General features: G+C 72.6%; 44 protein-coding genes. 24 read left to right on the forward strand and 20 right to left on the reverse strand.

What is annotated here, in order from left to right; genetic code table 11:
* The 9 genes from AB0469_RS37545 to AB0469_RS37585 form a co-directional block, all read right to left on the reverse strand.
* The coding region (locus tag AB0469_RS37545; protein ID WP_366456070.1) for an FAD-dependent oxidoreductase at positions 1-1,084 on the reverse strand (1,084 nt) is incomplete at its 3' end.
* Between the two features lie 51 nt (positions 1,085-1,135).
* A complete protein-coding gene (locus tag AB0469_RS37550) occupies positions 1,136-1,750 on the reverse strand; it encodes a DUF4126 domain-containing protein (protein ID WP_366456071.1) in 615 nt (204 codons plus the stop codon).
* Between the two features lie 126 nt (positions 1,751-1,876).
* Positions 1,877-2,278 (reverse strand): DUF3040 domain-containing protein, encoded by a 402-nt coding sequence (locus AB0469_RS37555; RefSeq protein ID WP_042819942.1) that lies wholly within the window; start codon positions 2,276-2,278, stop codon positions 1,877-1,879.
* Positions 2,279-2,569: 291 nt separating this feature from the next.
* Positions 2,570-3,328 carry a methyltransferase gene (locus AB0469_RS37560; RefSeq protein WP_366456072.1) on the reverse strand — a complete coding sequence of 253 codons (759 nt, stop codon included), beginning with the start codon at positions 3,326-3,328 and terminating at the stop codon, positions 2,570-2,572.
* Positions 3,329-3,405: 77 nt separating this feature from the next.
* A complete protein-coding gene (locus AB0469_RS37565) occupies positions 3,406-3,888 on the reverse strand; it encodes an SAV_6107 family HEPN domain-containing protein (protein ID WP_366456073.1) in 483 nt (160 codons plus the stop codon).
* A 215-nt stretch (positions 3,889-4,103) separates the two neighbouring features.
* Entirely contained in the window at positions 4,104-5,075 is a 972-nt protein-coding gene (locus AB0469_RS37570) for a TniQ family protein (protein WP_366456074.1), read from the reverse strand.
* Positions 5,072-6,082: a TniB family NTP-binding protein gene (locus AB0469_RS37575; protein WP_366456075.1), complete on the reverse strand. Its 1,011-nt coding sequence runs from the start codon at positions 6,080-6,082 to the stop codon at positions 5,072-5,074. The genes AB0469_RS37570 and AB0469_RS37575 overlap by 4 nt, the downstream gene beginning before the upstream one ends.
* Complete coding sequence (locus tag AB0469_RS37580) at positions 6,079-8,139, reverse strand: Mu transposase C-terminal domain-containing protein (protein WP_366456076.1); 2,061 nt, start codon at positions 8,137-8,139, stop codon at positions 6,079-6,081. Before AB0469_RS37580 ends, AB0469_RS37575 begins: the two co-directional genes overlap by 4 nt.
* Positions 8,136-8,804 (reverse strand): TnsA-like heteromeric transposase endonuclease subunit, encoded by a 669-nt coding sequence (locus AB0469_RS37585; protein WP_366456077.1) that lies wholly within the window; start codon positions 8,802-8,804, stop codon positions 8,136-8,138. Before AB0469_RS37585 ends, AB0469_RS37580 begins: the two co-directional genes overlap by 4 nt.
* 259 nt (positions 8,805-9,063) lie before the next feature.
* Between AB0469_RS37585 and AB0469_RS37590 the strand changes: the two genes are divergently transcribed.
* The 3 genes from AB0469_RS37590 to AB0469_RS37600 are packed head-to-tail and all read left to right on the forward strand — an operon-like array spanning position 9,064 to position 12,792.
* Positions 9,064-10,077: an ATP-binding cassette domain-containing protein gene (locus AB0469_RS37590; protein WP_366456078.1), complete on the forward strand. Its 1,014-nt coding sequence runs from the start codon at positions 9,064-9,066 to the stop codon at positions 10,075-10,077.
* Entirely contained in the window at positions 10,049-12,136 is a 2,088-nt protein-coding gene (locus AB0469_RS37595) for a YhgE/Pip domain-containing protein (RefSeq protein WP_366456079.1), read from the forward strand. The genes AB0469_RS37590 and AB0469_RS37595 overlap by 29 nt, the downstream gene beginning before the upstream one ends.
* A 29-nt stretch (positions 12,137-12,165) precedes the next feature.
* Positions 12,166-12,792 (forward strand): TetR/AcrR family transcriptional regulator, encoded by a 627-nt coding sequence (locus AB0469_RS37600; protein WP_366456080.1) that lies wholly within the window; start codon positions 12,166-12,168, stop codon positions 12,790-12,792.
* Positions 12,793-13,191: 399 nt separating this feature from the next.
* Here AB0469_RS37600 and AB0469_RS37605 read toward each other — a convergent pair whose 3' ends face one another.
* From AB0469_RS37605 to AB0469_RS37620, 4 genes are all read right to left on the reverse strand, one after another.
* Entirely contained in the window at positions 13,192-15,618 is a 2,427-nt protein-coding gene (locus AB0469_RS37605) for a DUF3488 and transglutaminase-like domain-containing protein (protein WP_366456081.1), read from the reverse strand.
* On the reverse strand, positions 15,615-16,976 hold the full coding sequence (locus AB0469_RS37610) for a DUF58 domain-containing protein (RefSeq protein WP_366456082.1): 1,362 nt from the start codon (positions 16,974-16,976) through the stop codon (positions 15,615-15,617). The genes AB0469_RS37605 and AB0469_RS37610 overlap by 4 nt, the downstream gene beginning before the upstream one ends.
* Complete coding sequence (locus tag AB0469_RS37615; protein ID WP_366456083.1) at positions 16,976-17,986, reverse strand: MoxR family ATPase; 1,011 nt, start codon at positions 17,984-17,986, stop codon at positions 16,976-16,978. Before AB0469_RS37615 ends, AB0469_RS37610 begins: the two co-directional genes overlap by 1 nt.
* A 136-nt stretch (positions 17,987-18,122) precedes the next feature.
* Entirely contained in the window at positions 18,123-18,674 is a 552-nt protein-coding gene (locus AB0469_RS37620; RefSeq protein WP_366456084.1) for a carbonic anhydrase, read from the reverse strand.
* A gap of 340 nt (positions 18,675-19,014) precedes the next feature.
* On the opposite strand from AB0469_RS37620, the gene rsmH reads away from it, so the two are divergent.
* The 16 genes from rsmH to AB0469_RS37700 all read left to right on the forward strand — a co-directional run bounded on the left by rsmH (position 19,015) and on the right by AB0469_RS37700 (position 37,051).
* Entirely contained in the window at positions 19,015-19,944 is a 930-nt protein-coding gene (gene rsmH / locus AB0469_RS37625) for a 16S rRNA (cytosine(1402)-N(4))-methyltransferase RsmH (RefSeq protein ID WP_042820154.1), read from the forward strand.
* A 41-nt stretch (positions 19,945-19,985) separates the two neighbouring features.
* On the forward strand, positions 19,986-20,480 hold the full coding sequence (locus AB0469_RS37630) for a hypothetical protein (RefSeq protein WP_366456104.1): 495 nt from the start codon (positions 19,986-19,988) through the stop codon (positions 20,478-20,480).
* Positions 20,481-20,684: 204 nt separating this feature from the next.
* Complete coding sequence (locus tag AB0469_RS37635; RefSeq protein WP_366456085.1) at positions 20,685-22,649, forward strand: penicillin-binding protein 2; 1,965 nt, start codon at positions 20,685-20,687, stop codon at positions 22,647-22,649.
* 43 nt (positions 22,650-22,692) lie between these two features.
* Complete coding sequence (locus AB0469_RS37640; protein ID WP_366456086.1) at positions 22,693-24,387, forward strand: UDP-N-acetylmuramoyl-L-alanyl-D-glutamate--2,6-diaminopimelate ligase; 1,695 nt, start codon at positions 22,693-22,695, stop codon at positions 24,385-24,387.
* Positions 24,384-25,808 (forward strand): UDP-N-acetylmuramoyl-tripeptide--D-alanyl-D-alanine ligase, encoded by a 1,425-nt coding sequence (gene murF, locus AB0469_RS37645; RefSeq protein WP_366456087.1) that lies wholly within the window; start codon positions 24,384-24,386, stop codon positions 25,806-25,808. The genes AB0469_RS37640 and murF overlap by 4 nt, the downstream gene beginning before the upstream one ends.
* Positions 25,805-26,875 (forward strand): phospho-N-acetylmuramoyl-pentapeptide-transferase, encoded by a 1,071-nt coding sequence (gene mraY, locus AB0469_RS37650; RefSeq protein ID WP_042813328.1) that lies wholly within the window; start codon positions 25,805-25,807, stop codon positions 26,873-26,875. The genes murF and mraY overlap by 4 nt, the downstream gene beginning before the upstream one ends.
* Entirely contained in the window at positions 26,857-28,302 is a 1,446-nt protein-coding gene (gene murD, locus AB0469_RS37655) for a UDP-N-acetylmuramoyl-L-alanine--D-glutamate ligase (protein WP_366456088.1), read from the forward strand. The genes mraY and murD overlap by 19 nt, the downstream gene beginning before the upstream one ends.
* 67 nt (positions 28,303-28,369) lie before the next feature.
* Positions 28,370-29,731, forward strand: coding sequence for a putative lipid II flippase FtsW (gene ftsW, locus AB0469_RS37660; protein WP_042813331.1), 1,362 nt, complete (start codon positions 28,370-28,372; stop codon positions 29,729-29,731).
* Between the two features lie 6 nt (positions 29,732-29,737).
* Positions 29,738-30,829 (forward strand): undecaprenyldiphospho-muramoylpentapeptide beta-N-acetylglucosaminyltransferase, encoded by a 1,092-nt coding sequence (gene murG / locus AB0469_RS37665; protein WP_042813332.1) that lies wholly within the window; start codon positions 29,738-29,740, stop codon positions 30,827-30,829.
* A 23-nt stretch (positions 30,830-30,852) separates the two neighbouring features.
* Complete coding sequence (locus AB0469_RS37670; RefSeq protein ID WP_366456089.1) at positions 30,853-31,692, forward strand: FtsQ-type POTRA domain-containing protein; 840 nt, start codon at positions 30,853-30,855, stop codon at positions 31,690-31,692.
* Positions 31,693-31,973: 281 nt separating this feature from the next.
* Positions 31,974-33,176: a cell division protein FtsZ gene (gene ftsZ / locus AB0469_RS37675; protein WP_007263607.1), complete on the forward strand. Its 1,203-nt coding sequence runs from the start codon at positions 31,974-31,976 to the stop codon at positions 33,174-33,176.
* Positions 33,173-33,904, forward strand: coding sequence for a peptidoglycan editing factor PgeF (gene pgeF / locus AB0469_RS37680; protein ID WP_366456090.1), 732 nt, complete (start codon positions 33,173-33,175; stop codon positions 33,902-33,904). The genes ftsZ and pgeF overlap by 4 nt, the downstream gene beginning before the upstream one ends.
* A 3-nt stretch (positions 33,905-33,907) precedes the next feature.
* Positions 33,908-34,627, forward strand: a complete 720-nt coding sequence (locus AB0469_RS37685; RefSeq protein ID WP_366456091.1) for a YggS family pyridoxal phosphate-dependent enzyme — start codon at positions 33,908-33,910, stop codon at positions 34,625-34,627.
* Positions 34,628-34,776: 149 nt separating this feature from the next.
* Positions 34,777-35,394: a cell division protein SepF gene (gene sepF, locus AB0469_RS37690; RefSeq protein ID WP_042809001.1), complete on the forward strand. Its 618-nt coding sequence runs from the start codon at positions 34,777-34,779 to the stop codon at positions 35,392-35,394.
* Positions 35,395-35,454: 60 nt separating this feature from the next.
* Complete coding sequence (locus tag AB0469_RS37695) at positions 35,455-35,751, forward strand: YggT family protein (protein ID WP_030155988.1); 297 nt, start codon at positions 35,455-35,457, stop codon at positions 35,749-35,751.
* 82 nt (positions 35,752-35,833) lie between these two features.
* Entirely contained in the window at positions 35,834-37,051 is a 1,218-nt protein-coding gene (locus AB0469_RS37700; protein ID WP_366456092.1) for a DivIVA domain-containing protein, read from the forward strand.
* A gap of 339 nt (positions 37,052-37,390) precedes the next feature.
* On the opposite strand, the gene ileS is transcribed toward AB0469_RS37700, so the two are convergent.
* Both ileS and AB0469_RS37710 read right to left on the reverse strand, forming a co-directional pair.
* Positions 37,391-40,543, reverse strand: a complete 3,153-nt coding sequence (gene ileS / locus AB0469_RS37705; protein WP_366456093.1) for an isoleucine--tRNA ligase — start codon at positions 40,541-40,543, stop codon at positions 37,391-37,393.
* A gap of 521 nt (positions 40,544-41,064) precedes the next feature.
* Positions 41,065-41,571 (reverse strand): hypothetical protein, encoded by a 507-nt coding sequence (locus AB0469_RS37710; RefSeq protein WP_366456094.1) that lies wholly within the window; start codon positions 41,569-41,571, stop codon positions 41,065-41,067.
* Between AB0469_RS37710 and AB0469_RS37715 the strand changes: the two genes are divergently transcribed.
* The 4 genes from AB0469_RS37715 to AB0469_RS37730 all read left to right on the forward strand — a co-directional run bounded on the left by AB0469_RS37715 (position 41,561) and on the right by AB0469_RS37730 (position 45,319).
* Complete coding sequence (locus AB0469_RS37715) at positions 41,561-42,034, forward strand: TraR/DksA C4-type zinc finger protein (RefSeq protein ID WP_366456095.1); 474 nt, start codon at positions 41,561-41,563, stop codon at positions 42,032-42,034. The genes AB0469_RS37710 and AB0469_RS37715 overlap by 11 nt on opposite strands.
* A gap of 66 nt (positions 42,035-42,100) precedes the next feature.
* Positions 42,101-42,667: a signal peptidase II gene (gene lspA, locus AB0469_RS37720; protein WP_366456096.1), complete on the forward strand. Its 567-nt coding sequence runs from the start codon at positions 42,101-42,103 to the stop codon at positions 42,665-42,667.
* A gap of 52 nt (positions 42,668-42,719) precedes the next feature.
* The gene (locus tag AB0469_RS37725) at positions 42,720-43,661 is read left to right on the forward strand and encodes an RluA family pseudouridine synthase (RefSeq protein ID WP_366456097.1); all 942 of its coding nucleotides are present in this window, start codon (positions 42,720-42,722) and stop codon (positions 43,659-43,661) included.
* Between the two features lie 65 nt (positions 43,662-43,726).
* The gene (locus tag AB0469_RS37730; RefSeq protein ID WP_366456098.1) at positions 43,727-45,319 is read left to right on the forward strand and encodes a Na+/H+ antiporter; all 1,593 of its coding nucleotides are present in this window, start codon (positions 43,727-43,729) and stop codon (positions 45,317-45,319) included.
* A 7-nt stretch (positions 45,320-45,326) separates the two neighbouring features.
* Here AB0469_RS37730 and AB0469_RS37735 read toward each other — a convergent pair whose 3' ends face one another.
* On the reverse strand, positions 45,327-46,364 hold the full coding sequence (locus tag AB0469_RS37735; protein ID WP_366456105.1) for a mechanosensitive ion channel domain-containing protein: 1,038 nt from the start codon (positions 46,362-46,364) through the stop codon (positions 45,327-45,329).
* 65 nt (positions 46,365-46,429) lie between these two features.
* Between AB0469_RS37735 and AB0469_RS37740 the strand changes: the two genes are divergently transcribed.
* On the forward strand, positions 46,430-47,008 hold the full coding sequence (locus AB0469_RS37740) for a dienelactone hydrolase family protein (protein WP_366456099.1): 579 nt from the start codon (positions 46,430-46,432) through the stop codon (positions 47,006-47,008).
* 63 nt (positions 47,009-47,071) lie between these two features.
* Here the strand turns inward: AB0469_RS37740 and AB0469_RS37745 are convergent, their stop codons facing one another.
* The 4 genes from AB0469_RS37745 to AB0469_RS37760 all read right to left on the reverse strand — a co-directional run bounded on the left by AB0469_RS37745 (position 47,072) and on the right by AB0469_RS37760 (position 51,606).
* A complete protein-coding gene (locus tag AB0469_RS37745; RefSeq protein WP_366456106.1) occupies positions 47,072-48,034 on the reverse strand; it encodes a zinc metalloprotease in 963 nt (320 codons plus the stop codon).
* A gap of 232 nt (positions 48,035-48,266) precedes the next feature.
* A complete protein-coding gene (locus tag AB0469_RS37750; RefSeq protein ID WP_366456101.1) occupies positions 48,267-49,946 on the reverse strand; it encodes an alkaline phosphatase D family protein in 1,680 nt (559 codons plus the stop codon).
* A gap of 128 nt (positions 49,947-50,074) precedes the next feature.
* Positions 50,075-50,869, reverse strand: a complete 795-nt coding sequence (locus AB0469_RS37755; protein ID WP_366456102.1) for a DsbA family protein — start codon at positions 50,867-50,869, stop codon at positions 50,075-50,077.
* Between the two features lie 47 nt (positions 50,870-50,916).
* Positions 50,917-51,606 carry a hypothetical protein gene (locus AB0469_RS37760; protein WP_366456103.1) on the reverse strand — a complete coding sequence of 230 codons (690 nt, stop codon included), beginning with the start codon at positions 51,604-51,606 and terminating at the stop codon, positions 50,917-50,919.
* Positions 51,607-51,738 lie beyond the last annotated feature (132 nt).

The raw sequence follows: 51,738 nt of genomic DNA on the forward strand, positions 1-51,738 counted from the left end.
TGACGGTGACCGCCTCGTGGTCCGCGTCGGGCCGGGTGGACGGGTCGTCCGGGCGCAGCACCGTGACCAGCTGGACGGCGGCGGAGCCGGGGGAGTGCACCAGCGTGCGGTGGACGGCGTCCTCGGGCCGCCCGCCGCGCAGGGCGAGCATCAGGGTCAGCCGGCCGGGCACCGAGCCGCCGCGGGCCTGCACGCTGCCGCGCGGCCAGGACACGGTGCCGGCCGGGAGCTGCCTCGGGTCGATCCCGCAGACCACGGAGTCGGCCTCCGCCTCGGTGCCGTCGGCCAGCCGCACCCCGGCCGCCCGCCCGTCCCGGGCCACGACGCCCTTCACGGCGGCGCCGAAGACGAACTCCACCTTCCGCTCCCGGCAGCGCTCGTACACGGCCGTGGCCAGCTCGCGCATGCCGCCCCGGACGTACCAGCTGCCGAAGGTCTGCTCCATGTACGGCAGGGCCGCGGCGGCGGCGGGCGCCGAGTCGGGGTCGAGCCCGTACGCCAGGACCCGCCCGCGCAGCAGCTCCCCGAGCCCGCCGCCCAGCTCGCGCCGGGCCACCTCGGCCAGGGTCGGCTGGCGGCGGCGCAGCAGGCCGCTCCCGCGCAGCGCCGGGTAGGGGTCGCGGCCCAGGACCTGCCAGTCGGGGCGCAGCGGCTCCTCCAGCAGGGGGCGGCGGGTGGCGTCCCAGGTGTCGCGGGCACGGCCCAGCAGGTCGTTCCAGCGCTCGCCCGCGCCGGCGCCGAAGGCCCCGTCGAGGGCGGCGGCGACCCCGCCCCGGGAGGTGCCGGGGAGGGTGACGGAGGCGTGGTCGAGGACGTGCCGGACGGCCGGGTCCACCTGGACCATGCCGACGCAGTCCTCCAGCGGCCGCTTGCCGGTCTTCACGAACAGGTCGCGGTAGACGGCGGGCAGGTGGAGCAGCCCCGGTCCGGTGTCGAAGGCGAAGCCGTCGCGCTCGTACCGGCCCAGCGCGCCGCCGTACGTGGAGCCGCGCTCGTAGACCGTCACCCGGTGGCCCGCCACCGCCAGCCGGGCCGCCGTCGCCATCGCGCCCATGCCGGCGCCGATCACCGCAATTCTTGCCATGGCGCTGAGCCTATCGAGCGGGCGTCGCGCCCATCGAGCGAGGTCAGCGGGTCAGTACGGCGGTGCCCCCCGGACCGCACCCATCCGCTTCTCCTCGCGGCGCTGGGCCCGTCGCCGCCAGAAGCGGCGGATCCGGCTCCAGAGGTAGACCAGCAGCGCGATGCCGGTGGCGAGCAGGACGGCCGCGACGACCGCGGCGGCCGTCGGGTGGAACATGGCGAAGGTGACGATGCCGGCGACGCCGAGGTCCTCGGCGCCGCTCAGCACGATGTTGCTGAACGGCTCGGGGGAGGTGTTGACGGCCATCCGGGTGCCGGCCTTGACGACATGGCTGGCCAGTGCCGTGGAGCCGCCCAGGGCCCCGGCGGCGATCTCGGGCAGGGAGCCGCTCTGCCCGGCCAGGAGCGCGCCGACCACGGCCCCGGCGGCCGGGCGGATCACGGTGTGGACGGAGTCCCAGACGGAGTCCACGTACGGGATCTTGTCCGCGACCGCTTCGCACAGGAACAGCAGGCCCGCCACGACGAGCACGTCGGTGCGCTGGAGGGAGGCCGGGACCTCGTCGGTCAGGCCGGTCGCGCCGAAGAGGCCGAGCAGGAGGACCACGGCGTAGGCGTTGATCCCGCTGGCCCAGCCGCTGGTGAAGACCAGGGGGAGCACACTCACACCGGCATCATGCCGCAGCGCGGGAAGCCGGGGAGCCCGGGCGGGGGAATCGGCGGAGGAAAGCCGCGAGGGGACGGCCGCCATCGCGCGGCCGCCCCCTCAGCGGACGGAAAACGGGTGCGGGGGCTAGTGCCCCTGCTCGTCACGGCGGCGCTGCCACCGTTCCTCGATCCGGGTCATCATCGACCGACGCTGCCGGTTCTGCCCGCGGGCCGAACCGCCTGCACTTCCGGAGACGGGCTGCTCGCCGGGCTTGGGTGCCTTGCGCCAACCGGTGACCACGAGGACCGTACAGGCCAGCATGACGAGGAATCCCACCACGCTGATCCAGAGCACTTCCTGCCAGATCACACCGGTCATGAGGAGCGCGATACCCACCACAATGCCTACGACTGCCTGGTAGACCCGTCGCCGGGTGTACGTGCGCAGTCCACTGCCCTCAAGCGCTGTCGCGAACTTGGGGTCTTCGGCGTACAGCGCTCGCTCCATCTGCTCGAGCATTCGCTGCTCGTGCTCCGAGAGCGGCACGGGAGTCCTCCTCATCCGTCGGTCGCGGGGGGTAGCGACCAGGGGTCCCCTTCAGGATAGGCGGGGAATCGCCCCCGTGATACCCGCCCTCTACGCCACATTCTGCAAATCGCTGAGCGAGAAAACCACTGCGTGGACAAGCACTGGGTGAAACGTACCGTCACCAGCGCGGCCCTTGGGGCGGTTATTCCCCGATGAGCGGTCCGCCATGCCGTGCGGTGGTTCGATCATACGGGTCACGGCGAGGAAACGGAGGGGTCTCGAGGAGGTCGCCCCGGCCGGGCCCGCCGATCAGGCGGGCTTCTCGCCGAGGACGTGCAGCTGCGTGGCCACGGCGTGGAAGGCGGGCAGCTCGGCGGCGGCCTCCTCCAGGCGCATCAGCGCCTCCACCGCGCCCGGCTCGGTGTCCACCAGCACGCCGGGCACCAAGTCGGCGAAGATCCGCACGCCGTGCACGGCGCCGACCTCCAGGCCGGCCCCGCCGACGAGCTCCGCCAGCTGCTCGGCGGTGAAGCGGCGCGGCACCGGGTCGCCGGCGCCCCAGCGCCCGGCCGGGTCGGTGAGCGCGGTGCGGGCCTCGGTGAAGTGCCCGGCCAGCGCCCGCGCCAGGACGGCCCCGCCCAGGCCGGCGCCGAGCAGGCTGAGGACGCCGCCGGGGCGCAGCGCGGCGACGGCGTTGGCCACGCCCTCGGCCGGGTCGTCCACGTACTCGAGCACGCCGTGGCAGACCACCACGTCGTAGGCGTCCCGCTCGACGACGTCCAGCAGGCCCTGGGCGTCGCCCTGGACCCCGCGCACGAGGTCGGCGACGCCTTCCTCGGCGACCCGGCGCTCCAGCCCGAACAGCGCGTTCGGGCTGGGGTCGACGACGGTCACGCGGTGGCCGAGCCGGGCGACGGGCACGGCGAACCTGCCGGTGCCGCCGCCGGTGTCGAGGACGTCCAGCACATCCCGCCCGGTCGCCTTCACCCGGCGGTCGAGGGCCTCCTTGAGGACCTCCCACACCACGGCGGTGCGGAGGGAGGCACGGGGGCGGGAAGTGTCCGACACGGCTGATGACTCCTCGGCGGCATGGGTGGCGGGGTGCGGTACGTGCCCCACCCTATTGCCTCGGCCGACCGCGCAGCTCATCCCGCGTCCGGACGCTCCGGACGCGGCTGCGGCAGGGGCTGTGCCACGGGCTGCAGGGCGAGCATCCGCTCCACCAGGCGCAGGAACATCCCGGCCTCCCGTACGAGGTCGTCGGCGTCCCGTCCCGTGGCCGCGTCCCGTATGCCCGCCTCGGCCCGGGCCCGGCGGGCGGCGCCGGAGGCGAACAGGGCGCTCCACTCGGCCAGCTCCGGCGCTATCTCCGGCAGCACCTCCCACGCGCTGCGGATCCTGGGCCGCCGCCTGGGGTTGACGGGTTCGGGCCGGCCGCGGGCGGCGAGCACCGCCGCGGCGGTGCGCAGGGCGGCGAGGTGGGCGGTGGCGTACCGCTCGTTGGGCCGGGACAGCAGGGCCGCCTCGGCCAGGCCGCTGCGGGCCTTGGCGAGCAGGTCCAGGGCGGCCGGGGGTGCGGCCGACCTGCGCGGGACGGGGTGGACAGGGGACGGGGACGGTGTGGCCATGACGAACCTCCTGTCGTTGCGTGGTGCTCGGCGGTGATACCGGGTGGTGCGTCCGTTGTTGCGTGGATCCATCGTGACGCCCCCCACTGACAATCGCCCTGACCTGTGCCTTTACCCCCAAAGTCCCCCTGTCGGGTCTCGTTTGACCTGGCGAGATGCCGGGGCTGTGAGCTGGGGTTCGCCACGTGTGGTGAGACATTCGGGGGTCGGCTTTCTCATTCGAAGTGGCAACTTTCGGGGAAGGGGGTCGGCTCGGCTCGCCAGTCGGGTTGCCGGTAGTGGACTCGCCAGAGTTCGTCGCGGATGGTGGCGAAGCGGTGCCGCAGGATGCGGACCCACTCGGTGAGGGGGTCCGAGTAGGTGTTGCCGGTGGTGAAGGCGTCGGGGGCGATGCCGAGCCGGCGGGCGGTGTGGTGGTAGAAGCTCTTGAGGTCGAAGGGCTCGACCATCGCGACGTGTCGGCGCCATTCGGGGTCGCCGGTTACCTCCATCAGGCTCACCACCTCGGGGAAGCGGACGCATCCGGTGATCTGCCCGGTGCCGAGCGCGTCGGCCCGGGTCGCCCAGCGCGTGATCAGGGCGGGGTGCCGCTTCTCCTTCAGCCAGCGGAACGTCATCTGCCATGCGCCGGCCAGGGCCCTGCACGTCGACTCGTAGGTGATCAGCTCGGCAAGCTCGGCGTACTGGACCTGGGCGGCGATGATCTCCGGGGCGGGCCGCAGGTCCACGTGGTGGCCGTCGCCGATCCAGAGGGCATGGGTCAGGCAGACGAACTGGTGCGAGGTGCGGTACTCCCAGGCGATCGGCGTGGCCGGGCCGTGCTGGAGCGTGCAGATCCGGCAGGCCAGGAGCGGGTGCGGGTCTCCGCGGAAGAACCGGAGCACTGGCCGGCCGGTGGGCAGGGGGACGTACTGGGGCGCGGTGCGAAGTGTGGGCAGAGCCCGGCGCAGGTTCTCGGCGGGGGTTCGGGAGAGCACGGCGAGGCGGTCCAGCGCGTCGGCGTTCATCCGGGCGTCGCGGTCAAGGACGTGCTTGCCGGGGACGCAGTCCCCGATGGTCCGCAGCAGTAGCGAGACGGGGAAGTCGTTCGCGGCGGCGAGCCGGGCGACGAAGGACACCACGGTCTCGTTCTTCATGGGCCGGGCCCGCAGGGGCAGCGGGCGGGCAGGCCGTTCCCATCGCTTCATCGGCGGGCCTCCTCGGCGGCGGTGTCGAGGACGACGGCTTCGAGGTGCCGTTTGGTGATCTTCTCGGTGCTGTCGGCGATGGCGTCGTTTGCGGCTTCGTAGATCAGCTGGTCAAGGCTGCCGATCATGCCGCCGGTCCGGCGGTGCAGGTAGGCAGCCTGTTTGCGGAGGGTTCCGGTGGTGTGGCGGTGCAGCCGCAGGGTGCTTTCCATGGTGGCCACGACCCGTTCCCAGTCCTCTCGCTGCTGGACGGTGTCGTGGTCGAACGGTCCGGTGTGCAGGGTGATGAACCGCCCCGCGAGCTGGCGGCCCCGCAGGCCGGAGAACAGACCGTTCTCGCTGACGTTCACCCCGGCGTAGACGAACGTCGCCTGGATCTGCTCGAACAGGTACTTGAGCTGGTCGGAAGCGTCCTGGCCGTTGCGGGTGGCCAGGTCCAGGTTGTGGATCTCGTCCACGACGATCAGGCGGCAGCCGACCTTGTGGAGCACGGAGATCACGTTGTGGGTGATCACCTGCGGGCTCTCGCGGTAGGCGTAGGGCAGGCCGAGGAACGCGGCCAACTCGACCACCAGATCGCGGGGCTTCACCGCGGGCGGGGTGACGATGTAGACGACCGGGACCCGCTCGCCGCTGATGTCGACGGGGGAGCGACGGTCAACCGCGAGCTGATGCCGCTTACCGAGCTGCGAGACCGAGGTGGTCTTGCCGGTGCCGGACGGCCCGGACACGATCAAGCCCTTGCGGCCGGTCTGACGGCGCCCGTTGCGGGCGATCAGCTTCATCCCCGTCGTGGTGATCCTGCGGATCGCCGGGGTGCTGACCAGCAGCAGTTCATCGTGGTAGCCGGTGCGGGCCTGGTCATAGACGGCCCGCTCGACGCGGTCGAGCCCCTGCCATGCGGCCTCGGGCAGCAGCGCGGGCGGCTCGGGCAGGCTCTGGGACATGAACGTCCGCCAGCCGTCCAGGCTGGCCAGTGGCGGCATCCCCTCACTTTCGTGGCTCACTGGTCCTCCCCCTCGGCGAAGGGGTCGAACAGCCCGAACGGCACGACCTCACCAATGGCCACAGCCTCGGCGGCACCGCCGGTCACCTCGTCCTCGTCGTCCGGCTCCTCGATGACCGGAGCCGGCCGCAGGGCGGACGGCAGTCTGCGGGGCATCGCGGTGGCGGCGCGGGCCTTGGCCGTGGCCCGCCGCTCCGGCCCCGGCCCGTCCTCGGCGCGCTTGAGGATGCCCGCCAGCACCACGGCCACCGAAGACTCGTTGGTCGCGTCGACGCCCCGGGACGCCGCGACCTTGCGGGCATAGCGCCAGGTGAAGTCGGCGAACGGCTGCCGGATCAGCGGCAGCTGAGTCCACTCGCAAGTGATCCAACCGCCCTTGTGGTGGTCACGGACCCAGACCCGGGTCAGGTCGTAGGGGTCGTAGTGGACTTCCCAGGCACCGTCATGAGCCCCCGATGCCCGGCGCCGGTAGGGCGCGAGCTGCGGGCTGTTGTAGGTGCGGTAGTCGATCTGGACGCCGTAGTCGTTGATGCGCCGCCGCAGGGCGGGCAGCATCTCCACGTAGTCCTCGCCCGTGGGCGTGACCGGCACGTATCCCGCCGCCGCGACCATCGCGGCATACGCCTCGTTCGGCGACAGCGGTCGGCCCGGGGCGAGCGGGTGGCGCAGGCCCTCGTGCGGGCGCGTCTGCCAGCCCGCCACGATCCACTCGTCCAACAGGTCCTGGAGATCCGCGACCGGCCAGACCGCCCGGCTCTCGACATCGCTGCCGCGACGGGTCGTGTCCCGGCCGGTGTAGCCAGCCAGGTGCTGGCAGAACAGCGAGTTGATCGAGGAAAACGTCCGCTCCACCACGCCCTTCTCGGCGGGCGAGCGGGGGTGGCAGGGCTGCACCGAGATGCCCAGGGTGCGGCAGGCCCGCAAGAACGTCTCCGAGAGGTAGATCCGGCCCCGGTCGACCACGATCGTGTCCGGCACGATCACCGGCTTCGCGGCCGTCAGCTGCAACCGGGTGTCGATGTCGACCAGGCGGGCGTGCGGAATCAGGGACGCAGACATCCGCAACGACTCGTCCCAGTCCGGACGTACCGGCTCCGGGACGACGATGCGGGCCAGCATCAGCGCGGCATCCACCGCCTTCGCCCCCGCCGGGTGGAGCACCGCCGCACAGATCGTCCGCGTGGCGATGTCCACCGCGATCGTCAGCTCCGTGCGGCCCAGAACGCCGTCGTCCATGACGGCCATCACGTCCAGCGGGGTGGTGTCGATCTGAACTTGTTCACCCGGCCGCGCGGCCACCGTCGCGGAGAACACGCCGGACGGACGGTTGGCCATCGACCGCCGGGTCAGTGCGGAGCCGAAGGTGTGCCGGCCCGCCGAGAGCGCGTCCACCAGCCGGTAGAACGTCGCCCGCGACGGCATCGCGACCGCCGGCCCGTACTCCTCGGCCACGAACCGCTCGACCTGCCGAAGCATCCGGGCCTTGGTGCCCGTGGACGTGTCGGTCTGGGACTCGATCGCCGCGACGGTGGCCGCCACCACGCGGGAATCAACGTTCCCCGTCGGCCTCGGCCTGGCCGCGTAACGCCGGTCGACCAGACCCCACAGCCCTTCCTCCCGGTAGCGGCGGCGCATCCGCTGAACCGTCCGCCGCTCGGCCCGCACCCCGGCCGCCCGCAGTTCCGCCGCCTTCGCGGTCTCCCGCTCGGCCATCGAACGCGCCGCAGGGTCGTACTCCGGCCGCGGAAGCGTCCCGGCGGGCGCATCCGGGGCAAGCCCGGTCTCCACCTCCACCAGGTGGCGTTCCCACCGGCAAGCGGCCTCGGCGACTTCCTTCGGCAGCCCCTCCAACAGACCCTGAGAAGTCAGCGGCGCCACCGGCGCCGAGCCGATCACCTCGAAGTCGGCGGCGGCGAACAGGTAGGCCATCAGCACCGCGGACGGCTCCCCGGCGGCAGACAGCAGCCGCACCGTCGTCCCGACGACGGCCACCACCGTGTGCTCCACTCCGGCGAACACCACCCGGTCCCCGACGTGCAGCAGCGGGCGGGCCCTCACAGCTCACCCTCCCCGGCCAGCCGCAGCACCGTGCGGCCCCCGAGCAACGCCGACAGGTCGCAGACCAGTTCCTGGCGCCACATCAGGTGGAACAGCACCGGCAGGACGGCGATCGGATCACCCGCGCACTCGGCGCCCTCCATCAGCGGCCCGGGGACTGCGAAGAACTCCCTCAGCCGTACGGCAGCTTCGGCGTTGAAGCAGCGAGGGTGCCGGTAGCCGGCCAGCCACCGCAGATTCAGGACCTCCACAGGGTCCAACTCGCCCCACAGGGCGTACGACCAACAGGCCTCCGCGCAGGCCTGTTCCGTCGCCGCGAACTTCTCCAGGTCCCGCGTCGGTCGACGCTCTTGGGGTCGGGAGTCGACCAGCAGCACCGAGCCGTCGGCGCGTCGTACGAAGTAGTCCGGCGCGTGGGACACCGTCTTGCCCTCGGCGTTGTCCCAGAACAACCACAACGGCTGGGAGGCGACGGCCGACACCTGCGGGTCGAAGTCCAGCGCCATCAGGTGATCACGTTCCAGCCAAGATTCGTAGCCGACATGAGTCCCGGCCGTCGCCGACCAGTACAGACCCGGATAGTTCCGCTGACCTCGGAACGAGGGGAACTCGCGTACAGGGCGGCCGTCTTCGAACCGCACCCGCGCGGCCACGGCCAGCGGCATCCGACGCTCCACCCCATCACCCCCCAAATAGCTCACCTCGAAGCCCCTGACCCTCGCCGGAGCCCCGCCCGTCACGCTTCGCATTTGCTTGCTCACGCATTCAGGCTCGCCAGTTCAGATGAGAACTCGCCACTCGTTTGCCAACTCCCGCGAGATTTCGCCACATCATGTGCGAACCGACACCCCCTCCTGTACCGACCTTGGCCCCGCACCTGCTAGTTTTTGAACTGACTGGTCAGTTCAAAAGGAGGGGGAGGGCGTGGACAGCCCGCACGGAGCCGCCGTCAAGGCCGAGGGCTTCGGACTCAAGGGCCCGCGCGGCTGGGTCTTCCGCGACATCGGCATCGACGCCGCACCCGGTTCGCTCATCGCGGTCGAAGGGCCCTCCGGCAGCGGCCGCACCTGCCTGCTCCTCGCCCTCACCGGGCGGATGAAGGCCACCGAGGGCCACGCCGAGATCGGCCGCCACCGGCTGCCGAAGAAGATGGCCGCGGTCCGCCGGATCGCCGCGCTCGGCCCGGTCCCCGGGGTCAACGACCTCGACCAGGCCCTCACCGTCGCCGAGCAGCTGCACGAGGGCGCCATGCTCCAGCGGCGCTACGAGGCCCCCGTGCGCGCCCTGCTGCGCCCGCGGGGCGCGCACCGCGCCCCGGCCCCGGCGCGGATCGAGGAAGCCCTGGCCGTCGTCGGACTCGACCCGGCCGGCCTGCCCAAGGGCCCGCGCACCTCCGTGCGGGACCTGGAGCGGCTGGAGGCCGTCCGGCTCTCCGTGGCCATCGCCCTGCTGGGCGCCCCCCGCCTGCTGGCCCTCGACGACCTCGACCTCAAGCTCTCGGACGCCGAACGCGCCGAGGCCTGGGCGGTGCTCCGCTCGGTCGCGGCCCGGGGGACCACCGTCGTCGCGGTGTGCAGCGAGGCCCCCGACGACGCCACGGTGGTCCGCACGGGCCCGCCGGCCGGGGCGGCACCCGCCCCGGAGCGGGCCGCGGCACCCCGCGCGGAGACCCCGAAGGTCACCTGGGGCACCTCCCGCCCGGCAGGACCGGAAGCCGGAACGGAACCCGGGGAGAAGGCCGCCGCGCCCTCCCTCACCAAGCCGGAGGCGGAGCCGGGCGTCAAGCCGGACGCGAAGCCGGGCGCGAAGCCGGGCTTCAAGCCGGGCGCCAAGCCGGACACCGAGGCCGCGGACCGCACCGGAACCGGCGCAGACGCAGACGCAGACGACGACACGAAGGAGGCGGACGATGCGCTCGCCGAAACTGGCCGCGCTTGAGCTGAAGCGGTTCGGGCGGGGGAAGCTCCCCCGGGCCGCCCTCGTCGCGCTGCTCCTGCTGCCCCTGCTCTACGGAGCCCTGTACCTGTGGTCGTTCTGGGACCCGTACAAGCGCCTCGACCACGTCCCCGTCGCCCTCGTCAACGCCGACAAGGGCGCCACCGTGGGCGGCGAGCACCTCGACGTCGGCGGGGAGATCACCAGGAACCTGCGCGAGCGCAAGACCTTCGACTGGCGCGTGGTCAGCGCCGACGAGGCCGCCAAGGGCCTGGAGGACGGCACGTACTTCCTCTCCCTGACCATGCCCGCCGACTTCAGCGAGAAGATCGCCTCCAGCGGCGGCGCCGACCCCACCACCGGGGCCCTCCAGGTCCGCACGAACGACGCCAACAACTACATCGTGGGCTCGATCTCGCGCACCGTCTTCTCCGAGGTCCGCTCGGCCGCCTCCACCAAGGCCTCCCGCAAGTTCCTCGACAAGATCTTCGTCTCCTTCTCCGACCTGCACGACAAGACCGCCGAGGCCGCCGACGGCGCCGACAAGCTCAAGGACGGCGCGGGCAAGGCCCAGCAGGGCGCCCAGGACCTCGCCGACGGCCTCGACACGGCCAAGGAGAAGTCCGGCGAGCTCACCGGGGGCCTGAACAAGCTCAACTCGGCCGCCGGCCAGCTGGAGACCGGTACGCGGCAGATCGCCGAGGGCACCCAGAAGGTCGCCGACCTGGCGAACGGCGCCGCCGACAAGGCCCGCCCCTTCGTCAAGGACCCCAAGAACCTCGCGGACACCGCCAAGCTGGTCGCCGACACCGCCCACGTCGTCAACAACCACCTCGACAAGGCGGCCGAACACGCCCCGGGCGCCGCCGCGGCCGCCAAGCGCCTGTCGGGCCTCGCCGACTCCACCTACGGCCAGTACTGCGCCAAGCCCGCCCCGCAGCTGCCCGCGGGCCTCTGCGAGGCACAGAAGAAGATCAAGGACGACGCGGCCGAGGCCGCCCTGCTCACCGGTGACGTGAACACCGTCCTCGGCAACTCCAAGGGCGACCTCGCCAAGCTCAAGGAGCAGCTGACCAACCTGGAGAACAAGGCCCGCGAGCTCGCCGACAAGGCCCCCGGCCTCGCCGGCGACCTCAACGGGGCCGTGGCCCAGGCCAACGCCCTCAACGACGGCGCCCACAAGGTCGCCGACGGCATGGTCAAGCTCCACAACGGCATCGGCTCCGCCGCCGGCGGCTCCGGCAAGCTCGGCGAGGGCGTCGGCAAGCTCGGCAACGGAGCCCAGCAGCTGGGCGGCGGCATGGTCAAGCTGGTCGACGGCACCGGCGAACTCGCCGGAGGCCTCCACGACGGCGCCGGCAAGATCCCGGACTACGACCAGCGGCAGCGCGACGCCCGTACGCAGGTCATGGCCGACCCGGTCCAGCTCGCCAGCGACCCCCTGCACAAGGCGCCCAACTACGGCACCGGCTTCGCCCCGTACTTCATCCCGCTCTCCCTGTGGGTCGGCGCGATGGTCGCCTACATGCTGATCGCCCCCATGAACAAGCGGGCCCTGGCCGCCGGCGCCTCCGCCTGGCGGATCGCCTTCGCCGGCTGGCTGCCCGTGGTCGGCCTCGGCGCCGCGCAGGTGGGCGCGCTGATGTCGGTACTGCACTGGGGCCTCGGGCTGAAGATGGCCCACCCGGCCCTGACCATCGGGTTCCTGGTCCTGGTCACCGCCTGCTTCGCGGCGATCATCCAGTGGCTCAACGCCAAGTTCGGCGCCGCGGGCCGCATCCTGGTCCTCGCCGTCCTGATGCTCCAGCTGACCTCGGCGGGCGGCACCTACCCCGTCCAGACCAGCCCGGACTTCTTCAACGCCATCCACCCGTACCTGCCGATGTCGTACATCGTCGCGAGCCTGCGCCGCCTCATCACCGGCGGGGACCTCACCCCGGTGTGGCAGGGCGGCCTGGTCCTGGTCGCCTTCACGGCCGGAGCCCTGGCCCTCACCGCCCTCGCCGCCCGCGGCAAGCAGGTGTGGACGATGGACCGGCTGCACCCGGAACTGAGCCTGTAAGGGGCTGTTGACCTGTGAGAATCAGCGCCATGGAAAGCAGCAGCACCACCGCCGGCGGGGCCCGGCGGCAGGCCACGCGACAGAAGCTGTACGAAGCGGCCGTCACCCTCATCGCGGAGCAGGGCTTCTCCGCGACCACGGTCGACGAGATCGCCGAGCGGGCGGGCGTGGCCAAGGGCACCGTCTACTACAACTTCGCGAGCAAGACCGAGCTCTTCGAGGAGCTCCTGCGGCACGGGGTGGGACTGCTGACCGCCTCGCTGCGGGCGGCGGCCGACGAGACGGAGGCGCGCGGGGGCAGCCGCATCGAGGCCCTCGACGCGATGATCCGGGCGGGCCTGGTCTTCATCCACCGGTACCCGGCCTTCACCCAGCTCTACGTCGCCGAGCTCTGGCGGACCAACCGCGCCTGGCAGGGCACCCTGATGGTGGTCCGGGGCCAGGCGGTGGCGGTCGTCGAGTCGGTGCTGCGCGAGGGCGTCGAGCGCGGCGAGCTCAGCGCCGAGATCGACGTGCCGCTGACGGCGGCCGCGCTGGTCGGGATGGTGCTGGTGGCCGCGCTCGACTGGCAGGCCTTCCAGAGCGAGCGCTCGCTGGACGACGTCCACTCGGCGCTGTCGCTGCTGCTGCGGGGGCGCGTGAGCGGGAGCCGGTGACCCCCGGTCGGCGGTGCCGCCCGGGGGGCCGGGCGGCGTAGAACTGAGTATCCGTACCTAGGCGCACAGATGAGTACGCGTACGGATGGGCTCCCACCTGCGGAAACAGCAGACTGGGGGTTGGGGACAAGGGCGGGTCGGACCGCACCGCGGACACGGGGCCGCGGAGCGGACCGGCCACCGCCCGGGGAAACAGAACGCCGGTGCGTCCGGGCTCGGGGGGAACGAGCCCGGACGCACCGGCGTTTTCCGTTCTCCCCGCCCCGGCCTTCCTCCGTTCCCCGGGGCGGGCTCCGGACCCCGTTGCGCTCGAACGCCGCGCGGGCCGTACGCAGCCCCGCCGGCGTCCGAGGCGCGTGTCCCGGGGGCGGAGCCCCCAGGACACGGCCCCCGGTGGCCTCAGCCCCGGTCGCGCAGCGGCAGGCGGGCGCGGCCCGCGAGGCGTGACAGGGCGGCCGACGCCGCCGACAGCCGGGCCGAAGCGGCGGCGGCCACCCGCGCCCCCGAGCGGGGCAGCAGCAGCGCCCGCAGCCGGGCCCCGCGGCCGACCCCGGCCAGCAGCGCCGCCCGGGCCGCACGGACGTCCGCGGCCAGCCCGGGGTACGAGACGTCCGCGCCGGGCGGGGCGTACAGCGCCCGCTCCACCGCGCCCGCCACCCGGTGCACCGCCTCGGCGGCCCCGCCCTCCAGCCGGCCCAGCAGCACGACCCGCCCGGCCGCGCCGCGCGGCGACAGCGCCTCGTCGGGCGGGATGCCCACGTCCCAGGCGCAGTCGCCCAGCTCCCGCCAGGCGGCCAGTACGTCGCCCGTGCCCAGCCGCCGCTCGCGCACCCGGCGCCGCCACAGCAGGGGCAGCAGCGGCAGCCCGGCCACCACCAGCGCCACCGCGGTCCAGCCGAGGACCGTGCCCGCCGACACCCCGCCGGGCCCGGACCCGGTGCCCTGCCGGTCCACCGGCCCGCCGCACTCGCCGAGCCTCTTCTGCTCCGGCGGGCACGCCTCGGCCTGCGAGGGCGCGGGCGCCGGGGCCGACGCCGACTGCGAGGGCGCCGCGGACGACGCGGACGGCTGTGGGGCCGGGGCCTCGGGGCGGCTGTACTCCGGCACCGTGATGCCCGAGCGGGGCGTCGGCTCGAACCGGGTCCAGCCCACGCCCTCGAAGTACAGCTCCGGCCAGGCGTGCGCGTCCCGCATCGAGACGTTCACCGTGCCGTCGGACTGCTTCTCGCCCGGGGTGAAACCGACCGCGACCCGCGCCGGGATGCCCAGCGTCCGCGACATCGCCGCCATCGAGAAGGCGAAGTGGACGCAGAAGCCCTCCTTGTCCTCCAGGAAGCGGACGATGGCCTGCGAGCCCGTGCCCGAGGACACCTTCGTGTCGTAGCGGAAGCCGCCGGTCACGGCGAAGAAGTCCTGGAGCTTGACCGCCCGCGAGTAGTCGTCCTTCGCGCCCTGCGTCACCCGCCGCGCCGTCTCCGCCACCACCGGCGGCAGGTTGTCCGGCAGCTTCGTGTACTCGGCGTGCACCGCCGCGTTGGCGGGCGGCGCGGACTGGAGCTGCTCCGCCGTGGGCCGCAGCAGCAGGCTGCGCACGGTGTACTGCGCGCCCTGCACGTTCTGGAAGCGGTCCTTGGCCAGCTGGTCCCCGACCAGGGTCCGGCCGGCCGGTTCGAAGCGCCACTTCCCGCCGATGTCGACCTGCGTGGCCGGGTACGGCATCGGCAGGTAGCGCTGGGCGTACGTGTCCGCCGCCGAGACGGTGGTGCGCACCTCGACCGCGGTCGCGCGGACCTCCTCGGCGAGCCCCGCCGGGTTCGGCAGCCGCTGCGGGACGTCCGTCAGCGGGCGGGCGGACGCCTCCCACTTGACCCCGTTGAACTCGTCGAGGGCCAGGATCCGCAGGTACTGCTCGCCGAGCTGCGGGCTGTCCGTGCGGTACTTCATGACGACCCGGTTGTCCTGCGCGTTCAGGCTGCTCTGCAGCGAGACCAGCGGGTTCACCGCCGAGATCGTGCCGCCGCCCCCGCCGGCCGAGGGGGAGTCCTCGCCCGGGGTGCCGAGCATCCCGCCGCCCAGCGCCGGCAGCGCGGCCGGCACCGCCAGTGCCAGGCCCAGCGCGACCGCGCCGATCCGCCGCCCGGTGCGCACGGGCGCCACGGCGCGGGTGCCCCCGGCCCCGTTGGCCCCGTAACCGGAGCCGGCGGAGGCGGGCGTACGGGCGCCCGGGGCCCCGCCGAAGACCCGGCCCCACTGGGCCAGCCGGTCGCGGCCCTCCGACAGCAGCATCATCAGGTAGCCCGCGCCGGCCAGCAGGAACGCCAGCCAGGTCTGGCCCCGCCCGGCCGACAGCCCGGCGGCGACCGAGTACAGCGCCAGCAGCGGCAGCCCGGCCGCCGCGGCCGACCGCATCGTCACCGCCAGGAAGTCCACCAGCAGCCCGATCGCCAGCACCCCGGCCAGCAGCAGCAGCCGGATGCCGTCCGTCAGCGGCGCCGGTATGGCGAACTCGCCCACGTCCCGCACGCCCTGCTGGAACAGCCCGGCGAAGTCGGTGACCAGGAAGGCCAGCGGCCCGCTCCCGGTGGACTCGGCCTTCCCCGCGAAGAGGAAGAGGAGCAGCAGCAGCGACACCAGGAGCTGGGCGCCCACGGTCAGCCACCGGGCCAGCGGCACCCGCCGCGCCCCGGCGCCCACCGCGGCCTGCACGGCCAGCAGCAGCGCCGCCTGGAGCAGCCAGCCGGAGGTCTCCACCAGCGGGGCCAGCGACCAGGAGGTCAGCAGCGTCGCCAGGGTCGCGAACAGCGTCACGCGCGCCCGCCCGCTCATACCGTGCCTCCGGGGGTCCGCATGCTGAGGGGGGCGTTCCCGGCCTGTCTCCACAGTTCGGGGAAGGCGGCGCCGGGCGGGACGGCCAGGGCCGTCCAGCCGGCGTCCCGCAGCCTGCGCAGCCGCTCCTCCACCTGTGAGGGCGCTCCGGTCCAGAGCGCGGGGTCCAGGACGAACGCGAGCGCGGCCGCGCTGCGCTGGCGCATCCGGGCCGCCATCTCGGCCTGTTCGTCGTCGAGGTCGCCGAAGAAGGCGACCAGCAGTCCGTCGCCGCCGGAGGGGCCGGAGCCGGTCCCGCCGCGCAGGGCGTCGTAGGCGCGGCCCAGGCCGCTGCCCTCGGAGTGGCCGACGACCGCGAGGGTGTCCATCATCAGCCCGGCCGCCTCGGCGGACTCCGGGCCGGTGCCGGAGGTACCGCCGGCGAAGGCGCCGGCGCCGGGCACCGAGTCGCCGGTGTCGGTGAGGAGCCGCGCCGCGAAGCCCTGTTCGAGGACGTGCAGCAGGGTGGAGGCGGCGGCCGACACGGCCCACTCGAAGGCGGAGTCGGGGCCGGCGCCCTCGTGGGCGAGGTAGCGGGTGTCCAGCAGGACGGTGGCCTTGCTGCGCTGGGGCTGTTCCTCGCGGCGGACCATCAGCTCGCCGTAGCGGGCGGTGGAGCGCCAGTGGACCCGGCGCAGGTCGTCGCCGCGCCGGTAGGTGCGGGGGATCACGTCGTCGTCGCCGGCCAGGGCCAGGGAGCGGCGGTTGCCGTCGCCGTGGCCGCCCGCCTCGCCGGTCATGCGGACCGCGGGCAGGGGCTGGGTGCGCGGGACGACGGTGAGGGTGTCGTAGGCGCTGAAGGAGCGGGTCAGCTCGACCATCCCGAAGGGGTCGGTCAGCCGCAGCTGGAGCGGGCCCAGCGGGTAGCGGCCGCGCAGGTCGGAGCGGACCCGGTAGGACACCTCGCGGCGGCCGCCGGGCTCGACCCGGTCCAGCACGAAGCGGGGGCGGGGCCCGAGGACGTAGGGCACCCGGTCCTGGAGCATCAGCAGTCCCGTGGGCATCCGGGAGACGTTCTCCAGCCGCAGCTGCACCCGGGCCTCGCCGCCGGCGGGCACCCGCGGCGGGCTCAGCCGGCGGCCCGCGGTGACCTGCTGGCGGGTGCGGTGCAGGGCGACGACGCAGATCAGCGGCAGGGCGACGAGCAGCAGTCCGACCCGCAGCAGCTGGCCCTGCCCGAGGACGTACGCGCAGACGGCCGCGGCGGCCCCGGCCGCGAGGAACGAGCGGCCCCGGGTGGTCAGCCCGGACAGCGAGGCGCGTACCCCTCCGGGGTTCCCGGCCTGCCCGCCGGCGCCGTGCGGGGCACCGGCGCCCATCAGAAGCTCCGGGCGCCCGCGCCGGGCGGCACCTCGCCGCGCGTGTGCGTGGCGGGCACCGGGGTGCGCTGGAGGATGTCGTGGACGACCTGCTCGGCGGTGCGCCGGTTCAGCTGGGCCTGAGCGGTGGGCAGGAGGCGGTGCGCGAGGACGGGCGCGGCCAGCTGCTGGACGTCGTCGGGCAGCACGTAGTCGCGGCCGGACAGGGCGGCGGAGGCCTTCACGGCGCGCAGCAGGTGCAGGGTGGCGCGGGGGGAGGCGCCCAGGCGCAGGTCGGGGTGGCTGCGGGTGGCGGAGACCAGGTCGACGACGTAGCGCTTGACCGGGGCCGCGACGTACACCTCGCGGACGGCGTCTATCAGCTTGACGACGTCGTGGGCGTGCGCGACGGCGGTGAGGTCGTCGAGCGGGGAGAGCCCGCCGTGCACGTCGAGCATCTCCAGCTCGGCCTCGGGGCTGGGGTAGCCGACCGAGACGCGGGCCATGAAGCGGTCGCGCTGGGCCTCGGGGAGGGGGTAGGTGCCCTCCATCTCGACCGGGTTCTGGGTCGCGACGACCATGAAGGGGCTGGGCAGGGCGTAGGTGGTGCCGTCGATGGTGACCTGGCGCTCCTCCATCGACTCCAGCAGCGCCGACTGCGTCTTGGGGGAGGCCCGGTTGATCTCGTCGCCGATGACGATCTGCGCGAAGATCGCTCCGGGCTTGAACTCGAACTCGCGGCGCTGCTGGTCGTAGATGCTGACGCCGGTGATGTCCGAGGGCAGCAGGTCCGGGGTGAACTGGATGCGCTGGACCGAGCAGTCGATGGACTTGGCCAGGGTCTTGGCCAGCATCGTCTTGCCGACGCCGGGCACGTCCTCGATGAGCAGGTGGCCCTCGGCCAGCAGGACCACCAGCGCGAGGCGGACGACCTCGGGCTTGCCCTCGATCACGCGCTCGACCGACTGGCGGACCCGCTCGGCCGTGCTGGTCAGATCAGCGAGGCTCGCTCGGTCGTCGTACGTGGTCACCTGGTTCTCCTCGGCCCTTTCCCAGGGCCGACGCGCATGGCACACGGTCCGGCCCACCCCGAAACACGGACACCGCCCCTGAGGGGTTCCGGGCGACGTCCCACCGCATTCTTGACGGCGTCCGGCGCTGTGTCACTCAGGTGGCCGGATCGATCTCCCGCAGGAGCCCGGTGTGCACGTCGAAGACGAAGCCTCGCACATCGTCCCGGTGGGGCAGGAACGGGTTGGTGCGAACCCGCTGCATGGACTGGCGCACGTCCTGGTCCACGTCGCGGAAGGCCTCCACCGCCCAGGCGGGGCGCTGGCCGACCTCGTCCTCCAGCTCGTGCCGGAAGTCCTCGGTCAGGCTTTCGAGACCGCAGCCGGTGTGGTGGATCAGTATCACGGTCCGGGTGCCCAGGGCGCGCTGGCTGATGGTGAGCGAGCGGATGGTGTCGTCGGTGACCACCCCGCCGGCGTTGCGGATGGTGTGGCAGTCGCCGAGCTCCAGGCCGAGCGCCTTGTGCAGGTCGAGACGGGCGTCCATGCAGGCCACGACGGCCACGTGCAGGACGGGGCGGGCGTCCATGCCGGGGTCGGCGAACTCCGCGGCGTAGCGGCGGTTGGCCGCGACGAGCCGGTCGGTGACGGAGTCGCCGCCGGATGCCGCGGACGCGGAGTGTGCGGGCAGGGATGCGGAAGTCGTCATGCCTACGACGGTAGTGGTCACGGGCTGTCCGGACAGGGGGTGAGGATGCACAAAGAAGGTCAACGATGCTTGTGGTGAGCTAACCCACACGAGTGGGAAGGAGGCCGCCGTCCGGGTGATTCGCGGCATTTGCGGGTGCGCCGGAGCGGGGGCGCACCGCGCGCGGGGCGGTTCGTTGACCGGGGCGGGCGTTGCACTAAAGTGACGCGAACCGGCCGGAGCCCGGCCCCACCGGCCGCCCGGCCCCCTGGTAACACTCCGCGTGCGCGGCGCGGCGTATGCCTGCCGCGCCGTTATCTGAGAGGGCGCTTTGACTAGCGAGTCCCGACATGTCCCGGTGATGCTCCAGCGGTGCCTGGACCTGTTGGCCCCGGCGCTGGAGAGGCCGGGGGCCGTCGTCGTCGACTGCACCCTCGGCCTCGGCGGCCACAGCGAGGCCCTGCTGACCCGGTTCCCCGAGGTGCGCCTGATCGGCCTCGACCGCGACAAGGAGGCCCTGCGGCTCTCCGGCGAGCGGCTCGCGCCCTTCGGCGACCGGGCCACCCTGGTCCACGCGATCTACGCCGACCTCGCCGAGGTCCTCGACGGCCTGGGACTCCCCGCCGTCCAGGGGATCCTCTTCGACCTCGGCGTCTCCTCCATGCAGCTCGACGAGGCCGACCGCGGGTTCGCGTACGCCCAGGACGCACCCCTGGACATGCGCATGGACCAGACGACCGGCATCAGCGCCGCCGAGGTCCTCAACACCTACGCCCCCGGCGAGCTGGTCCGCATCCTGCGCCAGTACGGCGAGGAGAAGCAGGCCAAGCGGATCGTCTCGGCGATCGTGCGCGAGCGCGCGAAGGAGCCCTTCACCAACAGCGCCCGCCTCGTCGAGCTGATCCGCGACGCGCTGCCCCAGGCCGCCAAGCGCACCGGCGGCAACCCCGCCAAGCGGACCTTCCAGGCCCTGCGCATCGAGGTCAACGGGGAGCTCGCCGGCCTGGAGCGGGCCATCCCCGCCGCCGTCGACCGGATCTCGGTCGGCGGGCGGATCGCGGTCCTGTCGTACCACTCCCTGGAGGACCGGCTCGTCAAGCAGGTCTTCACCGCCGGCGCCACCTCCACCGCCCCGCCCGGGCTGCCCGTGGTACCCGAGAAGTACCAGCCGAGGCTGAAGCTGCTCACCCGCGGCGCGGAACTGCCCACCGAGGAGGAGATCGCCGAGAACCGGCGGGCCGCCCCGGCGCGGTTCCGCGGCGTCGAACGCATCCGCGAGGCGCAGCCGTGACCAAGGCCGGGAAGGCGGGGAGGGCCGGGAAGGTGGCCACGCTGACCCGCGGGCAGGCGGCCCGCCTCGTCCGGCCCCGCCCCGCCGGGGCCGGCCCCGGCGGCGCCCGGCAGGCGGCGAGGATGCCGTTCGTGCTGCTGGTCGTGGCACTGCTGGCCGGCGGCCTGATCAGCCTGCTGCTGCTGAACTCGGCGCTCAACCAGGGCTCCTTCCAGCTGAGCAGGCTCAAGAAGGAGACCACCGCGCTGACCGACGAGCAGCAGGCGCTCCAGCGGGACGTCGACGGCTACTCCGCCCCCGACGCCCTCCAGCGGCGGGCCCGCGAGCTGGGCCTGGTGCCCGGCGGCAGCCCCGTCTTCCTCGGCCCCGACGGAAAGACCGCCGGCACCCCCGCCACGGCCGAGGCCCCGCCGCCGCCCTCGCCGACCCCGACGCCCACGCCGCCGCCGGCCCCGGCCGCCGCCCAGAACCCGGACGGTCCGGCCCAGCCCGCCGCGAGCGGTACCCCGCTGCCCACCCCGACCCCAGGCAGGTGACGTCGTGACGCGGTTCCCTGCGGGACTTCTCCCCGCCCCGCCCTTCCGCCGTTCCCCGGGGCTCCGCCCCGGACCCCGTTCCGGGCGCTGCGCGCCCGGTGCGCTCAAACGCCGAGCGGGCTGGATTTCGCGCAGCGAGATTCCAGCCCCGCGGGCGTTTGAGGCGCTGGGCGCAGCCCCCGCGTGGCGCGGCGGAGCCCGCCGGTGAGCCCCAAGGAGCCCCCGCGACGGGTACCGGGCCCGGGCAGGCCCCGTACCGGCGCGCGGCCGCCCGCGCAGCGCACCCCGCACACGATCCGGCTCGGCAGCCCCAGGCCGCGGCTGCGCCTGGTCGGCGTCGGGCTCACCCTCGTGATGCTCGCCTTCGTCGTCCGGCTCCTCCAGGTGCAGGCCGTGGACGCCTCCGCGTACTCCGCCAAGGCCACCGAGAACCGCTTCGCCAGCTACGTCCTGGCCGCCGAGCGCGGGGAGATCACCGACCGCAAGGGCGTCGCCCTGGCCACCAGCGTCGACGCGTACGACATCACCGCCGACCCGAAGATGTTCACCCCCCAGGAGAGCAAGGCCCCCGACGCCCCCGAGCAGGCCGCCGCCCTCCTCGCGCCGATCCTGGGCAAGGACGCCAAGGAGATCGCCGCCCGGCTGAAGACCAAGGACACCCGCTACGTGGTCCTGGCCCGCCGGCAGACCCCCCAGGTCTGGAACCAGATCAAGGACCTCAAGAAGCTCTTCGCCGACAAGGCCGCCGCCGACAAGCGCCACAACGGGCCGGGCGCCAACGTCATCGCCGGGGTCTTCAACGAGAACAGCAGCAAGCGCGTGTATCCCAACGGCGACCTCGCCGCCGGAATACTGGGCTACGTCAACGCCGAGGGCAAGGGCGGGGGCGGGCTGGAGTCCGCCCTCGACAAGAAGCTGGCCGGCAAGGACGGCGAGATCACCTACGCCCAGTCCGGCGGCCGCCGCGTGCCCACCGCCGGGTCCCACGAGAAGCCCGCCGTACCCGGCGACGACATCGAGCTGACCATCGACCGCGACATCCAGTGGGCCGCCCAGAGCGCCATCGCGGAGCAGGTCGAGAAGTCCGGCGCCGACCGCGGCTACGTCGTCGTCCAGGACACCCGCACCGGCGAGGTCCTCGCCATGGCCAACGCCCCCGGCTTCGACCCCAACGACCTGACCCGGGCCCGCTCCACCGCCATGGGCAACGCCGCCCTCCAGGACGTGTACGAGCCCGGCTCCACCGCCAAGGTGATCTCCATGGCCGCCGTCCTGGAGGAGAAGAAGGCCGCCCCCGACACCCACGTCGAGGTCCCCAACCGGCTGCACCGCGGCGACCGGCTCTTCAAGGACGACATTGACCACCCCACCTGGTACCTGACCCTCAACGGAGTCCTCGCCAAGTCCTCCAACATCGGCACCATCCTGGCCACCGGGCAGCTCGGCGCCACCCAGCCCGAGGCCAACAAGGTCCTGTACTCCTACCTGGACAAATTCGGCATCGGACGGCCCACCGGCCTCAACTACCCCGGAGAGTCCCGCGGCATCCTCGCCAAGCCGGAGGCCTGGTCCACCTCGCAGCAGTACACGATCCCCTTCGGCCAGGGCCTGTCCCTCAACGCGATGCAGGCGGCCTCCGTCTACTCCACCGTCGCCAACGGCGGCGTCCGCATCACCCCCACCCTGGTCCGCGGCACCAAGGGCCCCGACGGCCGCTTCACCCCGGCCCCGGCGCCCGAACGGACCCGCGTCATCAGCCAGGAGACGGCCAAGAGCCTCTCCGAGATGCTGGAGTCCGTGGTCGACGACCAGGAGGGCACCGGAACCAAGGCGAAGATCCCCGGCTACCGGGTCGGAGGCAAGACCGGCACCTCCAACCGGGTGGATCCGGCCACCGGCCGCTACAAGGGCTACACCGCCTCCTTCGCCGGCTTCGCCCCCGCCGACAACCCGCGGATCACCGTCTACTGCGCCATCCAGAACCCCACCAAGGGCAGCTACTTCGGCGGCCAGATCTGCGGCCCGATCTACAAGACGGTCATGGAGTTCGCACTCAAGACCCTCCAGGTCGCGCCCACCGGAGCGGCCCCCGCCGGCCTCCCGGTGACCTACGGAACCGGCCAGCCGCCCGCCGCGCCGAACGGCGCGCAGCCCAGTCCCCAGCCCTGACGGCGAACCGGCCGTCCCACCACCCACGCGTGAGGCTCCATCAGTGACAACGATCACCCCGAAACCCGGGAACCAGACGGCCGAAGCCGCCCAGGACGGGCCCTCGCTTCGCGAGCGGCCCGCCGCGCCCGGTACGCTCACCGCCGTGCCCCACGCTGATCAGCCCAGAACCGCCCAGAAAGACGCCCCGGCAGCGCCGCCGGGAGCGCCCAGGCCCGTGAACGCCCGCCCGACCCCGCTGGGCGAGCTGGCCGGCCTGCTGGGTCTGCCCGAGTCCGGCTCCGCTCAGATCACCGGCATCACGCACGACTCCCGTGCCGTGCGCCCCGGCGACCTCTACGCGGCCCTGCCCGGCGCCCGGCTGCACGGCGCCGACTTCGCCGCCCAGGCGGCCGCCCTCGGCGCCGCCGCCGTGCTGACCGACCCGCAGGGCGCCGAACGCGCCGCCGCGACCGGCCTGCCCGTGCTGGCCGTCGAGGACCCGCGCGGCCGGATGGGCGAGCTCGCCGCCGAGATCTACGGCCGCCCCGGTGAAGCCCTGCTCCAGCTCGGCATCACCGGCACCTCCGGCAAGACCACCACCGCGTACCTCGTCGAGGGCGGTCTGCGCGCGGCGGGACGGGCCACCGGACTGGTGGGCACCGTCGAGATGCGCATCGGCGACGAGCGCATCAAGTCCGAGCGCACCACCCCCGAGGCCACCGACCTCCAGGCCCTGTTCGCCGTGATGCGCGAACGCGGCGTCGAGGCCGTCGCCATGGAGGTCTCCAGCCACGCCCTGGTGCTGGGCCGGGTCGACGGCTGCGTCTTCGACGTCGCCGTCTTCAACAACCTCAGCCCGGAGCACATGGAGTTCCACTCCGACATGGAGGACTACTTCCAGGCCAAGGCGCAGCTCTTCACCGAGCGCCGCGCCCGCCTGGGCGTGGTCAACGTGGACGACGAGTACGGCCGCCGCCTCGCCAAGGAGTCGGCGATCCCGGTCGTCACCTTCTCCGCCGCCGGCGACCCGGCCGCCGACTGGCGCGCCGAGGACGTGGTCAGCGGCCACATGGACTCCACCCTGACCCTGGTCGGGCCCGAAGGACAGCGCGTACGGGCCAAGGCCCCGCTGCCCGGCCCGTTCAACGTCGCCAACACCGTCGCCGCGGTGGTCACCCTCGCCGCCGCCGGACTCGACCCGCAGACCGCCGCCGACGGCGTCGCCGCGGTCCCCGGGGTCCCCGGCCGCCTGGAGCGCGTGGACGCGGGCCAGCCGTACCTGGCCGTCGTCGACTACGCCCACAAGACCGACGCCGTCGAGTCGGTGCTGCGCGCCCTGCGCGAGGTCACCACGGGCCGGCTGCACATCGTCCTCGGCTGCGGCGGCGACCGCGACACCACCAAGCGCGGCCCGATGGGCGCCGCGGCGGCCCGGTACGCCGACACCGCCGTCCTGACCTCCGACAACCCGCGCTCCGAGGACCCGCTGAAGATCCTCGCCGCGATGTTCGAGGGCGCCGTCTCCGTCCCCGCCGAGGAGCGCGCCGCCGTCCTCGTCGACGCCGACCGGGCCGCGGCCATCGCCGCCGCCGTCGCGCGTGCCGAGGCCGGCGACACCGTCCTCGTCGCGGGCAAGGGGCACGAGCAGGGCCAGGACACCGCGGGCGTGGTACGCCCCTTCGACGACCGCGCCGTGCTCCGCGCGGCCATCGAGAACCAGCAGCGCAGCGTCCGACAGGCCGAGGTGAACCCGTGATCGCCCTTTCCCTCGCCGAGATCGCCGACATCACCGGCGGGCGGCCCCACGACATACCGGATCCCTCCGTCCTGATCAGCGGCCCGGTCGTCATCGACTCCCGCCAGGTGGAGCCCGGCAGCCTCTTCGCCGCCTTCGCCGGCGAGCAGGTCGACGGCCACGACTACGCCGAGCGCGCGGTCGCCGCCGGCGCCGCCGCCGTCCTGGCCGCCCGGCCGGTCGGCGTCCCGGCGATCGTGGTCGACGACGTCGAGAAGGCGCTCGGCGCCCTCGCCCGCGCCGTCGTCGGACGCCTCGGCACCGACGTGGTCGCCCTGACCGGCTCGGCCGGCAAGACCTCCACCAAGGACCTGATCGCCCAGGTGCTCCAGCACCACGCGCCCACCATGTGGACGCCGGGCTCCCTCAACAACGAGATCGGCCTGCCGCTCACGGCGCTCAGGGCCACCGCGGAAACCCGGCACCTGGTCCTGGAGATGGGCGCCCGCGGCATCGGGCACATCGCCTACCTGACCGGGCTCACCCCGCCGCGCATCGGCCTCGTCCTGAACGTCGGAACCGCCCACATCGGCGAGTTCGGCGGCCGCGAGGCCATCGCCCAGGCCAAGGGAGAGCTGGTCGAAGCCCTTCCGGCCGAGGCCGAGGGCGGGGTCGCCGTCCTCAACGCCGACGACCTGCTGGTGCGCGCGATGACCGCCCGCACGAAGGCCCGTACGGTCCTCTTCGGCGAGGCCGAGGACGCGGACGTACGCGCCACCGACGTGCGGATGACCCCCGCGGGACAGCCCTCCTTCACACTCCACACACCGACCGGGTGCAGCGATGTGACCTTGCGCCTGTACGGTGAGCACCACGTGTCGAACGCGCTCGCCGCGGCCGCCGTCGCTCATGTCCTGGGCATGTCAGTCGAGGAGATCGCCACCGCGCTCTCCGGGGCGGGCACCCTGTCCCGGTGGCGCATGGAGGTCACCGAGCGGGCGGACGGCGTCACGATCGTCAACGACGCCTACAACGCGAACCCCGAATCCATGCGGGCCGCCCTGCGCGCACTGGCCGCCATGGGCGGTGCCGGCAAGGAGGACGGGGGACGTACGTGGGCGGTGCTCGGCCCCATGGCCGAGCTCGGTGACGCGTCGCTGGCCGAGCACGACGCGGTGGGGCGGCTTGCCGTCCGGCTCAACGTGAGCAGGCTCGTGGCAGTCGGGGGCAGGGAAGCGTCCTGGCTGCAGCTGGGCGCATATAACGAGGGTTCGTGGGGTGAGGAGTCGGTGCTCGTGTCCGACGCGCAGGCGGCGGTCGACCTGTTGCGCAGAGAACTGCGCCCGGGGGACGTCGTGCTGGTGAAGGCTTCCAGGTCGGTCGGTCTGGAGCGGGTGGCGCTGGCGCTGCTCGAGGGCGAGGGCGAGGTCGCCGGCCGATGAGGCAGATCCTGTTCGCCGGTGTCATCGGCATGTTCCTCACCGTCATCGGCACCCCGCTGCTGATCAAGCTGCTGGCCCGCAAGGGCTACGGCCAGTTCATCCGCGACGACGGCCCCCGCGGCCACGCGGGCAAGAAGGGCACGCCCACCATGGGCGGTATCTCCTTCATCCTGGCCACGCTCATCGCGTACGCCCTGACGAAGGTCATCACCGGCGAGTCGCCGTCCTTCTCGGGCCTGCTGGTGCTGTTCCTGATGGCGGGCATGGGCCTGGTCGGCTACCTCGACGACTACATCAAGATCGTCAAGAGGCGTTCGCTCGGCCTGCGGGCCAAGGCCAAGATGGCCGGCCAGCTGATCGTCGGCATCGCCTTCGCCGTGCTCGCGCTCCAGTTCAAGGACTCGCGCGGGCTCACCCCGGCCTCGGAGAAGCTGTCGTTCGTCACGGACTTCGGCTGGTCCATCGGCCCGGTGCTGTTCGTGGTCTGGGCCCTCTTCATGATCCTGGCCATGTCCAACGGCGTGAACCTGACCGACGGTCTGGACGGCCTCGCCACCGGCGCCGCCGTGATGGTCTTCGGCGCCTACACCTTCATCGGCGTCTGGCAGTTCCAGGAGTCCTGCGCCAACGCGGTGACCCTGACCAACCCCAACGCCTGCTTCGAGGTCCGCGACCCGCTGGACCTCGCGGTCGTCGCCTCCGCCCTCATGGGAGCCTGCTTCGGCTTCCTGTGGTGGAACACCTCGCCCGCCAAGATCTTCATGGGCGACACCGGCTCGCTCGCGCTCGGCGGCGCGCTCGCGGGTCTCGCCATCTGCTCCCGCACGGAGTTCCTGATGGCGCTCCTCGGCGGCCTCTTCGTGCTCATCACGATGTCGGTCGTCATCCAGGTCGGCTCCTTCAAGCTGACCGGCAAGCGAGTCTTCCGAATGGCCCCGCTCCAGCACCACTTCGAACTCAAGGGCTGGTCAGAAGTCCTTGTCGTGGTCCGCTTCTGGATCATCCAGGGCATGTGCGTGATCGTGGGTCTCGGCCTCTTCTACGCAGGATGGGCAGCGGACAAGTGACCCCCTGGCAGGACCGGAACATCACCGTCGCCGGCCTCGGCGTGAGCGGCATCAGCGCCGCCCGCGCCCTGGCCGGCCTCGGCGCCGTGGTGACCGTCGTCGACGGCGGGGACGGCGAGGGCCACCGGGCCCGGGCCGCCGAGCTGGAGGCCGAGGCCAAGGGCGTCACCGTGCGCCTGGGCGACGCAGAGACCCTCCCCGAGGGCACCGACCTCGTCGTCACCTCGCCCGGCTGGAAGCCCGACAGCCCGCTGTTCGCGGCCGCCGCCGCGGCCGGCGTGGACGTCGTCGGCGACGTCGAGATCGCCTGGCTGCTGCGCGGCGAGGGCGCCGCCCCCTGGCTGGCCATCACCGGCACCAACGGCAAGACCACCACCACCCAGATGCTGGCCTCGATCCTGCGGGCGGCCGGTCTGCGGACCGCGGCCGTCGGCAACATCGGCACCCCCATCATCGACGTGGTGACCGGCGAGGAGACCTACGACGTCCTCGCCGTGGAGCTCTCCAGCTACCAGCTGCACTGGGCGCCCTCCGTGCGCGCCCACTCGGCGGCCGTCCTCAACCTGGCCCCCGACCACCTCGACTGGCACGGCTCCATGGAGGCGTACGCCGCCGACAAGGGCCGCATCTACGAGGGCAACACGGTCGCCTGCGTCTACAACGTCGCCGACCCGGCCACCGAGCGGCTGGTCGAGGAGGCCGACGTCGAGGAGGGCTGCCGGGCCATCGGCTTCACCCTCGGGGCACCCGCCCCGTCCATGCTCGGCGTGGTCGACGGGATCCTGGTCGACCGGGCGTTCGTGCAGGACCGGCAGAAGAACGCCCAGGAGCTGGCGCACGTCGACGACGTCAACCCGCCCGCCCCGCACAACATCGCCAACGCCCTCGCCGCGGCGGCCCTGGCCCGCGCCTTCGGCGTCGAGCCGCGCGCCGTGCGCGACGGGCTGCGCGACTTCCGCCCCGACGCGCACCGCGTGGCGTACGTGGACGAGGTCGACGGGGTCCGCTACGTCGACGACTCCAAGGCCACCAACACCCACGCCGCGGAGGCCTCCCTGGCGGCCTTCGAGCCGGTCGTCTGGATCGCCGGCGGCCTCGCCAAGGGCGCGACCTTCGACGAGCTCGTGCAGAAGTCCGCGAAGCGGCTGCGGGGCGTGGTGCTCATGGGCGCCGACCGGGCGCTGATCGCCGAGGCGCTGGCGCGACACGCGCCCGAGGTCCCGGTGACCGACCTCGAACGGACCGACACTGGGGCGATGCTCGCAGCGGTCCGGGAAGCGGCCCGGCTCGCGGAGCCCGGAGACACCGTCCTGCTGGCGCCCGCGTGCGCCTCGATGGACATGTTCGCGAACTACAACGAGCGGGGCGACGCGTTCGCCGACGCGGTGCGCGAACTCGCCTCCGGGAGCGCCGCGGACACGGCCTAGCCGAGGGCGCCCGACAGGTTCCCCCGGCCGGCTGCTCGCCTCGTACGAGTGGAGGGGAAGATCACAGATGCCGGCCAGACAGATGCTGCCGGGACGGCGGCCCCCCGCCGTCAAGGCGCAGGGCCGCAAACGTCCCGCCCCCGGTGCCAAGCGGCCCGCCCGGGGCGGGCCGCTGGAGCGGCTGCGTCGCACGCGGCGGCAGTTGACCAAGGCCTGGGACCGCCCGCTCACCGCCTATTACCTGATTTTCGGCAGCTCGCTGCTCATCACCGTGCTCGGCCTGGTGATGGTCTACTCGGCGTCCATGATCAAGGCCCTCCAGCTGGGCCTGGGAGACGCCTACTTCTTCAAGAAGCAGTTCCTGGCCGCCGCGATCGGCGGGGTCCTGCTGCTGGCCGCCTCCCGCATGCCGGTCAAACTGCACCGGGCGCTGTCCTACCCCGTGCTCGCCGGAACCCTGTTCCTGATGGTCCTGGTCCAGGTCCCCGGGATAGGGGTCTCCATCAACGGCAACCAGAACTGGATCTCCCTGGGCGGCCCGTTCATGCTCCAGCCCAGCGAGTTCGGGAAGCTGGCGCTGATCCTCTGGGGCGCCGACCTGCTGGCCCGCAAGGGCGACAAGGGGCTCCTGACCCAGTGGAAGCACCTGCTGGTGCCGCTGGTCCCGGTCGCGTTCCTGCTGCTCGGCCTGATCATGCTCGGCGGGGACATGGGCACCGCGATGATCCTCGGAGCGGTCCTGTTCGGCCTGTTGTGGCTCGCGGGGGCGCCGACGCGGCTGTTCGCCGGAGTGCTCGCCTTCGCGGGTGTGATCGTCGCACTGCTCATCAAGACCAGCCCGCACCGCATGGACCGGCTCGCCTGCATCGGGGCGACGGAACCGGGCAGGAACGACCTCTGCTGGCAGGCGGTGCACGGGATCTACGCCCTCGCATCCGGCGGATGGTTCGGTTCCGGCCTGGGTGCGAGTGTGGAAAAATGGGGGCAACTGCCCGAAGCCCATACCGACTTCATCTTTGCCATCACCGGTGAGGAACTGGGCCTGGCGGGGACGCTGTCGGTGCTCGCCCTGTTCGCGGCTCTAGGCTATGCGGGTATCCGCGTGGCCGGACGCACGGAGGACTCCTTCGTACGGTATGCCGCGGGAGGCGTGACCACCTGGATCACGGCCCAGGCCGTGATCAACATCGGTGCGGTGCTCGGTCTGCTGCCGATCGCAGGGGTGCCCCTCCCGCTGTTCTCCTACGGGGGGTCCGCCCTGTTGCCGACCATGTTCGCGGTCGGACTGCTCATCGCGTTCGCGCGGGAGGAGCCGGCGGCGCGCGCGGCGCTCGCGATGCGGCAGCCGAGAGCCGGCTGGCGGCGGAGCGGGCCGATATGGAAGTCGATGAGACGGCGCGTCAAGAGGCGTCCGTCCGGAGAGCGGTGAATTTCGGTGCATGTCGTACTCGCCGGTGGGGGGACCGCCGGCCACATCGAGCCGGCGCTCGCCCTCGCGGACGCCCTGCGCAGGCAGGACCCGACCGTGGGCATCACCGCCCTCGGCACGGAGCGCGGACTCGAGACCCGCCTCGTGCCGGAGCGCGGCTACGAGCTGGGCCTGATCCCCGCCGTGCCGCTGCCCCGCAAGCCCACTCCGGAGCTGATCACCGTCCCCGGGCGGCTGCGCGGCACCATCAAGGCCGCCGAGGAGATCCTCGTCCGCACCAAGGCCGACGTGGTCGTCGGCTTCGGCGGCTACGTGGCCCTGCCCGGCTACCTGGCCGCCAAGCGGCTCGGGGTGCCGATCATCGTCCACGAGGCCAACGCCCGGCCCGGACTGGCCAACAAGATCGGCTCCCGCTACGCGCACGCCGTCGCCGTCTCCACCCCCGACAGCAAGCTCCGGGGGGCCCGCTACGTGGGCATCCCGCTGCGCCGCTCCATCTCCACCCTCGACCGCGCCGCCATGCGCCCCGAGGCGCGGGCCGCCTTCGGCCTCGACCCCAACCTGCCGACGCTGCTCGTCTCCGGCGGCTCGCAGGGCGCCCGCCGCCTCAACGAGACGATCCAGCAGGTCGCGCCGACCCTCCAGCGCTCCGGGATCCAGATCCTGCACGCGGTCGGCCCGAAGAACGAACTGCCGCGTGTCGACAACATGCCCGGGATGCCGCCCTATGTCCCGGTACCGTACGTGGACCGGATGGACCTCGCGTACGCCGCCGCCGACATGATGCTGTGCCGCGCGGGCGCGATGACCGTCGCCGAACTCTCCGCCGTCGGACTGCCGGCCGCCTACGTACCGCTGCCCATCGGCAACGGCGAACAGCGGCTCAACGCCCAGCCGGTGGTCAAGGCCGGCGGTGGCCTCCTCGTCGACGACGCGGAACTGACGCCCGACTGGGTGCTGGGCCAGGTCCTGCCGGTGCTGTCCGATCCGCACCGCCTGTACGAGATGTCCCGCGCCGCCGCCGAGTTCGGCCGCCGGGACGCCGACGAGCTCCTCGTCGGCCTCGTCCACGAGGCGATCGCGGCCGCACGCGGGTAACCGCTGACCCAGGAGGCGCAGGAGTGGCCGGAGCGACGACGGCACGACGCGGACCGTCCGGCCGCGCGGGCAAGGGCGGCAAGGGCGCGGGAGCGCCCGAGCCGCCCCGGCCGCCCAAGTCGCCGAAGGGCACCGGCCCGCGCGGGTCCGGCGGCGGGAGACCGCGCCGGGTCCGCCTGCTGGTGACCCTCGCGGCGGCGGCGCTGCTCGCCGGGGGCGCCGCCTGGGCCCTCTACGGGTCCTCCTGGCTGCGTGTGGAGAAGGTCACGGCCTTCGGCACCGAGGTGCTCACCCCCGAGCAGGTCCTGTCCGCCGCGGCCGTACCCGTCGGCGCCCCGCTGGTCAGCGTGGACACCGACGAGATCGCGAGCCGGGTGCGCGCCCGGCTGTCCCGCATCGATTCGGTCGATGTGGTGCGGGCCTGGCCGCACGGGATCGGGCTGAAAGTGACGGAACGCAAACCGGTCCTGCTCATCAAAAAGGGCACGGACTTCATCGAAGTGGACGCGACGGGTGCGCGGTTCGACACGGTTGCGAAAGCACCCGTCGGCGTTCCGCTCCTCGAAATGGCCGCGGACCGGTCGCCGAGCGCGCGCCGCTTCGACGAGGAGCGGCTGCTGCGGGAGGCGGTGGGCATCGCGGGAAGCCTTCCCGACGCAGTCGCGAAGGAGACGTTGCAGGTCAAGGTGGGGTCGTTCGACTCGGTCGTGCTGCAGCTGACGAAGGGCCGCACCGTCGTGTGGGGGAGCGGCGAACTGGGTGAGGCCAAAGGCCGGGCGCTGACCGCCCTGCTGAAAGCCGCGCCCAAGGCCGACCACTTCGACGTGAGCGTTCCCACCGCCCCCGCGGTGTCCGGGAGTTGACGTCGGGTCGAGGGCCGACGCACCCTGGTTGGCCACCGATACGGGTGATCACATAGGGTGAAAAGAAAAACGGGAGGTTCGGCGTGTTCGTTGAACACGCGCTACTTGTCGACTTAGTGTCCTGTTCGGAAGAGTCCAAGGAACAGACACACCCCTAACCCTAAACTTCAGGGTTAGGGTTCGGGTCGGCGCGTAGCGGACCGTCCCACATTTCGGCATCAGTCGTCGCACCGCAGGCCCGCGAGGCGGCGACACGTAACTCGAGGCGAGAGGCCTTCGACGTGGCAGCACCGCAGAACTACCTCGCAGTCATCAAGGTCATCGGTGTCGGCGGCGGTGGTGTCAATGCCATCAACCGAATGATCGAGGTCGGTCTCAAGGGCGTCGAGTTCATCGCCATCAACACCGACGCCCAGGCGCTGTTGATGAGCGACGCCGACGTCAAGCTCGACGTCGGCCGCGAACTCACCCGGGGCCTCGGCGCCGGAGCCAACCCGGCCGTCGGCCGCAAGGCGGCAGAGGACCACCGCGAGGAGATCGAGGAGGTCCTCAAGGGGGCCGACATGGTCTTCGTCACCGCCGGCGAGGGCGGCGGCACCGGCACGGGCGGCGCGCCCGTCGTCGCCAACATCGCGCGCTCGCTGGGCGCCCTGACGATCGGCGTGGTCACCCGCCCGTTCACCTTCGAGGGCCGGCGCCGCGCGAACCAGGCGGAGGACGGCATCGCCGAGCTCCGCGAAGAGGTCGACACCCTCATCGTCATCCCCAACGACCGCCTGCTGTCCATCTCGGACCGCCAGGTCTCGGTGCTCGACGCCTTCAAGTCGGCCGACCAGGTGCTGCTCAGCGGCGTCCAGGGCATCACCGACCTGATCACCACCCCGGGTCTGATCAACCTCGACTTCGCCGACGTCAAGTCCGTGATGTCCGAGGCCGGCTCGGCCCTGATGGGCATCGGCTCCGCCCGCGGCGACGACCGCGCGGTGGCCGCGGCCGAGATGGCGATCTCCTCGCCGCTGCTGGAGGCGTCCATCGACGGCGCCCGCGGCGTGCTGCTCTCCATCTCCGGCGGCTCGGACCTCGGTCTCTTCGAGATCAACGAGGCCGCGCAGCTGGTGAGCGAGGCCGCGCACCCGGAGGCCAACATCATCTTCGGCGCCGTCATCGACGACGCCCTGGGCGACGAGGTCCGGGTCACGGTCATCGCGGCCGGCTTCGACGGCGGCCAGCCCCCGGCCCGCCGGGACAACGTCATCGGCGCCGCGTCCACCAAGCGCGAGGAGCCGGCCCCCGCGCCGGTCCGCGCCCCCGAGCCGGTCCGCCCGGCCTTCGGCGGACTCGGCACCGTGACGCCCCGCGAGGAGCCCCCGGCCCCGGTCGAGATCCCGGTCGAGACCGCGCCGGCCCCGCCGCAGGTCCCGACGGCCCGGCCCTACCAGGACAGCCCGGCCGAAGAGCTGGACGTTCCGGACTTCTTGAAGTGACGCTGGAGCAGCATCACGAGAGCGGCGCCCACTTCGCCTTCACCGACCGGTGGGGCGGGGTGAGCGCCGTTCCGTACGAGGAGCTCAATCTCGGCGGCGCGGTCGGCGACGACCCGGCCGCCGTTCGCGCGAACCGGGCGGCCGCCGCGAAGGAGCTGGGCATCGACCCGGACCTGGTGGTCTGGATGAACCAGGTGCACGGGCGGGACGTGGCCGTGGTCGACGGCCCCTGGGGCTCCGCCGTGGACATCCCCTCGGTGGACGCGGTGGTGACCGCCCGTCGGGGGCTCGCCCTCGCCGTGCTCACCGCCGACTGCACCCCCGTGCTGCTGGCCGACCCCGTCGCCGGGGTGGCCGCGGCCGCCCACGCCGGGCGGCCCGGGCTGGTGGCCGGGGTGGTGCCCGCCGCCGTCGAGGCGATGGTGGCCCTCGGCGCCGACCCCGCGCGCATCGTCGCCCGTACCGGACCCGCCGTCTGCGGGCGCTGCTACGAGGTGCCGGCCGAGATGCGGGAGGCGGTCGCCGGGGTGGTGCCGGCGGCGTGGGCCGAGACGAGCTGGGGGACGCCGGCCGTCGACGTGGTCGCCGGGGTGCACGCGCAGCTCGCGGAGGCGGGGGTGGCGCACGGACACCGCTCCCCGGTCTGCACACTGGAGTCGCGGGACCACTTCTCGTACCGCCGCGACCGGGTGACCGGGCGGCTTGCCGGATATGTCTGGTTGGACTGACTGATGACGGATCGTAAGGCCGAGCTCGCCGAGAACCTCGCGCGGGTGGAGGAGCGGATCGCCTCCGCCTGCGCGGCGGCCGGCCGCCTCCGGGACGAGGTGACCCTCATCGTGGTCACCAAGACCTACCCGGCGACCGACGTACGCCTCCTGGCGGAGCTGGGCGTCCGTCATGTAGCGGAAAACCGCGACCAGGATGCCGCCCCCAAGGCCGCGGCCTGCGCGGATCTGTCGCTGAACTGGCACTTCGTGGGCCAGTTGCAGACGAACAAGGTCCGTTCCGTGGCGGGATACGCGCACGTGGTGCAGTCGGTCGACCGGCCGAGGCTCGTCACGGCGCTCTCGGCCGCCGCGGTGGCGCAGGGGCGGGAGATCGGCTGCCTCGTGCAGATCGCCCTCGACGCCGAGTCGGGGGAGCGCGGGGCCCGGGGCGGTGCCGCGCCCGAGCAGATGGCCGAGTTGGCGGATCTCGTCGCCGGGGCGCCGGGGCTGAGGATCGACGGCCTCATGACCGTCGCCCCCCTCGCCGGCCTCTACGCGGGGCGCGAACAGGCCGCCTTCGAGCGGATGATGGAATTGTCATCCGGCCTGCGCGCGGACCATCCGGCTGCCACGATGGTGTCGGCAGGAATGAGCGCCGACCTGGAACAGGCCGTCCTGGCCGGTGCGACACATGTGCGCGTCGGCACTGCGGTACTCGGCGCGAGACCCCGGCTCGGGTAACGTCGCGAAGAAAGTCGGACCACAGCAGAAAATATGGTCATTTCCGCAGATGAGCGGACAGACCACGTGGATCGCGGGCAGTTGGTGACTTTGGTGACACAGCGACACCTGCGACAGGGCGATCCACCACAGAGCGGAGGACTCGGAGAATGGCCGGCGCGATGCGCAAGATGGCGGTCTACCTCGGCCTCGTGGAGGACGACCGGTACGACAACCCGGGGTACGACCCCGATGACGAATTCGAGCCCGAGCCGGAGCCCGAGCGCCCCCGGGAGAGGGACCGGCGACAGCAGCCCGTGCACCAATCGCCCGTAACGGACGAACCGGTACGAGCAGTGCAGCCGCCGGCGCCGCGCGAACCCCTCCCAATTCCGTCAGAAAACGGACGTCCTGCGCGAATTGCCCCCGTGGCATCCATCACACCTGACCGCACCAACCTGGAGAAGAACGCCCCCGTGATCATGCCCAAGGTCGTCTCCGAGCGGGAGCCGTACCGCATCACGACGCTGCACCCCCGGACCTACAACGAGGCCCGTACCATCGGGGAACACTTCCGTGAGGGCACCCCGGTGATCATGAATCTCACGGAGATGGACGACACCGACGCGAAGCGTCTGGTCGACTTCGCGGCCGGCCTCGTCTTCGGTCTGCACGGCAGCATTGAACGCGTGACACAGAAGGTGTTCCTGCTGTCGCCTGCTAACGTCGATGTCACGGCGGAGGACAAGGCCCGCATCGCGGAGGGCGGGTTCTTCAACCAAAGCTAGACCGATCCGTCAGATACGGGGCCGGGAACAGAGCGGGAGCAGGGGAGAGGGAAGCGCGGGATGGGCGTCGCACTGCAGGTGGTCTACATCGCGCTGATGTGCTTCCTCATCGTGCTGATCTTCCGACTGGTCATGGACTACGTGTTCCAGTTCGCACGTTCATGGACACCCGGCAAGGCGATGGTGGTCGTTCTGGAGGCCACCTACACTGTCACCGATCCACCGCTCAAACTCCTGCGGCGGTTCATCCCGCCGTTGCGTCTCGGGGGCGTGGCGCTCGACCTGTCCTTCTTCGTTCTGATGATCATCGTTTACATCCTCATCAGCTTCGTGAGCACCGCTGCGAGAAGCGTGTGAACGATGAGCTCCCCCGTGCCTGCGGGGACAGTCCCGATACGGTCCTGCCGACTGCCGACGACTACGTAGAGGTGAAGAAGACATGCCGCTGACTCCCGAGGACGTGCGGAACAAGCAGTTCACGACCGTCCGCCTGCGAGAAGGCTATGACGAGGACGAGGTCGATGCCTTCCTCGACGAGGTCGAAGCCGAGCTGACGCGCCTGCTGCGCGAGAACGAGGACCTGCGCGCGAAGCTGGCCGCCGCCACGCGAGCCGCCGCGCAGAGCCAGCAGCAGGCGAACATGCGCAAGCCGGAGCCCCAGGACCAGCGAGGCCCGGGCGCTCCCGTGCCGGCGGCCATATCCGGCCCGCCGCAGCCGCAGCAGCCGCAGATGGGTCCGCCGCAGCTCCCGGGCGGCCAGCCCCAGCTGCCCCCGGGCCCCGGCGGACACGGACCGCAGGGTCCGGGCCCGATGGGCGGCCCCATGCAGCAGCAGTCCATGGGTGGCCAGCACCCGATGGCGCCGCAGCAGCAGATGGGCCAGCAGCCCATGCCGCAGCAGATGCAGCAGCAGTCGATGGGCGGCCAGAACCAGCTCGGCCAGCCCATGGGGCAGCAGATGCAGCCCATGGGGCAGCAGATGCAGCCGATGGGCCAGCAGATGCAGCCCATGCAGCAGCCGCAGCTCCCGCAGCAGGGCCCCGGCGGCGACAGCGCCGCCCGTGTCCTGTCGCTCGCGCAGCAGACCGCCGACCAGGCGATCGCGGAGGCCCGTTCCGAGGCCAACAAGATCGTCGGCGAGGCGCGTTCCCGCGCCGAGGGCCTGGAGCGGGACGCCCGCGCCAAGGCCGACGCGCTGGAGCGGGACGCCCAGGAGAAGCACCGCGTCGCGATGGGCTCCCTGGAGTCCGCCCGCGCCACGCTGGAGCGCAAGGTCGAGGACCTGCGGGGCTTCGAGCGCGAGTACCGTACGCGTCTGAAGTCCTACCTGGAGTCGCAGCTGCGCCAGCTGGAGACCCAGGCCGACGACTCGCTGGCCCCGCCGCGCACCCCGGCCGGCCCGGCCCTGCCGCCGTCGCCGTCCCCGTCGATGGCTCCGGCCGGCGCGATGGGCATGGGTGGTCCGTCCCCGATGGGCGGCCCGTCCCCGATGGGCGGCCCCTCCCCGATGAGCGGTGGTCCGTCCTACGGCGGTCAGCAGCAGATGTCCCCGGCGATGACGCAGCCGATGGCTCCGGTGCGGCCTGCCGCGCCGCAGCCGATGCAGCAGGCGCCGTCTCCCATGCGGGGCTTCCTGATCGACGAGGACGACAACTGACGTAGCCGTCGGCAGTCTCTACGGGCCGGGCCCGGTTCCCCTGCGGGGGCACCGGGCCCGGCCCGTTTTCCGTGCCGGGGGCGGGTACGTGCGGGGCCGCTGCCCGGGCTCCGCCCCCGGACCCCCGCGCCTCACACGCCGGCGGGGCTGGAATTTCGCTGCGCGAAATCCAGCCCGCGCGGGCGATCGAGCGCACCGGGTGCGGTAGCGCCCGGAACGGGCTCAGGGGCGTAGCCCCTGGGACCGGTGGAAGGGCGGGTGGGGGGCCTCGCCCCGCGCGGCGGGGAACGCGACGGCCCGCACCCTCCCGAAGGGGGTGCGGGCCGTCGCGGCAGCGGGTTACGCCTTGCGCAGGCGGAACGTCAGGGCGAGGGGCTCGTCCTCGAAGGGGGCTCCGAAGGAGTCGTCGGCCTCGCCGGACGCGAAGTCCGTCGCGAGGACCTCGTCCGCGATCAGGGCGGCGTGGTCCGTCAGGGCCGTCACGACCTCCTCGGACGTGGACGACCACCGCAGGGCGATGCGGTCCGCGACGTCGAGGCCGGAGTTCTTGCGGGCCTCCTGGATCAGCCGGATCGCGTCACGGGCCAGGCCCGCCAGCCGCAGCTCCGGGGTGATCTCGAGGTCGAGCGCGACCGTGGCGCCGGAGTCCGAGGCCACCGACCAGCCCTCGCGCGGGGTCTCGGTGATGATGACCTCCTCCGGGGTGAGGGCCACCTCCTCGCCGTTCACCGTCACGACCGCCGAGCCGGAGCGCAGCGAGAGGGACAGGGCGGCGGCGTCGGCCGCGGCCACCGCCTTCGCCACGTCCTGCACGCCCTTGCCGAACCGCTTGCCCAGCGCCCGGAAGTTCGCCTTCGCCGTCGTGTCCACGAGCGATCCGCCCACCTCGGAGAGGGAGGCCAGGGAGGAGACGTTCAGCTCCTCCGTGATCTGGGCCTGGAGCTCCGGCGACAGCGCGTCGAAGCCGACCGCGCCGACCAGCGCCCGCGACAGGGGCTGGCGGGTCTTGACGCCCGACTCGGCGCGCGTGGCCCGGCCCAGCTCGACCAGGCGGCGGACCAGCAGCATCTGCTGGGAGAGGGCCGGGTCGATCGCGGAGGCGTCCGCCGCCGGCCACGTGGACAGGTGCACCGACTCCGGCGCCCCCGGCGTGACCGGGACGACCATGTCCTGCCAGACCCGCTCCGTGATGAAGGGGGTCAGCGGGGCCATGAGCCGGGTGACCGTCTCGACGACCTCGTGCAGCGTGCGCAGCGCCGCCTTGTCGCCCTGCCAGAACCGGCGGCGCGAGCGCCGCACGTACCAGTTGGACAGGTCGTCGACGAAGGCGGACAGCAGCTTGCCGGCGCGCTGGGTGTCGTACGACTCCATCGCCTCCGTGACCTCGGAGACGAGGGTGTTCAGCTCCGACAGCAGCCACTTGTCCAGCACCGTGCGGTCCGCCGGCGCCGGGTCGGCCTCCGAGGGGGCCCAGCCGGACGTCCGGGCGTACAGGGCCTGGAAGGCGACCGTGTTCCAGTACGTGAGGAGCGTCTTGCGGACGACCTCCTGGATCGTGCCGTGGCCCACGCGCCGCGCCGCCCACGGGGAGCCGCCGGCCGCCATGAACCAGCGCACCGCGTCCGCGCCGTGCTGGTCCATGAGCGGGATCGGCTGGAGGATGTTGCCGAGGTGCTTGGACATCTTGCGGCCGTCCTCGGCGAGGATGTGGCCGAGGCAGACCACGTTCTCGTAGGAGGACTTGTCGAAGACCAGGGTGCCGACCGCCATCAGGGTGTAGAACCACCCGCGGGTCTGGTCGATCGCCTCCGAGATGAACTGCGCCGGGTAGCGCTTCTCGAAGATCTCCTTGTTCTTGTACGGGTAGCCCCACTGTGCGAAGGGCATCGAGCCCGAGTCGTACCAGGCGTCGATGACCTCCGGGACGCGGAAGGCTTCGAGGGAGCAGCCCTCGGCCGTGCAGGTGAAGGTGACGTCGTCGATGTACGGGCGGTGCGGGTCCAGGGCGGAGTGGTCCTGCCCGGACAGCTCGCTCAGCTCGGCGCGCGAGCCGACACAGGTGAGGTGGTTCTCCTCGCAGCGCCAGATCGGCAGCGGGGTGCCCCAGTAGCGGTTGCGGGAGAGCGCCCAGTCGATGTTGTTGTTCAGCCAGTCGCCGAAGCGGCCCTGCTTGACCGACTCGGGGAACCAGTTGGTCTTCTCGTTCTCCCGCAGCATCGCGTCCTTGACGGCGGTGGTGCGGATGTACCAGGACGGCTGCGCGTAGTAGAGCAGGGCCGTGTGGCAGCGCCAGCAGTGCGGGTAGCTGTGCTCGTACGCGATGTGCTTGAAGAGCAGGCCGCGCGCGTCGAGGTCGGCGGTCAGCTTCTCGTCGGCCTTCTTGAAGAAGACGCCCCCGACGAGCGGGACCTCCTCCTCGAAGGTGCCGTCGGCGCGGACCGGGTTCACGACCGGCATGCCGTACGAGCGGCAGACCGCGAGGTCGTCGGCGCCGAAGGCCGGGGCCTGGTGGACCAGGCCGGTGCCGTCCTCGGTGGTGACGTACTCGGCGTTGACCACGTAGTGCGCGGCCTCGGGCTCGGGGAACTCGACGAGGGCGAAGGGGCGCTCGTAGGTCCAGCGCTCCATCTCCTTGCCCGTGAAGGTCTCGCCGGTGGCCTCCCAGCCCTCGCCGAGCGCCTTCTCCAGCAGCGGCTGGGCGACGACCAGCTTCTCGTTGCCGTCCGTGGCGACGACGTACGTGACCTCGGGGTGGGCCGCGACGGCGGTGTTGGAGACCAGGGTCCACGGGGTGGTGGTCCACACGACCAGGGCCGCCTGGCCGGCGAGCGGGCCCGAGGTCAGCGGGAAGCGGACGTAGACGGAGGGGTCGACGACCGTCTCGTAGCCCTGCGCCAGCTCGTGGTCCGAGAGGCCGGTGCCGCAGCGCGGGCACCAGGGGGCGACGCGGTGGTCCTGGACCAGCAGGCCCTTGTCGAAGATCTCCTTCAGCGACCACCACACCGATTCCACGTACTCGGGGTCCATGGTCCGGTACGCGTCGTCCAGGTCGACCCAGTAGCCCATGCGGGTCGTGAGCTCGGTGAACGCGTCGGTGTGGCGGGTCACGGACTCACGGCACTTGGCGTTGAACTCGGCGATGCCGTACGCCTCGATGTCCTGCTTGCCGTTGAAGCCGAGCTCCTTCTCGACGGCGAGCTCGACCGGCAGTCCGTGGCAGTCCCAGCCCGCCTTGCGGGCCACGTGGTAGCCGCGCATGGTGCGGAAGCGGGGGAAGACGTCCTTGAAGACGCGGGCCTCGATGTGGTGGGCGCCGGGCATGCCGTTCGCGGTGGGCGGGCCCTCGTAGAAGACCCACTCCGGGCGTCCCTCGGACTGCTCCAGCGTCTTGGCGAAGGTCTTGCTCTCGCGCCAGAAGTCGAGGACGGCGTGTTCGAGGGCGGGCAGGTCGACCTGGGCGGGTACCGGGCGGTACTGCGGCGGTGTGGTCATGAGGCTGAACTCTTCCTCCGGCGGGTGTGTCACTTCCGTCCGGAGGGACGAGAGCGCGTGCTGCTCCCGCGGTACCACCCTCCTTGGCCTCCGGACGGGTCCGGTGGCCCCCTCATTGGGGTGCGAAGCCGGTTCTACCGGCCCGACGGGAATCCCGTGCGGGCTTTCTTCCGGCGGCTCCGGGGTGATCCTTCACGTCGCGCTCGCCCCCGGGCTCTCACCGTCCCCGGGTCGCTCCTGGCTGCGTCCGACGCTACTCGTCCCCATCCATGCCTTTCGCTGCGCCCAGTGTACGGGCCGGGGCGCAGCTCGGCAGACCGGTTTACGGCGGGGCGCGGCGGGTGGCGGGAGGGGGCGCGGCGTGACCGGGACGGCCCGACGGGCCGGCCGGGGATCCGCCGGGGCGGGCGGGGCGGATTACGGGGGCTCCCGCTGGGCACAACGGATGCAGGTTGACCTCGATGGACGCGTGCCCCGTTGCCGTGGGGTCGGAGGCGATTTATCGTTCCGGCACGATTTGGCTAAAAAGGCCACATCCGGTGAAAAGGGGCCGCGGCCATGGTGGCGAAGAAGACGGCGACACGGGAGGTGGCTGCTGTGCCGGGCTCCACGGCTGCCGCCGAGCGGGCCGTTCCGGAGAAGAAGGCGGCCCCGGCGAAGAAGGCCGCCGCGAAGAAGGCCCCGGCCGGGGAGGCTCCCGCCGGGAACCCGCCGGCCACGAAGACGGCGGCCACGAAGACGGCGGCCAAGAGGGCGGCGGCCAAGAGGACGGCGGCCACGAAGACGGCGGCCGAAAGAGCGGCGGCCGGAACGACGGCGGCCGGAAAGGCGGCGGCCGGGAAGGCGGCGAAGGCGGCGGTGGCCGGGAAGGACCCGGACGCGCAGGCCCCCGCCAAGAAGACGGCGGCGAAGAAGACGGCCGCCGGGAAGGCGGCCGCCAGGAAGACTCCGGCCGAGAAGGCCCCGGCGGAGGTCGAGGGGGCGGCCCCGGCCGCGCGGAAGACGGGAGCTCGGAAAGTGGTTGCCAAGAAGACCGCGGGCACGGCCCGCAAGACGGCCGAGGACACGGCCGGCGGCCCCGCGGCCGCGATCCCCGGCGAACTCGCCGTGCGCCCCGGGGAGGAACCCTGGACCGCCGAGGAGGTCGCGGAGGCCCGTACGGAGCTCCTCTCCGAGGTGATGCGGCTGCGCGTGGAGCTGGAGGCCTCCGAGATGGCCATCTCGGGCCTGATGCGGGACTCGGGCGACGGCGCGGGCGACGACCAGGCCGACACCGGCACCAAGAACATCACCCGGGAGTCCGAGCTGGCGCTCGCCGCGAACGCCACCTCCATGCTGGAGCAGACCGAGCGGGCCCTGGAACGGCTGGAGGCGGGTACGTACGGGCTCTGCGAGAACTGCGGCAAGCCCATCGGCAAGGCGCGCATGCAGGCCTTCCCGCGCGCCACGCTGTGCGTGGACTGCAAGCAGAAGCAGGAGCGACGGCACTAGCCAGGACCTACGCACCCTGACGTACTCTCGTGTCTCGTCGGGATCGGGCTAGTTCGAGGGACTCACGTGGCAGAGGCGGAGCGCATCATCGGTACGCCGGAGGTCGGGGACGACGCCGAGCCGCAGTCGGAGCCCGCCGCGCCCCGCGGGCGCAGGCGGATCGCGGCGCTGCTCGTCGTGGCGGTGCTGGCGTACCTCCTCGACCTCGGCAGCAAGATGCTGGTCGTGGCCCGGCTGGAGCACCAGCCGCCGATCGAGATCGTCGGGAACCTGCTGAAGTTCGACGCCATCCGCAACCCCGGCGCGGCCTTCGGCTTCGGAGAGGCCTTCACGATCATCTTCACCGTGATCGCGGCGACCGTGATCGTGGTCATCATCCGGCTGGCCCGCAAGCTGTACAGCCTGCCGTGGGCGATCGCCCTGGGCCTGCTGCTGGGCGGCGCACTGGGCAACCTGACCGACCGGATCTTCCGCTCGCCGGGCGTGTTCCGGGGGGCGGTGGTCGACTTCATCGCGCCGGCCCACTTCGCCGTCTTCAACCTCGCCGACTCGGCGATCGTGTGCGGCGGCATCCTGATCGTCCTGCTCTCCTTCAGGGGTCTGGACCCGGACGGCACCGTCCACAAGGACTGAGGGCGGGGCTCGTGCGGGAATGGTCTTCCGCCGAGTCCTGCATACTCGACGGGTGAGTACGATTCCCGAGATCCGCACCCTGCCCGTTCCCGATGGCCTGGAAGGCGAGCGCGTCGACGCCGCCATCGCCCGTATGTTCGGTTTTTCCCGGACGAAGGCGGCCGAACTGGCCTCGGAGGGGAAGGTCTCGGTCGACGGCAGTGTCGTCGGCAAGTCCGAGCGCGTCCACGGCGGCGCCTGGCTCGAGGTCGAGATGCCCGCCCCGCCGCGGCCGGTCGAGCTGGTGGCCGAGCCGGTCCCGGGCATGGAGATCATCCACGACGACGACGACATCGTGGTCATCATGAAGCCGGTGGGCGTCGCGGCCCACCCGAGCCCCGGCTGGACCGGCACCACCGTCATCGGCGGCCTCGCCGCGGCCGGCTACCGGATCTCCACCTCGGGCGCGTCCGAGCGCCAGGGCATCGTGCACCGCCTCGACGTCGGCACGTCCGGCCTGATGGCCGTGGCCAAGTCGGAGCGCGCGTACACCTCCCTCAAGAACCAGTTCCGCGAGCGCGTCGTGGACAAGCGCTACCACGCGCTGGTCCAGGGCCACCCGGACCCCATGAGCGGCACCATCGACGCGCCGATCGGGCGGCACCCGAACGCGGACTACAAGTGGGCGGTGACCCAGGACGGCAAGGCCTCGGTCACGCACTACGACCTGATCGAGGCGTTCCGGGCGGCGTCGCTGCTGGACATCAAGCTGGAAACGGGGCGCACGCACCAGATCCGCGTGCACATGTCCGCGCACCGGCACCCGTGCGTGGGCGACCTGACCTACGGGGCCGACCCGACCGTCGCCAAGCGCCTGGGCCTCACCCGCCAGTGGCTGCACGCCGTGCGGCTGGGCTTCGAGCACCCGGCCGACGGCCAGTGGGTGGAGTTCGAGAGCGGCTACCCGGCCGACCTCCAGCACGCCCTGGACGTGATCCGGGCCGAGAGCCAGTAGGCGGTCCTGCGGGGCGGGGGCCCAAATCCCCGGGTGCGGCGCGGCCTCCTGGCAGGGTGTAGCGGGTGGATCAGCTCGCTCTGCTCTTCGTGCTGCTGCTCGGGGCCGTCGTCACCGTCCCGCTCGGGGACCGGCTGGGGCTGCCCGCCCCCGTGCTGATGACCCTCGGCGGGGTCGTGCTGGCGCTGGTGCCGGCCGTGCCCAACGTGGACATCCCGCCCGAGTACATCCTCCCCCTGCTGCTGCCGCCCCTGCTGTACGCCTCCGCGCAGCGCACCTCCTGGCGGCAGTTCGCGGCCAATGTCCGGCCGATCCTGCTGCTGGCCGTGGCCCTGGTCTTCGTGACCACCGCCGCAGTGGCCGCCGTCGCGAACGCGGTGGTCCCCGGGCTACCCGTCGCGGCGGCCGTCGCGCTCGGCGCGCTCGTCGCTCCGCCCGACCCCGTCGCGGCCACCGCCGTGGCCGGGTCGCTCGGGCTGCCGCGCCGGATGGTGTCCATCTTGGAGGGCGAGGGGCTCTTCAACGACGTCACCGCCATCGTCCTCTACCACGTAGCCATCGCCGCCGCGGTCAGCGGCAGCTTCTCCTGGCCCGCCGCGCTCGGGGAGTTCGTCCTGTCCGCGGTGGTCGCCGTGGCCGTCGGGCTCGCGCTCGGCTGGGCCACGAACCGCCTGATGGACCGGCTCGGCGACGCCACCCTCCAGATCGGGCTGACGCTGCTGGTGCCGTTCGTCTCGTACGTGGTGGCCGAGGAGCTCCAGGGGTCGGGGGTGCTGGCCGTGCTGACCACCGCCCTGTTCCTCGCCGAGTACGCCACCGACGCCGACGACGTGCTGGGGCGCCTGGCCGGGCACACCTTCTGGGAGGTCATCGACGTCCTCGTCACCGGCGTGGCCTTCGGGCTGATCGGGCTGGAGCTGCACAACGTCTTCGGCGTCGCGAAGGGCCGCGAGTGGCAGATGGCCGGCTGGGCGGCCGCCGTGGTCGTGGTGGTGGTCGCCGTGCGGCTGGCGTGGCTGCTGCCGGCGGGCTGGCTGGCGAAGAAGCTCCACGGGCGGCGCGACTACGACGAGGAGATCCCGCTGAGCTGGCGGGAGAGCGTGGTGATGTGGTGGGCGGGGATGCGCGGGGTGGCCTCGGTGGCGCTGGCCCTGGCCATTCCGCTCAGGACGGACGCCGGGGACCCCTTCCCCGACCGGGACGAGATCATCTTCACCGCCTTCGCCGTGATCATGGCGACCCTGGTGTTCCAGGGGCTGACCCTGCCCTGGCTGGTGCGGCGCCTGGGGGTCGAGGCGGACACGGACGCCGAACGGGACACCGAGCGGGCGCTCGCGCTGCGCGCGGCGAAGGCGGCGAAGCGGCGGCTCAGGGAGATCGAGGTGGTCGAGGAGCTCCCTGAGGACCTGGTCGAGATCCTGTACCGGCGCGCGTACGACGTGGGGGCGAGGATCAGCCCCGACCTGGTCGACGAGGAGCGGCGCGAGGCGTACGCGAAGCGGGTGGAGCGGATCCGGCAGGTCCAGCGGATCCAGCGGGAGATGATGTCCGCCGCCCGCCACGAGGTGCTCTCGGCCCGCAGCGAGCCGGGGGCCGACCCGGAGATCGTCGACCGCGTGCTGCGGCACCTGGACGTCCGCAGCCTGCGGAGCGCCTAGACACGGACTAGTCGCGCGGGGCGGCCTCCGGGGCGGTGACGCGGGGGAGGGTGTGCGGGTGCTCGGCCGCCAGCCAGGCGATCAGCTGCTCGCGGACCGCGCAGCGCAGGGTCCACAGGTCGCCGGCGTCCTTCGCGGTGACCACGGCGCGGACCACGATCGTGCTGGGTGTGGTGTCCGTCACGGCCAGGCCGCCGGTGCGGCCGTCCCATTCGGGGAGGTCCTTGAGGACCTCCGCGAGCTTGTCCCGCATCAGGGCGACCGGAGCCGAGTGGTCGAGGTGCCACAGGACCGTCCCGGTCATCTGGGAGCCCCCGCGGGACCAGTTCTCGTACGGCTTGCTCGTGAAGTACGAGACCGGCATCGTGATGCGGCGCTCGTCCCAGGTGCGGACCACGAGGAAGGTCAGGGTGATCTCCTCGACGGTGCCCCACTCCTTGTCCACGACCACCGTGTCCCCGATGCGCACGGTGTCGCCGAAGGCGATCTGCAGCCCGGCGAAGAGGTTGCCGAGGGAGGCCTGGGCGGCGATGCCGGCCACGATGCCGAGGACGCCGGCCGAGGCCAGCACCGAGGCGCCGAGGGTGCGCATCGCCGGGAAGGTCAGCAGCATCGCGGCGGCGGCCACCACGACGGCCACGGCGGTCAGCGCCCGCTGGATCAGCGCGACCTGGGTGCGCACCCGCCGCACCCGCGCGTCGTCCGGCGCCGAGGCGGCGTAGCGGGCGTACGCGGAGTCGACGACCGCGGTGGCGATGCGGACGAGCAGCCAGGCCGTCGAGGCGATCTGCACCAGGGTCAGGACGTGGCCCACGGCGCCCGCGTGGGCGGGCAGGACGTGCGCCGGCCGGTACGCGGCCTGGACCGCGGCCGTGGCGAGGACGAGCCGGAAGGGCGGGACGCAGCGGCGCAGCAGCCCCCACAGCGGGGTCTCGGAATGCCGGGCGTCCGCCCGGCGCAGCAGCAGGTCGAGGAGCCGGCCGGCGAGCAGGGTGAGGAGCAGTGCGGCGCAGACGACGGCGGCGGGACGCAGGACGTTCTCCATCTCCATGGGGGAGAACCTATCCACCGGGCGCCGCCGGACTCCTCCCTCCGCCGGGCAATGGCACGATGGGACACATGAACATCATGCTCTTCCACTCGACGTACGGGCTGCGGCCCGCGGTGCACGCGGCGGCCGACCGGCTGCGCGCCGCCGGACACCGGGTCCAGGTGCCCGACCTCTTCGAGGGCCGTACGTTCGAGACGTTCGAGGAGGGCGTGGCCCACCTGGAGGAGGTGGGCCGCGACGAGCTGCTCAAGCGGGCGGTGCTGGCCTCGGCGCCCTTCTCCGACCAGGGCCTGGTCTACGCCGGTTTCGACTTCGGCGGTTCCGTCGCCCAGCACCTGGCGCTGGCCGACGACAAGGCGCGCGGGCTGCTGCTCCTGCACGGCACGGCGGACCTGGAGGACGGCGCCTCGGCCGACGAGCTGCCGGTGCAGCTGCACATGGCGGACCCGGACCCCTTCGAGACGCACGACTGGCTGACCGCCTGGTACCTGAGGATGCGGCGGGCCGGGGCCGACGTGGAGATCCACAGCTACCCGGGTGCCGGGCACCTGTTCACGGACCCCGACCTGGACGACTACGACGCGGACGCCGCCGGGGAGGTCTGGCGGATCGCGCTGGCGTTCCTCGACAGCCTGTAGGGGACGCGGACGGGGCCCGGCGCCGAGCGCCGGGCCCCGTCGTGTGCGGAGCGGTGCGCGCGATCAGACGCGGTAGGCGCTCCACATGCTCTTCATGCGCGACACCTGACCGGCGGTGAACTGGTACATGCAGGAGTCGTACGTGTAGTCCATGAAGTTGTGGATCGGGTCCACACCGGCCTTGGTGGTGCAGGAGTCACGGCCGGTCGGGCACTCGAAGGCCGCGCTCTTCTCGGCCGGGGTGTCGGCGACGGAGTCGCCGCTGCCCGAGCAGCCGCCCTGGAAGGTGTGGTACAGGCCCATCCAGTGGCCGACCTCGTGGGTGGCGGTGTCGCCCTCGTTGTAGTTGGCGGAGGAGCCGCCGGGCAGCGAGGAGTTGAGGATGACCACGCCGTCCATCTTCGGGGCGGAGGCGTAGGAGCTCGGGAAGGTCGCCCAGCCGAGGAGGCCGCCGCCGAGGTTGGCGGTGTAGAGGTTGAGCGCGTTCTTGCCGCCCTTGCGCAGGGCGTTCTTCATGTCCGTCTCGGCCTGGGTGCCGTCGGAGACGTTGTACCAGGTGGCGTTGTCGGTGTAGTCCGTGCCGGCCAGGGAGAACTGGAAGCCGGAGTCGACGTTGCCGTTGCCCTTGCCGCTGTAGGCGGCGTTCAGGACGTTGATCTGGTTGGTGATGTCCGTGGCGGTCAGCTTGCCCTGGGTGCCGTTCGTGATCACGTGGACGTACACCGGGATGGTGGTGGCGGCCGCCACGGAGGCGACGCCCTCGCGGGCGCCGAAGACCTGCTGCGGCGACAGCTGCATCTGGCTGAGCTTCTTCGTCAGGTCCGCGTCCATGGCCTTGGTCTGGGCCTCGGACAGCTCGTTGGGCTCGGCCGCGTGGTTGTCCTTGGGCTTCGCGACACGGGCGTTGGCAGGGGCGGAGCCCTGCTCGGCACAGGCCTCGGCGCCGGTCTTGGGGGCCGCGGCGACGGAGGTGGGGGCCGTCAGCGGGGCGAACGCCAGGGTGGAGGCCAGGACGGCCGTACCCATGAGGCGGCGGCGGAGAAGGGGGGATATGCGGGCAGCAGCGCGCACGGTGACTCCTCGGCAAGCGTGGTGGGGGGTGAGGTATTTCCTCACGCTGGCCGGAAGTTTATGTGTGCATGTCATTCACTTCGCAAGTACCCGGAAGTTAAAGATTTGTTGCCTGGGGTACATCCGGGGCTCCTGGTCTGCACCAGGAGCCCCGTCGCACAACAGATTTGACGGTTCGTCAGGAAGATCAGCGGACGGGCTGGTCGACCCGCTCCACCTTCTGCGTGCCGTTCAGGGTGCGGTACGAACGGGCCCAGGACGAGGTCGCGTCCTGGCGCCGCTTGTCCGAGACCACGTAGTAGTCCATCTGCGAGCGCTCGGCCGTCACGTCCAGCACGCCGTAGCCGTGCGAGTCCATGTCCAGCCACTTCACGTGCCAGTTCGCGGCCTTGATGGCCGATTCCGCCACCAGGGAGACCGTGTGCGGCAGCACGTGCAGCGTGTCGTCTATGTTGTCCGAGGTCACCGAGGTCACCACGAACTCGGTCGCCACCGTGCCCGAACCCGGGTACGTGGCCATGTTCACCGGGACGTCGTTCGCCCAGGCCATGTGGATGTCGCCGGTCAGGAACACCGCGTTCTTGATGTTCCGGTCCTTCAAGTGGCCCAGGAGCTCCTTGCGATCGTCCGTGTAGCCGTCCCACTGGTCGGTGTTGACCGCGAGCCCGCCCTCGGGCAGGCCCAGCAGGTGCGTCAGGGGCTGGAGCAGGTGCGCGGGCAGCGAGCCGAAGGCCACCGGTGAGATCATCACCGAGGTGCCGACCAGCTTCCAGGTGGCCGTGGAGCCCGCCAGGCCGGCCTTCAGCCAGTCCAGCTGCGCCCGCCCGGTGATGGTGCGCTCCGGGTCGTCCACCGCGCCGCTGCCGGCCTTGACCTGCTCCGAGCGGAAGGAGCGCAGGTCCAGCAGGTGCAGGTCGGCCAGGCTGCCGAAGCGCAGGCGACGGTACACGGTACCCGCGATGGAGGCGCGCACGGGCATCCACTCGAAGTACGCCTGCTTGGCGGCGGCCGCGCGGGCCGCCCAGTCGCCCTCGGTCGCCGGGGTGTGGTTGCCGGCGCCGCCGGACCAGGCGTTGTCGGCGAACTCGTGGTCGTCCCAGATGGCCACGATGGGGTGGGCCGCGTGCAGCGCCTGGGCGTCGCGGTCCGTCTTGTACTGGCCGTGCCGGGTGCGGTAGTCGGCCAGCGTGATGATCTCGTTCTTCGGCTCGTGCTGGCGCACGACGTACTTGGCCGCCGGGTACTCCCCGGTCTGGTACTCGTAGATGTAGTCGCCCAGGTGCAGGACCGCGTCGAGGTCGGTGCGGGCGGCCAGGTGCCGGTACGCCGAGAAGTAGCCGGACTCCCAGTTGGAGCAGGAGACCACGCCGAAGCGCACGCCGGCGGTGTTCGCTTCGGCCGCGGGGGCGGTCAGGGTGCGGGCGGCGGGGGAGACGGTGGCGCCGGCGGTGAAGCGGTACCAGTACGGGGTGTGCGGGCGCAGGCCGCGCACGTCCACCTTGACGGTGTGGTCGGAGGCGGCGCTCGCGGTGGCGGAGCCGCGCGCGACGACGCGGGAGAAGGCCTTGTCCTCGGCCACCTCCCAGCCCACCGCGGTGTCCGGGCCCAGGCCGGAGCCGGGGACGGCCTCGGGGGTGGGGGTGACGCGCGTCCACAGCAGGATGCCGTCGGGCAGCGGGTCGCCGGAGGCGACGCCGTGCAGGAAGGCGGGGGCGGACCCGGCGGCCCGGGCGGTGGTGGCGCCCAGCGCGATCGGCGCCAGGGCCGCCGTGGCGGCGGCGGCCAGGACGACCGTGCGGCGGCGCGGGTTCGCCGCGCCCGCGGCGGAGTCCGCCGCAGGGGAAAGGGGGGTGAGATGACTGGTCACGGGTGGTCATATTACTGATCGGTATGTGGCCGGGAACAGTCATTGAACGACAACGGGCGGGCGAACTTTGGGAGTTCGCCCGCCCGATATCGGCGGTAATGCGGCGGAAGGGCCCGCCTGGCGGCCGGTCAGCCCGCGAGCGCCTTGTCGATCGCGGCGGTGAAGGCCTCCGGGGTGGCCGGGGTGTCGATCTTCTTGCCGTCCATCTTCAGCGTCGGGGTGCCCGTCACGCCGGACTTGTCGAAGGCCTTCGACATGTCCATCGCCCACCGGTCGTAGGTGCCGTCCTCGACGGCCTTCTTGAACTCGGCGTTGCCCTTGAGGGCCGGGACGGTGTCCGCGACCTTCAGCAGGTAGTCGTCCTTGGCGAAGCTGTCGGTCCGCTCGTCGGGGTGCAGCGCCTTGGAGTAGAGGGCGGCCTTGTAGTCGAGGAAGGCCTGCGGGCTCACGTTCAGCGCCGCGCCCAGTGCGCTCAGCGCGTTCTTCGAGCCCTCGCCCTTGGCGCCGTTGTCGATGAAGGTGGCGCCGAAGTAGCGGAGCTTGAACTTGCCCGCGTCCACGTCCTTCTTGACCTGCTCGCCGACCGACTGCTCGAAGGCGGCGCACGCCGGGCAGCGGGGGTCCTCGTAGAGCTCCAGGGTCTTCTTCGCCTCGGGCTTGCCGATGACCACGGTCAGGCCGTCCTCGCCCTCGGTGTTCTTCGGCTTGACCAGCGTGGCCGTGGCGGCCTTGTCCCAGGGGCCGGGCTGGTTGGACTGCACGACCGCGTAGCCGACGCCGCCGGCCAGGGCGAGGGCGGCGACGACGCCGACGGCGACGAAGACCTGGCGGCGGGCCTTGTCCTTCTTCGCCTGCTTCTCGCGCTCGACGCGCAGCTTCTCGCGGGCGGCGGCCTTGTTCTGCTGGCTGTTGCGGGAACTCATGGTGATCTCCGTGGGAGGTGGGTGGGAGGGGACTGTCCTGCGTACGGTCAGGCGCTCGCGAGCGCCGTCCGTACGGGAGGTCCCCGCCGGCCCACGGAGTGCGCGGGGAAGCGGGTGCGGGCCGCCGCGCCGGGAAGCGGCGGGCGCAGCGCCCGCCGGGGCCGGCCGGGCCCGGCCGCCACCGAGGCGGCGGCCAGCAGCAGCGGCCGGAAGGCGAAGGCGGCCACGGCCCGCAGCAGCCGCACCAGGGCCCGCTCACCGCGGCGCAGCCAGGCGGCGGCGAGCAGCCCGACGCCGACGTGCGCGCCGAGCAGCAGCCAGGGCGTCCACGGCCCGGGGGCGGCCAGCAGCGCGGCCGGATCGCCGGCGGGCCCGGCCACCTCGGCCAGCCGCCCGCCCACCGGGTCCCCGCCGCACAGCCCGTCCAGGCCCAGCGCGTGCAGCGGCCCGGAGACCGGCCCGCCGGCGGGGCCGTAGCAGACGCGCTGCCCGGCGGTGAAGACCGTGTCGGCCCCCAGCTCCAGCGGGACCAGCAGTCCGGCGATCGGCCCGAAGCCCCGTTCGCGGCCGGCCAGGGCGTAGGCGATCGCGAAGACCCCGGCGAAGGCGCCGCCGATCAGCGCGGGCGGCAGCGGCACCCGGGACAGGAGCACGTGGGAGCCCGCCGAGAGCAGCACGACGAGCGCGCTGAACAGCGCGGCCCGCAGCCCCCGGATTCTCGCCCCTGATATGTCCATCGCCGCGAGTCTGCCATGACTTCCTGTGAGGGCGGGGCGACGGGGACCCGGTGGGCGGGCGGCTGGCCGAGGTGGCCGGGCCCGCCGGCGATCCGGCCGCGCTGCTGGCCGCCCCCGGGCCGTGGACGCCCT

It is taken from the genome of Streptomyces sp. NPDC093801 (assembly GCF_040701585.1).
Taxonomy (GTDB): domain Bacteria; phylum Actinomycetota; class Actinomycetes; order Streptomycetales; family Streptomycetaceae; genus Streptomyces.

Bases quoted from the DNA above. Each gene is read 5' to 3' on its own strand.
- AB0469_RS37565 (WP_366456073.1), bottom strand. From the start codon at position 3,888: ATGGCCACACCGTCCCCGTCCCCTGTCCACCCCGTCCCGCGCAGGTCG.
- AB0469_RS37570 (WP_366456074.1), bottom strand. From the start codon at position 5,075: ATGAAGCGATGGGAACGGCCTGCCCGCCCGCTGCCCCTGCGGGCCCGG.
- AB0469_RS37585 (WP_366456077.1), bottom strand. From the start codon at position 8,804: ATGCCGCTGGCCGTGGCCGCGCGGGTGCGGTTCGAAGACGGCCGCCCT.
- AB0469_RS37595 (WP_366456079.1), top strand. From the start codon at position 10,049: ATGCGCTCGCCGAAACTGGCCGCGCTTGAGCTGAAGCGGTTCGGGCGG.
- AB0469_RS37600 (WP_366456080.1), top strand. From the start codon at position 12,166: ATGGAAAGCAGCAGCACCACCGCCGGCGGGGCCCGGCGGCAGGCCACG.
- AB0469_RS37605 (WP_366456081.1), bottom strand. From the start codon at position 15,618: ATGAGCGGGCGGGCGCGCGTGACGCTGTTCGCGACCCTGGCGACGCTG.
- AB0469_RS37610 (WP_366456082.1), bottom strand. From the start codon at position 16,976: ATGGGCGCCGGTGCCCCGCACGGCGCCGGCGGGCAGGCCGGGAACCCC.
- AB0469_RS37620 (WP_366456084.1), bottom strand. From the start codon at position 18,674: ATGACGACTTCCGCATCCCTGCCCGCACACTCCGCGTCCGCGGCATCC.
- rsmH (WP_042820154.1), top strand. From the start codon at position 19,015: ATGCTCCAGCGGTGCCTGGACCTGTTGGCCCCGGCGCTGGAGAGGCCG.
- mraY (WP_042813328.1), top strand. From the start codon at position 25,805: ATGAGGCAGATCCTGTTCGCCGGTGTCATCGGCATGTTCCTCACCGTC.
- murD (WP_366456088.1), top strand. From the start codon at position 26,857: ATGGGCAGCGGACAAGTGACCCCCTGGCAGGACCGGAACATCACCGTC.
- ftsW (WP_042813331.1), top strand. From the start codon at position 28,370: ATGCCGGCCAGACAGATGCTGCCGGGACGGCGGCCCCCCGCCGTCAAG.
- AB0469_RS37685 (WP_366456091.1), top strand. From the start codon at position 33,908: ATGACGGATCGTAAGGCCGAGCTCGCCGAGAACCTCGCGCGGGTGGAG.
- sepF (WP_042809001.1), top strand. From the start codon at position 34,777: ATGGCCGGCGCGATGCGCAAGATGGCGGTCTACCTCGGCCTCGTGGAG.
- AB0469_RS37695 (WP_030155988.1), top strand. From the start codon at position 35,455: ATGGGCGTCGCACTGCAGGTGGTCTACATCGCGCTGATGTGCTTCCTC.
- AB0469_RS37700 (WP_366456092.1), top strand. From the start codon at position 35,834: ATGCCGCTGACTCCCGAGGACGTGCGGAACAAGCAGTTCACGACCGTC.
- ileS (WP_366456093.1), bottom strand. From the start codon at position 40,543: ATGACCACACCGCCGCAGTACCGCCCGGTACCCGCCCAGGTCGACCTG.
- AB0469_RS37735 (WP_366456105.1), bottom strand. From the start codon at position 46,364: ATGGAGAACGTCCTGCGTCCCGCCGCCGTCGTCTGCGCCGCACTGCTC.
- AB0469_RS37740 (WP_366456099.1), top strand. From the start codon at position 46,430: ATGGGACACATGAACATCATGCTCTTCCACTCGACGTACGGGCTGCGG.
- AB0469_RS37745 (WP_366456106.1), bottom strand. From the start codon at position 48,034: ATGGGTACGGCCGTCCTGGCCTCCACCCTGGCGTTCGCCCCGCTGACG.
- AB0469_RS37755 (WP_366456102.1), bottom strand. From the start codon at position 50,869: ATGAGTTCCCGCAACAGCCAGCAGAACAAGGCCGCCGCCCGCGAGAAG.
- AB0469_RS37760 (WP_366456103.1), bottom strand. From the start codon at position 51,606: ATGGACATATCAGGGGCGAGAATCCGGGGGCTGCGGGCCGCGCTGTTC.